General features: G+C 33.2%; 46 protein-coding genes (2 of these 46 running past the window's edge). 14 read left to right on the top strand and 32 right to left on the bottom strand.

The features are described 5' to 3' along the window. The 9 genes from DK508_RS02255 to DK508_RS02215 all read right to left on the bottom strand — a co-directional run. Positions 1 to 323, bottom strand: partial view of a M20 family metallo-hydrolase gene (locus DK508_RS02255; protein WP_109299118.1) — the beginning only. It extends 742 nt beyond the left edge of the window; 323 of the gene's 1065 nt are visible here — the first part of the coding sequence; the start codon lies at positions 321 to 323; its stop codon lies off the left edge, out of view. Positions 324 to 329: 6 nt separating this feature from the next. After that, positions 330 to 1112 (bottom strand): acetylglutamate kinase, encoded by a 783-nt coding sequence (argB, locus tag DK508_RS02250; protein WP_109299117.1) that lies wholly within the window; start codon positions 1110 to 1112, stop codon positions 330 to 332. Between the two features lie 3 nt (positions 1113 to 1115). Further along, on the bottom strand, positions 1116 to 2063 hold the full coding sequence (locus DK508_RS02245) for an N-acetylornithine carbamoyltransferase (RefSeq protein WP_109299116.1): 948 nt from the start codon (positions 2061 to 2063) through the stop codon (positions 1116 to 1118). A 93-nt stretch (positions 2064 to 2156) separates the two neighbouring features. Next, on the bottom strand, positions 2157 to 3296 hold the full coding sequence (locus DK508_RS02240; protein WP_109299115.1) for an aspartate aminotransferase family protein: 1140 nt from the start codon (positions 3294 to 3296) through the stop codon (positions 2157 to 2159). Between the two features lie 71 nt (positions 3297 to 3367). Next, positions 3368 to 4162: a pyrroline-5-carboxylate reductase gene (gene proC / locus DK508_RS02235; protein ID WP_109299114.1), complete on the bottom strand. Its 795-nt coding sequence runs from the start codon at positions 4160 to 4162 to the stop codon at positions 3368 to 3370. Between the two features lie 12 nt (positions 4163 to 4174). Next, positions 4175 to 5155, bottom strand: a complete 981-nt coding sequence (gene argC, locus DK508_RS02230; protein ID WP_109299113.1) for an N-acetyl-gamma-glutamyl-phosphate reductase — start codon at positions 5153 to 5155, stop codon at positions 4175 to 4177. Next, positions 5152 to 6339 carry an argininosuccinate synthase gene (locus tag DK508_RS02225; protein ID WP_109299112.1) on the bottom strand — a complete coding sequence of 396 codons (1188 nt, stop codon included), beginning with the start codon at positions 6337 to 6339 and terminating at the stop codon, positions 5152 to 5154. Before DK508_RS02225 ends, argC begins: the two co-directional genes overlap by 4 nt. After that, on the bottom strand, positions 6327 to 6968 hold the full coding sequence (locus DK508_RS02220; RefSeq protein ID WP_109299111.1) for a GNAT family N-acetyltransferase: 642 nt from the start codon (positions 6966 to 6968) through the stop codon (positions 6327 to 6329). Before DK508_RS02220 ends, DK508_RS02225 begins: the two co-directional genes overlap by 13 nt. A 512-nt stretch (positions 6969 to 7480) precedes the next feature. Beyond that, positions 7481 to 8791, bottom strand: coding sequence for a polysaccharide lyase family 7 protein (locus DK508_RS02215; RefSeq protein WP_109299110.1), 1311 nt, complete (start codon positions 8789 to 8791; stop codon positions 7481 to 7483). 389 nt (positions 8792 to 9180) lie between these two features. Between DK508_RS02215 and DK508_RS02210 the strand changes: the two genes are divergently transcribed. The 13 genes from DK508_RS02210 to DK508_RS02150 all read left to right on the top strand — a co-directional run bounded on the left by DK508_RS02210 (position 9181) and on the right by DK508_RS02150 (position 26774). After that, a complete protein-coding gene (locus DK508_RS02210) occupies positions 9181 to 9879 on the top strand; it encodes a FadR/GntR family transcriptional regulator (RefSeq protein WP_109299109.1) in 699 nt (232 codons plus the stop codon). Positions 9880 to 10058: 179 nt separating this feature from the next. Continuing rightward, entirely contained in the window at positions 10059 to 12395 is a 2337-nt protein-coding gene (locus DK508_RS02205) for a chondroitinase-B domain-containing protein (RefSeq protein ID WP_109299108.1), read from the top strand. Between the two features lie 2 nt (positions 12396 to 12397). Further along, complete coding sequence (locus tag DK508_RS02200; protein ID WP_109299107.1) at positions 12398 to 14668, top strand: alginate lyase family protein; 2271 nt, start codon at positions 12398 to 12400, stop codon at positions 14666 to 14668. Positions 14669 to 14685: 17 nt separating this feature from the next. Next, positions 14686 to 15033 carry a cupin domain-containing protein gene (locus tag DK508_RS02195; protein WP_109299106.1) on the top strand — a complete coding sequence of 116 codons (348 nt, stop codon included), beginning with the start codon at positions 14686 to 14688 and terminating at the stop codon, positions 15031 to 15033. A gap of 469 nt (positions 15034 to 15502) precedes the next feature. Next, a complete protein-coding gene (locus tag DK508_RS02190; RefSeq protein WP_109299105.1) occupies positions 15503 to 18571 on the top strand; it encodes a TonB-dependent receptor in 3069 nt (1022 codons plus the stop codon). A gap of 31 nt (positions 18572 to 18602) precedes the next feature. Then, on the top strand, positions 18603 to 20024 hold the full coding sequence (locus DK508_RS02185; RefSeq protein ID WP_109299104.1) for a RagB/SusD family nutrient uptake outer membrane protein: 1422 nt from the start codon (positions 18603 to 18605) through the stop codon (positions 20022 to 20024). 21 nt (positions 20025 to 20045) lie between these two features. Beyond that, positions 20046 to 21047 (top strand): PKD domain-containing protein, encoded by a 1002-nt coding sequence (locus tag DK508_RS02180; protein WP_109299103.1) that lies wholly within the window; start codon positions 20046 to 20048, stop codon positions 21045 to 21047. 8 nt (positions 21048 to 21055) lie between these two features. Further along, a complete protein-coding gene (locus DK508_RS02175; protein WP_109299102.1) occupies positions 21056 to 21949 on the top strand; it encodes a polysaccharide lyase family 7 protein in 894 nt (297 codons plus the stop codon). A gap of 213 nt (positions 21950 to 22162) precedes the next feature. Then, entirely contained in the window at positions 22163 to 22870 is a 708-nt protein-coding gene (locus tag DK508_RS02170) for a FadR/GntR family transcriptional regulator (protein WP_109299101.1), read from the top strand. Between the two features lie 106 nt (positions 22871 to 22976). Beyond that, complete coding sequence (locus tag DK508_RS02165) at positions 22977 to 24242, top strand: MFS transporter (RefSeq protein ID WP_109299100.1); 1266 nt, start codon at positions 22977 to 22979, stop codon at positions 24240 to 24242. Between the two features lie 24 nt (positions 24243 to 24266). Beyond that, positions 24267 to 25028, top strand: coding sequence for an SDR family NAD(P)-dependent oxidoreductase (locus tag DK508_RS02160; RefSeq protein ID WP_109299099.1), 762 nt, complete (start codon positions 24267 to 24269; stop codon positions 25026 to 25028). Positions 25029 to 25103: 75 nt separating this feature from the next. Beyond that, entirely contained in the window at positions 25104 to 26108 is a 1005-nt protein-coding gene (locus DK508_RS02155) for a sugar kinase (protein ID WP_109299098.1), read from the top strand. Then, positions 26109 to 26774 carry a bifunctional 4-hydroxy-2-oxoglutarate aldolase/2-dehydro-3-deoxy-phosphogluconate aldolase gene (locus DK508_RS02150; RefSeq protein ID WP_109299097.1) on the top strand — a complete coding sequence of 222 codons (666 nt, stop codon included), beginning with the start codon at positions 26109 to 26111 and terminating at the stop codon, positions 26772 to 26774. It begins immediately after the preceding gene. A gap of 204 nt (positions 26775 to 26978) precedes the next feature. Here the strand turns inward: DK508_RS02150 and DK508_RS02145 are convergent, their stop codons facing one another. The 23 genes from DK508_RS02145 to DK508_RS02030 all read right to left on the bottom strand — a co-directional run bounded on the left by DK508_RS02145 (position 26979) and on the right by DK508_RS02030 (position 56983). Further along, positions 26979 to 27530, bottom strand: a complete 552-nt coding sequence (locus DK508_RS02145) for a hypothetical protein (protein ID WP_109299096.1) — start codon at positions 27528 to 27530, stop codon at positions 26979 to 26981. A gap of 200 nt (positions 27531 to 27730) precedes the next feature. Beyond that, positions 27731 to 28996 carry a threonine ammonia-lyase IlvA gene (gene ilvA, locus DK508_RS02140; RefSeq protein ID WP_109299095.1) on the bottom strand — a complete coding sequence of 422 codons (1266 nt, stop codon included), beginning with the start codon at positions 28994 to 28996 and terminating at the stop codon, positions 27731 to 27733. A 107-nt stretch (positions 28997 to 29103) separates the two neighbouring features. Beyond that, positions 29104 to 30579 carry a ketol-acid reductoisomerase gene (gene ilvC, locus DK508_RS02135; RefSeq protein WP_109299094.1) on the bottom strand — a complete coding sequence of 492 codons (1476 nt, stop codon included), beginning with the start codon at positions 30577 to 30579 and terminating at the stop codon, positions 29104 to 29106. Positions 30580 to 30750: 171 nt separating this feature from the next. Next, positions 30751 to 31284 (bottom strand): acetolactate synthase small subunit, encoded by a 534-nt coding sequence (gene ilvN, locus DK508_RS02130; RefSeq protein WP_109299093.1) that lies wholly within the window; start codon positions 31282 to 31284, stop codon positions 30751 to 30753. A 2-nt stretch (positions 31285 to 31286) separates the two neighbouring features. Next, a complete protein-coding gene (gene ilvB, locus DK508_RS02125; RefSeq protein WP_109299092.1) occupies positions 31287 to 33020 on the bottom strand; it encodes a biosynthetic-type acetolactate synthase large subunit in 1734 nt (577 codons plus the stop codon). A 54-nt stretch (positions 33021 to 33074) separates the two neighbouring features. Further along, entirely contained in the window at positions 33075 to 34751 is a 1677-nt protein-coding gene (gene ilvD / locus DK508_RS02120; protein ID WP_109299091.1) for a dihydroxy-acid dehydratase, read from the bottom strand. 552 nt (positions 34752 to 35303) lie between these two features. Beyond that, a complete protein-coding gene (locus tag DK508_RS02115) occupies positions 35304 to 35954 on the bottom strand; it encodes a response regulator transcription factor (RefSeq protein WP_109299090.1) in 651 nt (216 codons plus the stop codon). A gap of 25 nt (positions 35955 to 35979) precedes the next feature. Beyond that, positions 35980 to 36642 carry a sensor histidine kinase gene (locus tag DK508_RS02110; RefSeq protein ID WP_235016245.1) on the bottom strand — a complete coding sequence of 221 codons (663 nt, stop codon included), beginning with the start codon at positions 36640 to 36642 and terminating at the stop codon, positions 35980 to 35982. Between the two features lie 784 nt (positions 36643 to 37426). Beyond that, positions 37427 to 37822 (bottom strand): hypothetical protein, encoded by a 396-nt coding sequence (locus DK508_RS02100; RefSeq protein WP_109299087.1) that lies wholly within the window; start codon positions 37820 to 37822, stop codon positions 37427 to 37429. 231 nt (positions 37823 to 38053) lie between these two features. Further along, positions 38054 to 38911 (bottom strand): biotin-dependent carboxyltransferase family protein, encoded by an 858-nt coding sequence (locus DK508_RS02095; RefSeq protein WP_109299086.1) that lies wholly within the window; start codon positions 38909 to 38911, stop codon positions 38054 to 38056. After that, positions 38908 to 39633: a 5-oxoprolinase subunit PxpB gene (pxpB, locus tag DK508_RS02090; protein ID WP_109299085.1), complete on the bottom strand. Its 726-nt coding sequence runs from the start codon at positions 39631 to 39633 to the stop codon at positions 38908 to 38910. Before pxpB ends, DK508_RS02095 begins: the two co-directional genes overlap by 4 nt. 5 nt (positions 39634 to 39638) lie before the next feature. Then, positions 39639 to 40370 carry a 5-oxoprolinase subunit PxpA gene (gene pxpA, locus DK508_RS02085; RefSeq protein WP_109299084.1) on the bottom strand — a complete coding sequence of 244 codons (732 nt, stop codon included), beginning with the start codon at positions 40368 to 40370 and terminating at the stop codon, positions 39639 to 39641. A gap of 24 nt (positions 40371 to 40394) precedes the next feature. After that, positions 40395 to 41618: an Nramp family divalent metal transporter gene (locus DK508_RS02080; RefSeq protein WP_109299083.1), complete on the bottom strand. Its 1224-nt coding sequence runs from the start codon at positions 41616 to 41618 to the stop codon at positions 40395 to 40397. Further along, complete coding sequence (locus tag DK508_RS02075) at positions 41619 to 42749, bottom strand: DUF2891 domain-containing protein (RefSeq protein ID WP_109299082.1); 1131 nt, start codon at positions 42747 to 42749, stop codon at positions 41619 to 41621. Between the two features lie 104 nt (positions 42750 to 42853). Next, complete coding sequence (locus DK508_RS02070; protein ID WP_109299081.1) at positions 42854 to 44392, bottom strand: YifB family Mg chelatase-like AAA ATPase; 1539 nt, start codon at positions 44390 to 44392, stop codon at positions 42854 to 42856. A gap of 93 nt (positions 44393 to 44485) precedes the next feature. After that, on the bottom strand, positions 44486 to 46231 hold the full coding sequence (locus DK508_RS02065) for a hypothetical protein (RefSeq protein ID WP_109299080.1): 1746 nt from the start codon (positions 46229 to 46231) through the stop codon (positions 44486 to 44488). 11 nt (positions 46232 to 46242) lie between these two features. After that, entirely contained in the window at positions 46243 to 47424 is a 1182-nt protein-coding gene (locus DK508_RS02060; RefSeq protein WP_109299079.1) for a DUF4249 domain-containing protein, read from the bottom strand. Between the two features lie 91 nt (positions 47425 to 47515). Further along, on the bottom strand, positions 47516 to 48676 hold the full coding sequence (locus DK508_RS02055; protein ID WP_160114526.1) for a DUF4249 domain-containing protein: 1161 nt from the start codon (positions 48674 to 48676) through the stop codon (positions 47516 to 47518). A gap of 111 nt (positions 48677 to 48787) precedes the next feature. Continuing rightward, positions 48788 to 49933 carry a DUF4249 domain-containing protein gene (locus DK508_RS02050; RefSeq protein ID WP_160114525.1) on the bottom strand — a complete coding sequence of 382 codons (1146 nt, stop codon included), beginning with the start codon at positions 49931 to 49933 and terminating at the stop codon, positions 48788 to 48790. An 83-nt stretch (positions 49934 to 50016) separates the two neighbouring features. Next, on the bottom strand, positions 50017 to 51207 hold the full coding sequence (locus DK508_RS02045) for a DUF4249 domain-containing protein (protein WP_160114524.1): 1191 nt from the start codon (positions 51205 to 51207) through the stop codon (positions 50017 to 50019). Between the two features lie 8 nt (positions 51208 to 51215). After that, on the bottom strand, positions 51216 to 53978 hold the full coding sequence (locus DK508_RS02040) for a carboxypeptidase-like regulatory domain-containing protein (protein WP_109299075.1): 2763 nt from the start codon (positions 53976 to 53978) through the stop codon (positions 51216 to 51218). A gap of 2 nt (positions 53979 to 53980) precedes the next feature. Next, positions 53981 to 54733 carry a hypothetical protein gene (locus DK508_RS02035; protein ID WP_109299074.1) on the bottom strand — a complete coding sequence of 251 codons (753 nt, stop codon included), beginning with the start codon at positions 54731 to 54733 and terminating at the stop codon, positions 53981 to 53983. A 915-nt stretch (positions 54734 to 55648) separates the two neighbouring features. After that, positions 55649 to 56983, bottom strand: coding sequence for an aspartate kinase (locus DK508_RS02030; RefSeq protein WP_109299073.1), 1335 nt, complete (start codon positions 56981 to 56983; stop codon positions 55649 to 55651). Positions 56984 to 57098: 115 nt separating this feature from the next. Here DK508_RS02030 and DK508_RS02025 point away from each other — a divergent pair, with 115 nt between their 5' ends. Then, a protein-coding gene (locus tag DK508_RS02025) for a hypothetical protein (protein WP_109299072.1) crosses the window boundary here: on the top strand, positions 57099 to 57671 show its 5' portion. It continues 72 nt past the right edge of the window; the window shows 573 of its 645 coding nt (coding positions 1–573); it begins with the start codon at positions 57099 to 57101; the stop codon falls past the right edge of the window.

Below are 57671 nucleotides of genomic sequence, written 5' to 3'. Positions count from 1 at the left end.
GAAACCAAACATCCTCCTGCATCATTACTGCCTAAGCCATATAGTTTCTCATCTTGGATAAAAGCTTTAAAGGGATCATTTGTATAATTACCATTAGGTTTTACTGTATCATGATGAGAGTTTAATAAAATAGTCGATTTAGACTCATCAAAATATTTATTATAAGCCCAAATATTATTGTTTTCTCTTTCAAAAGAAATATCATACTTCATAAACCAATTTTCAATCCATTGAGCAGTTTTATCCTCTTCTGAAGAAAAAGATGGAGTCTCAATTAATTTGTTTAAAAGTGATATTGCTTCGGTTGTTAATTCTTGTATCATAATATTCTATAGACTCAGTGTTGTATGTTTAATTGTATGATCTTTTATAAAATCGGCATTAGCTATATGCACTTTATTTACATTTTTATGCAATGCATTAAAACAGTTTTGAAGCTTAGGTAGCATCCCGTCTGCAATGATATCTTTATCTCTTAATTTTGAATATTTCTCTAGATCAATGTGTTCGATTACAGAATCTTTATCATTAATATTTTCTAAAACTCCTTTTAACTCAAAACAATAAAAAAGAGATACTTCATAATTACTACTCATAGCTGATGCTATTTCAGATGCAATTGTATCGGCATTAGTATTTAGTAATTGTCCATTACCGTCATGAGTAACTGCACAAAAAATCGGAGTGATTCCTAATTCCAAAAAACCTTTTATTACCTCATCATTTACTTTGGTTATGTCTCCTACATACCCATAATCAATAAATTGTACGGGTCTTTTTTCTGCCTCAATGATATTAGCATCAGATCCAGTTAAACCTAGAGCATTACAATTGTTTTTTTGTAGGCCAGAAACAATAGTCTTATTTAACAAACCTGCATAGGTCATGATCACAATATCTAAGTTCTGGGCAGAAGTGATTCTTCTACCATCTATCATTTCTGTTTTAACACCCAATTTGTTTGCCATATGAGTAGCCGATTTACCTCCGCCATGAACCAAAATTTTTGGTTCACTAATCTTAGAGAAATCTTGTAAGAACGAATCCAAAGCTTCTTGGTTTTCTATAATATTACCTCCTATCTTGGCCACAAGTAATTTTGGTTTTTTCATTTTTTAAACTTTTTCAAGAATTTTCTTTAATACTAATTGCGCTGCATAGGTTCTGTTATTAGCCTGCTCAATAACAATCGAATTTGGGCTATCTATAACAATATCATCCACCACTACATTTCTTCTTACTGGTAAGCAGTGCATAAACTTTGCATCATTCGTTATGCTCATCTTTTCTCCTGTAATTTTCCACTCTGAATCTTCATGCAGTATTTCTCCATATTTTTCATAAGAACTCCAATTTTTCACATATACAAAATCGGCATCTTTTAAAGCATTTTCTTGGTTGTAATCAATGGGCACCTCTTTAGTAATCTGACTGGCTAACTCATATCCCTTAGGGTGGGTAATTACAAAATCTGCGTCCATTCGTTGCATCATTTCTACAAATGAATTAGCAACAGCCTGGGGCAAAGCCTTTGGATGCGGTGCCCATGATAATACAACCTTTGGTTTATCTGTTTTTTGATATTCTGTAATCGTAATTGCATCGGTTAATGCCTGTAATGGATGATTTGTAGCACTTTCCATATTTACAACGGGTACCGAGGCGTATTTGATAAAACTTTTTAATACTTTTTCGCTATAATCATCCTCTCTATTTTCTAGTTTTGCAAAAGCTCGAATTGCCAAAACATCACAATATTGAGATACTACTTGTGCTGCTTCCTTAATATGTTCAGAGTTTCCTTGATCCATAACAATTCCGTCTCCATATTCTAACGACCATCCTTGATCAGTAAAACTCATCACCATAACATTCATTCCCAAATTCAAAGCAGCCTTTTGAGTACTTAAACGCGTACGTAAACTTGGATTAAAAAACAGTAATCCTATTGTTTTATCTTCTCCCAATGTTTTGTATGCCAAAGGTTCGTTTTTTACCTTGATAGCATCTTTTATCCATTCATTAAGACAATCTATATCTTGTATCGAAAAATAATTATTCATTGTACATTACATTAGCTATTCTTCTAAAATGGAATTTTGGTTTGGATTGCGTTCATTACGAAATCACTTTTAATCCATTTAAGATTTTCATTATTATACATTTTCTACTACCAAAACATTTTGCAATGCCTTTATAAACTGATCTATTTCTTTTTTACCTATACCAAGTGGAGGAAGAATTCGTAACAAGTTTTTATTCATTGCGCCACCAGTAAATATATGTTCATCATAAATTAGTTTCTTACGCAAATCAGCTACTTCAAAATCAAATTCTAACCCTAGCATCAACCCTCTCCCTTTTACTTTTTTTACACCTGGAATGTTTGCGGCGTAAGACATAAAATACTCCCCAGTTTGCTTTGCATTATCTATCAAATTTTCAATTTCTAGGACTTCCAAAACAGATAATGCAGCCGCACATGCCAAATGATTTCCTCCAAAAGTAGTCCCTAACAATCCGTAACTAGGTTTAATGTGAGGAGCTATCATAATACCCCCAATAGGGAAGCCATTACCCATTCCTTTGGCCACAGAAATAATATCTGGAGTTATCCCATGATATTGATGCGCAAAGAATTTTCCTGTCCTTCCATATCCAGATTGAATCTCATCCAAAATCAAAACAACACCATGCTCATGACATAGAACTTCTAATCCTTTAAAAAAATCCGTAGTACCTTCATCTAAGCCACCTACTCCTTGGATAGGTTCAATAATCACTGCACATACATCACCTTTTTTGAATTCTTTTTCAACTAGACTTAATTCATTTAGAGGTAAAAATGTTACGTTTTGTTGTTTATTTAAAGGAGCATTAATTTTATCATTATCCGTAGCCGCCACTGCCGCTGATGTTCTACCGTGAAATCCATTTCTAAAAGCAATTACTCTTGATTTACCTGTTTGAAAAGAAGCCAATTTTAAAGCATTTTCATTTGCTTCTGCTCCCGAGTTACATAAAAACAATTGATAACTTTCATATCCAGATAATTCTCCAAGTTTTTGCGCTAATTGCTGTTGTAAATTATTTTGAACAGCATTAGAGTAAAAACCAATCTTATCTACTTGCTCTTTTATTTTTTTCACATAATGAGGATGTGCATGGCCAATAGAAATTACAGCATGACCACCGTATAAATCAAGGTAATCAACACCTTTTTTATCAATAACAGTACTATCATAAGCTCTTACCGGCTCTACATCATATAAGGGGTATACATCGAATAGTTTCATAATATTTGTTCTTGTTTGATTGCTATTTTGAATTGACAGTTTATACCCATCAACAACTTAAAAACAACCAACTATTTTATAGTATTAATTTTTTCATAAGAAGCCATTACTCCTTTTATAACCGATGAACTTAACCCTTGATGTTCCATTTCATTTAGACCTTCAATGGTGCATCCTTGTGGGGTAGTTACTTTATCGATTTCTCGTTCTGGGTGAGTTCCATTTTTTGCCACCAAGGTAGCGGCACCTATTGCAGTTTGTACGGCGATAATTTGTGCTTCATGGGGATGAAACCCCATTTGTATTCCTCCTTGTATCATCGCTCTTAAAAATCTAAGAAAAAACGCTATACCACTTGCGCCTAGTACTGTTGCCGCTTGCATCAACCTTTCTTCGATCACCAAAGTTTTACCAATGGTATCAAACATTTTTTCTACCATAGCTAATTCTTCTTTAACATCCTCATTAGCAGCAATACAAGTCATAGAGAGTTTTTTTGAAGCTCCTGTATTTGGCATAACCCTAACCACCTTATTATTAGGTACTACGGCATTAATCTCGGTAATAGATGTTCCCGTTACCGTAGAAATAAGAATTTGTTCTGAAGTCACTACATCTTTAATCTCTTGCAAAACAGCATCTAACTGTCTAGGTTGCACACACAGAATAATCCATCGCACTCCTTTAATAGATTCAATACTATTTTGCGAAGTATGAACTCCTGGCTTTTCTTCAACCTCCTTTAAGTTGTATTTCGATTTATCAACTACGGTTATATCTTTTGCTTTGAAGAGCTCACTATCCGCTAATCCAGATATTATGGATTTACCCAAATTACCCCCTCCTATAATTGTTATTTTGTTCATTGTATTTCTTTTTTAGAACGCACTGGCTTTTAGTGCTAATCCTGTTTTTTCATTTAATCCAAACATGAGATTCATGTTATGAATGGCTTGCCCTGATGCTCCTTTGATTAAATTGTCAATCACGGAGGTGACCAAAAGCATGTTATTTTTTTTACAAATATGAAGAACACATTTGTTGGTGTTTACTACTTGTTTGAGATGAATTTCACTGTCTGAGACTACAGTAAATTCTGCATTGTCATAAAACTTCTTAAACAATTGAATAGCATCCTTTTCACTATCATTATACTGCGTATACATAGTTGCATAAATCCCTTTACTGAAGTTTCCTCTATTTGGGATAAAGAAAATTGGAGTATCAAAATCAGTTTGTAACCTTTTGATACTTTGTTCAATCTCATCCAAATGTTGATGCGTAAACACTTTATAACTAGAAAAATTATTATCTCTCCAACTAAAATGCGTTGTACCTCCGGGCATGACTCCTGCACCTGTGCTACCAGTAGTAGCATTTATATGTACGGCATTGTTTAATTTACCTGCATTTGCCAATGGTAATAATCCAATTTGAATTGCTGTGGCAAAGCACCCTGGATTTGCTATATTTTGAGCAGATTTGATTTTTTGTTTTTGCAATTCGGGAAGACCATATACAAAATCTCTATTCTGAAAGTTTTGATCTTTGTCTAATCTAAAATCATTACCTAAATCAATGATTTTAGTAGTTTCGGAAAAATTATATGTTTCTAAAAATGATTTAGACCTTCCGTGACCCAAGCAAAGAAATAATACATCTACCTCTGGATTTATCTTATCAGTAAATTTAAGTGTTGTTTCTCCTACTAAATCTGGGTGTTGATCATAGATCAATTTCCCCGCATTTGTAGTACTAAACACAAAGTTTAATTCTACATTTGGATGATGTATCAATAACCTTAACAATTCACCAGCTGTATATCCTGATCCTCCTATAATACCTACCTTAATATTCATTTTCCTGGATTTACGTTATGATATATTTTATTAGCATTGCCATAGATTTTAATAAATCCCTTAGCATCATCTGATGTCCAAGAGTTATTCATTTCTCCATATTGACCAAAATCAGATTTCATCATATCAAAATCAGATTCAATTCCTTCCAATATAAAATGATATGGCTTTAATTTTATACGAACATTACCGGTAACAGACTTTTGCGAATCCTCCATAAATACTTCAATGTTTCTCATTACCGGATCTAGATAATTTCCTTCGTGCAATAACATCCCATACCAATTAGCAAGCTGTTCTTTCCAGTATTGTTGCCATTTGGTGAGTACATGTTTTTCTAATAAATGATGTGCTTTAATAATTACCATAGGGGCAGCCGCCTCAAACCCTACTCTTCCTTTAATACCTATAATAGTATCTCCAACATGAATATCTCTTCCAATAGCAAAAGCACTCGCCAATTCTTCAAGCTTTTGAATATTCCTTACAGGATCATCTATAATACCATCTAGACCTATGAGTTCTCCTTTTTCAAAATTGAGAGTAATTATTTCTTCTTTATCTTTTTGCAATTGACTTGGATAAGCCGTGTCTGGTAAAGCATCATGCGAAGTCAAGGTCTCTTTTCCTCCTACACTTGTACCCCATATGCCTTTGTTTATAGAATATTGAGCTTTTTCCCAACTATAGTGCACACCATGTGTTTCGAGGTAATCTACCTCTGCTTGTCTAGATAATTTTAAATCTCTTATTGGCGTAATGATCTGAATTTCTGGAGCTAAAGTCTGAAAAATGACATCAAATCGTATCTGATCATTACCCGCTCCAGTACTACCATGGGCAATATATTTTGCTCCCACTTTCTTGGCGTAATTAATTACTTCAATAGCCTGAAAAATTCTCTCTGCACTTACCGAAAGAGGATAAGTGTTATTCTTTAATACATTACCAAAAATTAAGTATTTAATTGCCTTTTGATAAAATTCATCTAAAATAGTTTTATTAATATGAGAAGTACTTCCCAATTCATATGCTCTCTTTTCTGTTTCTTCTAATTCTCTTTCAGAAAATCCTCCGGTATTCACTAATATCGTATGAACCTCCAAGTTTTGTTCATGAATTAGATATTTTACGCAATATGAGGTGTCTAGGCCCCCACTATATGCCAGTACTACTTTTTCCATAGTAATAATTGTTTATTGGTTGTAAGCATAGTCTGCTTGATATTTTTTAATCTTTTAAGTACTTTTTTGTTGTACCACTTTTCCTTTTTCTTTCTTTTCTTATTTGGATCATATAACATTCCTGTACAAAGGCACATTTTATGATCTTTTGATGTTAGAATATCATAATTGGTACAAGTCCTGCACCCTGCCCAAAACTTGGGATCATCAGTGAGTTCTGAAAATGTAACTGGTTTATAACCCAAATCAGAATTTATTTTCATCACTGCCAAGCCTGTTGTTATTCCGAATACTTTGGATGCTGGATATTTTGATAAAGAATAATTGAATGTAAATTCTTTTATTTTTTTTGCCAATCCCTGATTTCTAAAATCTGGATGTACTATCAACCCAGAATGAGCAACATATTTCTCATGCCCCCATACTTCGATATAACAAAAACCTGCAAATTGATCGCCGGATAACGCAATAATTGCATTTCCGTTATTCATCTTGGTTTGTACATACTCTGGAGTACGCTTGGCAATACCCGTTCCTCTTACTTTTGCCGAACCGGATATTACTTCACATATTTCTTGAGCATGATGAAGATGACTATTATTAGCTATTACAATATGTACCTGTTTCATAAACGTATTTCCGCTTATCAAAAAGTTTTGATAATTAAAATTGAATTTGATTTAATGGTATCCGTAGTATAATTTAGAAATACATATAGCTAATATTGAATTCTTAAATAAAGAACTCTTTATCACTCTTTTCTAAATCATTGGATGTCTCCAGGGGAAGTAGGACGCACCTACTTCAAAAGAAAATTAGACCCCCAAGGGGCGACGAAAGCGGCGTGTAGGTATATTAAAATTACCTAATAGGTTCAAAGATTGAACATGTACTTCTGAATAAATAAAATTTGCCGTTTTCATAATAGTAACTCTAAATCGTCGGCCGTAGCCCCTTTCGTTAACTAGATAGTGCAATATTACATAAAAACTGAATACCACTTATAATATGATTCATAAAATTTTATAAAAATGCGATTTTCATAAAATAAGACCTAAAAATTTATGATATATACAAATAAAAAAACGGAAAGCCTTGACTTTCCGTTTTCTTTACCTTAAAAAATCTAAGAAATCCTATATTAATGAGTTACACTTAGATTTTTTACTCTAACAATCCCATGAGATCCTGTATAAGAAGCTCCCTTTACAGATTGCAGGTAGTTTCCAACTTTAAAATAATTCCCTTCGGTGCTGGTATCCATTTGTTGATTAAATATTCTATTACCTCCTTCAAAAAGTTCGACTAAACCATCATTATACACTAATTTAAAAGTATAACTCGTGTCTAATTTATACGTTCCACTTAAAATTCTACTTCCTCCCAGAACTTCTTCGGTGATATAACCACTAATTTTAATTCTCACATTTCCTGAAGATTGATCAGGTTCACCTATAAATTGTACACGTATAACATCATCAACAGTGTTACTGGGACCATGTATTTGCCCAAAACATAGAACTCCATCTTTCCCACTTTTACTTTTAGGTAATTGATCTACTCTAACTGTCCATGTCATTGTATTATTACCATTTTTAGCATCCCAATTCGATAAATTACCATTTGTTAGCTCTCTTAATTCAACTCTTGGGTTACTAGAATTTGCAGAACCTCCCAACCCTCTATAACATTTAAAATATGTCCATTCGCCATCAGTATAGAAATAGTTAGAATCTTCATATGTACTAAAAGTCTCACCCGTAGCATCTAATACATCATCCCTATATGTTGCAGATGACCCGGGGTTACCAGTAAAACAATTTAATTTCCAAGTATTCGAAGTAAGTCCCAATACATCTCCTGGAGAGTTTCCTCCTGATGGTGGAGGTGGTGGTGTACTACCCGAAGAATGTATTTGGGTTTCTGTGATACTATTCCAGGCGCTACTAGAATTACCAAAACAAGAAATTCTAACATACCTAGCGCTTACTGCATTAAAATTGTATGTTTCTAAACCTGCAGTATTTCCGCTACTACCAGTGCTTTTAGCATCATATATTGTGCTTAAACTGGACGTTGAATTTCCCACTCGTATTTTAAAAAAAGCTTTTCTTTGATTTCCTTTGTACCAAGCGACCTTAAGGCTAGATATATTCTTTGAAGATCCCAAATCATAAGTAATGTATTTTCCTGTATATCCTTTTGAAGACCATCTTGTATTAAGATTTCCGTCCAGAGTATTTGCAGGACCATTGCCATCATCCCCATTAGCAGATACACTTACTGGTGTAATCAAGGCTTTAATTGTTGCATTTTCATTCGTAAGTTCAGAAGTTTCATTATCAAACCCTTCTGTCTCACAAGATAAAGTAATCAAAAAAGTAGATAAAAATAGTAGGGTACTGAATTTAAAAAAAGGGCCTTCTCTAAAATTTGCTGATTTAGTTTTCATGTTGTAAAAATTAGAACGTTAATAAAAGTTTGTGTTATAAAAATTGGTTGACCAATTTTACACAATATTAATAATTTTATAATACAACTCAAACGTTTTCGTAAAAAATTCCAAAAATAATCATCAAATAATCAATTTGTTACGTGAAAATTTAAAGCATTTACATTTACAAGTTTTACAACACAAATATCCTATCATGATACATATAAAATAACCTACAAAAGGAGTGTATACTTATTTTTCACCTCGTAAATGACACAAGTACTAGAGTAACTTTTTTAGTCTTCATTTCTAACGAAAACATAAATATTTAGGCTAATGCTTCTAAAAACTTTTTTTTGGTTAACTTAGATGGTCAACCAATTAATATCTATTCGAATTTGAATTTCATGGAAAAGATTGAAAAAATACCGGAAAACAAAGAAAACGTTGAAGAAACCATTATTTCTAAGATAAAAGAACTTATTGTATCCAAACATTTAGAGCCAGGGGATCGTCTTCCGGCAGAAAGAGATCTTGCTCAAAAATTTGGAGTTAGTCGTAATCAATTAAGGCAAGCCATTCAACGGTTAGAATTTTATGGGTTAGTTAAAAAATACCCTCAAAGTGGTACACGTATCTCAAATATTGGGGTAACGGCATTAAACGGTATGATGTCTGATATTCTACAATTACAAAAACCTGATTTCAAATCTCTAGTTGAAACGAGAATTATACTAGAAACAAATGCAGTTAGATTAGCAGCTACCAGAAGAACTGAAGCACAAATTATTGAAATAGAAAAAGCGCATGAAGCCTACAGCGCAAAAGCCATAAAAGGAATAGATGCGGTAGAAGAAGATTTGATGTTTCATATTAAATTAGCTGAAGCAAGTAATAATAGTGTTGTCAATTCTCTAATGCTCATTATTACTCCAGAAATCATAAGTCACTTCATAAAAAATAAAGTCTGTAATAAAGAAGAAAACTATTTATTGATTAAAGAGCATCAAAATATTGTTGATGCCATTCGAGAAAAAGATCCCGATAAAGCAGTAGCGCATCTAAAGGATCATTTTAGAGATCTATATACATATTGCAATAAATAAAGTTAGTTTTCTAGAAAAAACATTATTGCATCGATACTTTTTTTAAGTACTTTTTATTGATTTTCATATAAAATTAAGTGTTTTTCTAATATTTCATTAAAAAAATGCTTCTACTTTCTTTGATTATTAATTTATATGTCTATTTTTGGTTGACCAAATTGGTTAACCAGATTTGTTTTATGAAAAATATACTATTTTATTTATGTTTAGGTATATCCTTTTACTCATGTAAAAACACTGAGCAAAAAGAACCTTTATCTAATGTTATAACTTCTGTTGATGCTTTTAACAAGGCTGTTTTACATGTAAAACCGGGAGATTCTATCGTACTAGCCAAAGGAACATGGAAAGATGCCGAATTACTTTTTCAAGCCACAGGAACAAAAGATAAACCTATAACTCTAACTGTTGAAAAAAAGGGAGAAACCGTATTAGAAGGACAATCTTATTTACGTATAGCCGGTGAACACCTGGTTATTAGCGGGTTGGTATTTAAAAATGGGTTCACCCCTACTTCTGAAGTTATTTCATTTAAAAAAGACAAAAATAACTTTGCTTCTAATTGTCGCCTAACCGAATGCGTTATTGATAATTACAGTAATCCCGAGAGAAGGGAACAAGATTACTGGATTGGTATTTATGGTAAGAACAATCGAATCGATCATAATCATTTTGAGGGTAAAGGCAATCTTGGCGTGACCATGGCCGTACGTTTAAATTCTGAAAAGTTTTTAGAAAATCATCACCAAATTGATCATAATTATTTTGGTCCTAGACAAACTTTAGGATCTAACGGAGGCGAGACTCTTAGGATCGGAACCAGTCATCATTCATTAAGTAATTCGAACACTGTTGTTGCACATAATTATTTTGATCGTTGTGGTGGAGAGTTAGAAATCATTTCTAATAAATCCTGTCAAAATACATTTAGTAATAATGTTTTTTACGAATGCAGAGGAACCCTGACCATGCGTCATGGTAACGAAACTTTGGTAAAAAACAATGTATTTATTGGAAATAAAATCCCAAGTACAGGTGGTATTCGTGTCATTAATGGGCAGCAAACAGTAGAAAATAATTACGCAATAGGACTTACTGGTTATCGTTTTGGTGGGGCATTAGTGGTTATGAATGGTGTACCTAATTCTCCTCTAAACAGGTATTTTCAGGTAGCTGATGCCAAAATCAGAAATAATACTTTTATTGATTGCGATTATATACAACTGTGTGCTGGTAGTGATAATGAACGAAGCGCAACACCTATAAATTCTAGTATAGAAAACAACATTTTTTATAACGAATTAAAAAATAATTCATTTACTATATACGACGATATTAGTGGTATCGCATTTAACAATAATATCATTAGTCCAAATACTTCTTCTGTATTACCCAAAGGCTTTATCCCTAAAAAACTTTCATTAAAAGAAAATCAACAGAAATTATTAGTCCCTAGTGAAAATCATTTAACAGCAGGTGCTAAATTTACATTCGATATTCCTTCGAAGGAAAATACAGGTCCTTCATGGTATCCAAAAAATAACTCAACTGTACATTTTAACTCAGGAAAAGTAATACAGGTTGCTCCAGGAATTAATACATTGTTTGATGCGATAAAAATATCGTCTCCTGGAGATATTATAGAATTAACGGCAGCACACGGATATTTAACCACCAAAATAATTGATATTAATCATCCGGTTACAATCACTTCTTTTCTAGAAAAATCAACAGTGACTTTTGAGAAAAAATCATTGTTTGATATCCAAAATGGCGGAAGCTTAGAGTTAAGTAAATTAATCTTTGACGGAAAAGAAGCTCCCGATTATTCTGGTAATGCAGTTATACGAACCAGTAAATATTCGATGAACAAGAATTACAAACTAATTATCAATAATTGTGATTTCAAGAATCTAAATATTAATCATTCTTATGATGCAATTAAAGTATTCAAAAACACAGTAGCGGATACGATTAGTATAACGAATTCTGTCTTTAAAAACATTACGGGTACTATTCTCTCTTTAGACAAGGAAATTGGAGAAAACGGAATTTTTAATGCAGAGTTTGTAGTTTTAAAAAACAATATTTTCTCTAATATAGATGGCGCCGTTTTAAACTTGGTTAGAGATGGTAAAGATGAAAGTACATTTGGCCCCTTCCTTAGTTTCGATCATAATGTATTGGATAATGTTGGGAATGGAAAAAGAAACAAAAACAAAAAATCTATTTCATTAGTTGGCGTACAAAATGCCGAAATCAAAAATAGCATTTTCAGAAACAGTAAAGGCATACAGATGCACCTAGTTGTTGGTGGACCAATTGCAAAAGTACATCATACAAACTTCTTTAATTCAGAAAAAGTATCAGTTACTGGAGATCAGAAATATAAGATTGATTCTTTATGGGCCATTAATCCAAAATTCAAGAATAATATAACATACACCCTACAGGAAGGTTCTAGCTTGCATAATAAAGGTGATGATGGTAAAGCCATTGGAATAATTCATAAGTAAACATGAAAAAATTAAATATTCTTCTCTCCACCGATTATTGCAAACACTTTTTTATCATTATCGCATTTTTTTTGGGAACACTGTGTAATGCACAAAAACATCCAAATTTAATCTTAACAAAAAAGGGAGTAGAAAGCATCAAAATGCAGTTAGGACAGATTCCTGTTTTTGATCAAACTCTTTCCAAAACCAAGACCGAAATTGATAAGGAAATAGCTACGGGTATTCATGTACCTGTTCCCAAAGATATGGCAGGAGGTTATACTCATGACAGACATAAAAAAAATTGGATAACACTTCAAAAAGCTGGCGTATTATTCCAAATTTTGGGAGATGAAAAATATGCCAAATATGTGCATGATGTTTTAAAAGTTTATGCAGATATGTACCCAACGCTTCCTTTACACCCACAAGTTAGATCTTACGCCAGAGGAAAGATATTTTGGCAATGCTTAAATGATGCCAATTGGTTAGTGTATGTAAGCCAAGCCTATGATTGTATTTACAACTATTTATCCCCAAAAGAAAGAGCACATTTGGAGAAAGAATTATTCATTCCGTTTGCCAATTTCTTGTCTAATGAAAATCCACAATTTTTCAATCGTATACATAATCATAGTACCTGGGGAAATGTAGCTGTGGGCATGATCGGTTTGGTTATGGATAATGATGAACTAATACATAAGGCACTATACGGATTAAAGAAAAGTAACTTGAATACAAATTTAAAAGACGATGATGGTGGTTTTATAATAGAAAAAGGACAAAAAGCTGGTTTTTTGGCTAATCTTAACAAACCATTTTCTCCCGATGGGTACTATACCGAAGGACCTTATTATCAAAGATATGCGATGTATCCATTTATGATATTTGCCCAAGCATTACAAAATAAAAAACCTGAATTAAAAATCTTCGAATACAAGGAAGGAGTATTAATAAAAGCCGTTTATGCATTACTTAATTTAACAAATAAAGATGGTGAATTCTTCCCTCTTAATGATGGTCAAAAAGGGATGTCGTACTATTCCAAAGAGTTAATATCTGCTGTAGATATAGCATATCAATACGGAGGAAAAGATGCTTCGCTTCTTAGCATTGCCAAAAAACAAAATACTGTACAATTAGATGATGCTGGATTGGCAGTAGCAATGGGAATCAAAAATAACGAAGCTATACCTTTTATAAAAAAATCCATCGAACTCAAAGATGGATCGGATGGTACAGAAGGAGGTATAGGCATACTGCGCTCAACGGATCACCTCACCAATTTGATAATGAAATATACGGCGCAAGGTTTAAGCCATGGGCATTATGATAAATTATCCTTCTCGTATTATCATAATGGTAATGAAGTACTTCAAGATTATGGTTTGGCTAGATTCGTAAATATTGAACAAAAAAATGGAGGAGGATATCTTAAAGAAAATAAAACATGGGCCAAGCAAAGTATTGCTCACAACACAATTATTCAAGACGAAACTTCACATTTTGGAGGGAAATTTGAATTAGCGAATGTACATCACTCAGAAAAATATCTTTTCGATATCTCTAATCCTAAATTTCAAATTGTAAGTGCAAAAGAAAATAATGCGTACCCAAATACAAAACTTCATAGAACGATGATTATGCTAGAGGATGAAGAATTTGAAAATCCTTTGCTCATCGATGTCATGTCATTCAAATCCAATACTAATCACCAATTTGACATGCCATTTTATTATCATGGCCAGATCATAGACACTAATTTCGAATATAATCATCCCGATCAGCTTTCAAAAATGGGAAGCAAAAATGGGTATCAACACCTATGGCTTGAAGGTATTGCAACACCTAGAAAGAGAACAGCTCAAGTAACATGGTTATCTAATAATACTTTTTACACTTTATCTAGTTTTATGCAGGCAAACGATACATTTTTGTTTACAAGAATTGGAGCCAATGATCCAAAATTTAATTTACGTAAAGATCCAGGATTTATTATTCGAAAACCCAAAGCGAAAAATGACCTTTTTATTAATATTATCGAAACACATGGATCGTATAATCCCGTCACAGAAATTGCTCATAATACTCGTAGTGCAATAAATGAAATACAAAAGATAACAGTAGAAAATGCAAATTACATAGCTTGGTCGATGACTACCAATAAAGGCAATAAACACATGTTTATTGTATGCATTACTGAAGCAAATAAAAAAACACATACCCTAAATATAAATGGACAAATCTACACTTGGGTTGGAGCATACACACATATCTTAAAGAAACAATAAATATTAAATATCGTCTCATGAAAAGTTTTGGATCAAGTAAAGAATTTATAATAGGAAAAGAAATAGAATGGCAAACCGTTGGCGAAGGTGTTCAACGTCAAATTATGGGGTATGATGATCAAATTATGCTCGTAAATGTCAAATTTGAAGAAGGAGGAGTTGGAGTAATGCACAAACACTATCATTCTCAAGTTACTCATGTTGTAAGTGGTGAGTTTAAAGTTACCATTGGTAATGAAACTAAAATTCTAAAAGGTGGTGATTCTTTCTATATACCACCTAATGTAATGCATGGAGCAGTTTGCCTCGCATCGGGTGTTTTGATCGATGTCTTTAGTCCTATTCGGGAAGATTTCATGGAATAACTCTAACAATATTTACAACGCCGAACACCTTGAAATCACTATGTTTTCAATATAATCATCAATAAAGTATTTGTTCAGCAAAATTTTAACATTTAAAATGTCAATATTTTTTTTATTAACATTAAAATAACATATATTTGGTAAACCAAATTGGATAACCAATTTGGTTTACCAAAAAAACAATCACTCTAATAAACAATCAAACTTATTTGTATGAAAACAAAAAATAAATAACAAAAAAAGGACAGGTACTAACCCATCCTTTTTGAATTACTTCTTTCGGAGAGAAGTAATATTGAAATTGCATGAACTTTATCAATCACATGCCCAGCAAAAATACGAAATTTAATTAAAATCGTATGGTTATGTGATAAGTTACAAAGGGGTAATAGGGAATACTTCTATTTATTCTTCACCAAGATATCTACTATAGATATCCATCTAATTGTAGGAACATAACATAATTAAAATGAATTTTAAAATTAAACTAATTTTTATTGTCCTGGCTTTATACCAAATACCTTTATTGGCACAGGACAGTTATTCGTTATCTGGTAAGATATCAGATCAAAAAAACGTACCCATTCCGGGAGTAAATGTCATCATTGCTAATAGTAACAATGGTACTTCAACTGATTTTGACGGGGGATTTCAAATTCAGGTAAAACCAGATGACGTACTTCAAATCTCCTATTTAGGCTACGTAGCTCAAACCATTATTATTACTAACCAAAAAACATTAGAAATTGTATTACTAGAAGATTCTACGGTACTTGATGAAATTGTGGTAGTAGGTTATGGTACGCAAAAAAAATCAAGCTTAACAGGTGCAATCTCTTTAGTGGTTAATGAAGATCTAGAACAACTACCCGTTTCGAGAGTTGATGATGCCTTAGTGGGTCAAGTATCCGGGGTTAATATACAAGCCACCGAAGGAGAAGCTGGATCCGCTCCCACTATTCGTATTCGTGGTACTGGATCTATCTCTGGTGACTCTAGCCCAGCTATAGTTGTAGATGGATTAATTGTTGATAACGACTTTTTAGGATCACTTGACATGAATGATGTCGAATCATTTAGTGTCCTAAAAGATGCCGCATCAGCAGCCATTTATGGTTCTCGTGGAGGTAATGGTGTTATCATAATAACTACCAAACAAGGAAAAGAAGGAAAAACTAAATTTACATATAACACCTATACTGGTATTAAGGAAGCTAGACAAAGTGATGATTACTATTTTTCGGTTGCAGAAACTGCAGCAGCAGAACTTACCGCAACAGGTACTTTATCCGATCGTACTCGATATAAACAATTGATAGGTGTCGATCGCGATTGGCAAGATGTAATATTTGATGGAGGTACAATAACGAGTCACGCATTTAGTGCTCGAGGAGGTAGTAAAAAAACAAAATTTAGTACAGCCTTTAATTACATCCATGATGAAGGAGTTTTACTAACTGATGATTTTAAAAAATATACGTATAAGATTAAGGTAGACACCAAAGCCAATGACAAATTTGCATTTGGAGGTAGTCTTGCCCCATCGTATACTACACGACGAAGATTTGATGGTTCTGTACATGATATTTTAAGGCAAACCCCTTGGTTACCTGTTTTTCATGATGCAAATACTATCCAATTTGTAAATCAATTTAATCATCCGGATGTTCAAATTGGAGATTACGCCACACAAAGACATTTTGATGACTTCGATTTAACAACTGGTCAATCTGTAGCTTCTGGAGGAACAGATATTAGTAATACATCAAATACAAATCCCGCGGCAAAAGTATTAGAAAGAGATCGTAGAGAGCGAAGGTTTAAAATGTTTGGTAGTGTATATGGACAATATAATATTACCGAGAATTTGAATTTTAGAACTGCTTTATCTGGAGATTATCAAAATACAGAGCGTTTTCGTTGGCAAGGTGTGAAATCAAACAGAAATGGAGCATCTGCAGCTTCTCTTACTATTTCTTCTCAAAATAGAATTCACTTGGTTACCGATAACTATTTTTCATATAACAAAGTAACTGATCAACATAGCATAAACGCAGTCGTTGGATTCTCAGCAGAAAAATTTGATACTTCGGATGAAAGTGCAACAGGAACGGGATACGATTCTGATCTACTAAGAACACTATCTGCAGCAACACAAATTGCTGATGCTAGCTCTTTTGAACTAGAAAATAGCTTCATGTCATTCTTTGGTCGTTTAAACTATGCTTTTAATGACAAATACCTACTTTCTTTAAGTTATCGTAGGGATGGAAGTTCAATTTTTGGTCCAGATAATAAATTTGGGGATTTCCCTGCCGCATCTTTAGGTTGGGTTGTATCTAATGAAAACTTTTTAAGCAATAGTGATATCATTAGTAACTTAAAATTTAGGTTTAGCTATGGATTTACGGGTAATAATAGATTAAATACAGGTACTGTTATCGTAGATAACTATCCTTCATTAGCTTTACTAGGTTCGACTACTGCTGTGGTTGGTGGTAGTGCTGTGTCTTCTTTAAACCCTCTTAACATTGCTAACCCAGAGTTAAAATGGGAACGATCTCGAGAAATTAACTTTGGTGTTGATTTTGGTTTCTTTAATAACCGAATAACTGGATCTGTTGATTATTATACCAGAACCAGTGATCAATTGTTATTAGACAATCCTATTTCTTCGACAACAGGGTTTAATGAGGCTCTAGTTAATCTCGGAGAAGTAGAAAATAAAGGTATCGAAGTAGAACTACGTACAAGAAATATTTCTACTGAAAAATTTCGCTGGTCTACCTCTATTATTGCCTCTAGAAACGAAAATGAACTTATAGATTTTGCAGATTCAAATGGGCAAATATTAAATGTGGATAGTAAAAGAGCTGCAGAATGGATCAATTTAGAAGGACAACCTATATCCTCTTTTTATGGCTGGGTAGTAGACAGAGATATACCATTAGAGTTTATCAATGATCCTTATCATCCTGTAGGAGGAGAAGCGCAGGATGTATATGTTAAGGATTTAAATGGAGATGGCTTGATCGATGACGATGACAAAACAATACTTGGAAATCCATACCCAGATATTGTTTGGAGCGTAACAAATGAGTTTCAATTTGGTAACCTGGATTTCAGCTTTCAATTTCAAGGTAGTCATGGTGCCGAAGTAAGAAATATGGGAGATCAATACATTTTTAATCAATTTAATAGCTCACAAGATTTTACTGCCGATACACCAGATCAAGAATTTATTCGTCAAAAAATATTTACTGATGATATAATTCAAGATGCTTCTTATGTAGCACTGCGTAACGTAAATATTGGATATTCTATACCAAAAGATGTTTTGAATAAAATAGGTGTCTTTACAAAAGTGAGATTTTATGGATCTGGACAAAATCTAATGTACTTAACAGCTGATGGATATACCGGTTTTAATCCTGAGTTTGTTGAGAATACAAGACCTGCTGCATTAACATTTGGTTACCAAAGAGCAGGTTCACCAATATTTAGAACAATATCAGTTGGCGTAAACATGGAATTTTAATTGGATAAAAACAACATAAGATAAAAACATTATGAAACAACTTAAATATATAATGGTGCTATTATTGGCCATAGGAATATCTTCTTGCGAAGATGATTTCTTAGAACCAGCACCTACCGGGGCAGTAAGTTCTTCAACTTTTTACTCTAATGAAGAAGAATTAGAATCTGGAATAATAAATATGTATGATGGTATTCAGGGTATAAATGATACTCGAGCCGATTCAAATCACGCAATACAGGTAGAGTTTTATGTAACCGAAATGCGAAGTGACAATACAAGAACGAAAAGTAGCGAAGGAGAAGCTGCTCAATTCGAAAGTTTTAATATTGAAACTACAAATGGTTTAGTAGCAGATTATTATAGAAGCTTTTACAATGTTATTTTTAGATCCAACATTGTTCTTCAAAACCTAGATGTTGCTTCTGATCAAAATAGAGGTAGGTTTGAAGGTGAAGCTAAATTTGTAAGAGCGTATGCTTATTTTAATTTGGTACGATTATTTGGTGATGTTCCACTAGTAGACAGGGTTATAAAACCTTCTGAAACCGAAATTCAATTTACCCGTATACCTACAGCTACTGTTTATGAGTTAATTGTTAGCGATTTAGAAAGTGCAGTTGCCAACTTAGATAATACTTATAAAAATAGAGCTTCAAGAGCAGCTGCTCAAACATTATTAGCCAAGGTGTATCTTACACAAGGAACAAACTATAATCAAGCTCAACAACTTCTGGAAGCTGTTATGAGTAGTGGTTTTTCATTAGAGTCTAATTTTAAAGATGTATTCTATACCGAATTGAATGATGAAATTATCTTTTCAATAGGATTCCTTCCAGACGTTAATGACGATAGTCAAAATTTCTCTGCCGAATGGCTAAACGCCGTAGGGCGAACTAGTGGAGTAAATTATGTTACTACCGAGGCAAGAGCAGCTTTGGATGCGTTAGGAGGAGATCGAACTCAATTTTCATATCGTCAAGATGTTATTCAACCATCTCAGTTTCAGGTAGCAAAATATTTACCTAATGGAGATGACGACCTTGGTATAGCAGCAACATCAAATGATCCTACTTTGGCTGGAAATGATTGGATTGTATTGAGATATGCAGATGTATTATTAATGCATGTAGAAGCTATAATGGCAGGAGCCCAAGAAACCTCAGTGCAGGCTGCATTAAACTCTTTTCAATTAATTCGTAACAGAGCTGGATTAACAGATATCGTTACCAATATTACAAAACAAGAACTATTAGATGAAAGACGTGTAGAGCTCGCATTCGAAAATCATCGCTTCTTTGACCTGGTACGATTTAATGTTGCCCAAGATGTACTTTCGGCATTTTCAGACGCAAATGGACTTGGGTATAGCGCAACAGATCTTTTACTACCTATCCCTCAAGTTGAAAGAGGATTGAGTAACGGTTTATTAACACAAAATCCCGGTTATTAAAAGTTTATAAAAAAAGTCATTATGATCAATTATATTAAAATAAAAAAATCAATCAATACAATAGTATTGTTGGTTTCAGTATTTGTCTTATCGATTTTTACTACGGCATGTGATTACGAATTTGAGTTACCTGAAGCCGGATCTATTGCTGATGAAACACCACCAGTAGCAAATTTTACTGCATCGCAAAATGAAGTGGATTTTCTTAAGTATAACTTTTCTAATCTATCTACCAGTGCAACAACATTTGCTTGGGATTTTGGAGATGGTAATTCTTCTACAGAATTAGATGGAGAAAACACGTATTCGGCTGAAGGTACTTATACCGTTTCCTTAACAGCTTCAGATGCTTTAGGTGTTACTAGTACTTTTTCTGAAGATATCACTATAGTAGAGCCTGACGAACCAGATGTACCAGACCCTATTCTAATAAACTCTGTTTTTGATAAACTTCCGAAATCTTCAGGTTCTGATTGTTCTTGTTCTGCTTGGATTAATAAGAGTATTGGTGACCAAGGAGAATCTAGTTCTGGTAATGGCGGTTCTGATAACGTTGTTAAACTTGACAATAATGAACCTGATCATCTCTATCAAGAGTTTGAAGTTGTACCCAACTCTGATTATACAATAGAAATAGTTACATCTTTTAAAAATTCAGAAAATGGTTCATTTCCTAGCATGCTTGAGTTAAGAGTTTTGGCTGGTGTTGGTTATACAAGTGGCTACACTCCTACTTACTACACAGATACTGTAGATTTTCCTCAAGATGATTTTGGTTATGCTTCAATTTCACAGGTTGAAGATGCTGCAAATAATCTTTTAGTTGAGACACAGGATAACCCAAATGATGATGGTTATATTACCTATACATATACATTTAATGCCGGAGCTAATGATAGTGTTGCTCTATTTATAAGAGGTATAGGCGGCCCTGCTACTGGTGGCGGTGGTGGTGATTTTGGATATAATAGTGGAGATGAAGAAATACGAGTTGATACTGTTACCATTACAGCTATAAATTAATTTGTAAAATGAAAAACATTCAAAAAAATATATTACCCTTTTTAGTAATAATATTTCTATCTGTTAACGCTGCTTGCCAAACTCAAAAAAGTAGCGTTTCAGATTTGAGTGTTAAAAAAGAAAGGAAAAAAAAGAAAAAGAAACATCGGTTACCGAAAATAGATTTAAGTCATTGGAAAGTAACACTTCCTGTAGGTAAACCTGATGAGGTAGAACCTCCAAAAATTTTGGATTATGCTAATAATGAAGTACTCAAAAAGTATATGTACAATGATTCTGTACAGGGTGCACTTGTTTTTTATGCCTTTCCAAATTCTAAAACAGCAAATACAAAATATTCTCGATCAGAATTACGGGAACAAATGATTCCTGGTAGTAATAAAGTTAACTGGACATTCGCAGATGGAGGAACCATGCGAGGAAAACTAAGAGTTGCGGATATATCAAAAAATAAAGAAGGAAAATATCACAAAACAATCATCATGCAAATTCATGGCAGATTGTCTAATGAGCAACGTGATCAAATAGGTCAAAAAGATAATAATGCTCCTCCGATATTAAAAATATATTGGAAAGATGGAAAAATTAGGGTAAAAACCAAAGTGCTTAAAAATCCTAAAGTGTCAGAAATGGAAATATTAAAAACTGACGCTTGGACAGATGATAAAGGATATACATTTAAGGAAAAAGTCGGATTCAAAAAATTCACTTTAGAGGTAAAAGTATCTAATGGAAAAATGGTCGTGTCATTAAATGATAACGAATATGCTGTCTACAAAGATCATAATATTAAACGCTGGGGAATATTTGAAAACTATTTTAAAGCAGGTAATTATTTAGGCACTACCGACAAAGGAGCATTTGCAAAAGTATACTATTACCAACTTGAAGTAAGTCATTAATTAGAATTGAACAAAAGATAATGGAATAATAGATTTGAATTAGCCAAATATTATAGAGTTTGTTATACACAAAAAGGATAACAAACTCTATTAATAAACTAGTCATATAATTAATCAAATTATAACCTTCCATACGCTTTTGTACTAAAGAATAATTTTATAAATTTGGAAAACCAATCTGGTCAACCAATTTTACTAATACCAATTTAACCTATGAAATTAGAAATACTAACTAAAAATGAAAATCGGGATATCCAGAAGCAAATTATTTCAAAGATCAGGGATTTAATAAATTTCAAAAACCTTGAACCTGGCGATAAATTACCTTCAGAACGATCCTTGTCAGAAAAGTTTGGAGTTAGTAGAGGGAGTATTCGTGAAGCCATTCAAAAACTAGAATTTTATGGCCTTTTAGAATCGATTCCACAAAGCGGAACTTTTGTTGCCGATATAGGAGTTACCGCCTTAAATGGTATGATTGAAGATATTTTAAGACTTGATGATCCTGATTTTAAATCTTTGGTAGAAACCCGTATTTTATTAGAATTAAAAACAGCTCGATTGGCAGCAATTAGAAGAACCGAGGATGATTTAAAACTCATGAAAGAGGCACTTGATGCCTACGCGAATAAAGTTATTAAAGGAGAGGATGCAGTTCAGGAAGATTTATTATTTCATTTGGCAATTGCCAAAGCTAGTGGTAATAGTACCATGAATACATTTATGTTAATTATTACTCCCGGAATAATTACAAACTTTGAAAAATATCATGTTTGTGATACCAATCAAACGTTTCAAGGGATACAAGAACACAATGACATTTATGATGCTATAAAAAATCAAAACCCCAAACTAGCAAAAGAAAAAATGAAAGCGCATTTCAAAATACTATATCAATACTGCTATAAACAAAAAGATTAAAACAAATACAGAGGATAATATTCATTAATGTAACCTCTTACAAAAAATAAAGAAGGGATTTTACCGAAATATTTAGACGACAAATCCCTTTAACTAAAAACACAATATGAAAGTTAAAGGATTACGATGGTGGATTATTGGGCTTGTTTGCTTAGCTACGATTATCAATTATATTGATAGATCTGCTTTAGGTATAATGTGGCCCGAAATGCAAAAGGACTTGGGATTAACAGAAGAAGACTATGCTTGGATTATAAATATATTCACTATTACTTATGCGGCAGGTAAATTTATATCTGGTTGGGTATATGACAAAGTAGGAACCAAAATAGGGTTTGTAATCTCTATCTTCTTCTGGTCACTTGCCTCTTTATTACACTTTTTTGCTAAAGGATTAGCTTCTCTTGGATTATATCGAGGTATTCTAGGTGTTTCTGAAGCCGGAAACTGGCCTGGTGCTGTAAAAAACAATGCAGAGTGGTTTCCTATAAAAGAACGCGCTATTGCTCAAGGTATATTTAATGCCGGTGCGGCTATTGGTTCAATAGTTGCAGCACCTACTATTGCAAAATTATTTGAAGGATATGGATGGCGATGGTCTTTTATAATCATTGGTGTTATCGGTTTTTTATGGATTATTCCTTGGCTAATTTTTAATAAAAAACAACCTAAAGAACATCCATGGATAACAGACAAGGAAAAGGATCTTATTCTAGCAGGACGTTCTCAAACAAATCAAGAAGAAGATAATAATAAAGGACTTCATTTATTAGAAATATTAAAACATAAAGAAGCTTGGGGCATTCTTGCATCTCGATTCTTTATCGAACCTATCTGGTGGTTATTCGTATTCTGGATGCCAATTTATCTTAATAAACAATATGGTTTTAATGTAAAAGAAATTGGGTTATATGCCTGGTTTCCATATGTAGGAGCAGCTATAGGAAGTATTGCTGGTGGATGGTATGTTCAAAAATTAATGAAAAAATTAAGCCTGGACAAAGCCAGAAAAAGAGTTATTGCTATAGGGGGTGCCATTATTTTTGTTGCCATTATTGGTGCTATACTATTCGCCAATACTCCTGAAAAATTCGTGTCATTTGTGTTTATAGTACTATTTGGATTTCAATTTTCGATTAGTAACATACAAACACTATCCAGTGATATTCTAAAAAGTAAATCTGTAGGATCCCTAGCTGGACTAGCGGGTACAATAGGAGCTATTTCTGTAGCAATCATGAATTTTATAATACCAAAAATAACAACGGTGTCTTATACTCCAGCATTTATTATTCTAGCAGTATTAGCACCACTTTCGGTACTATCAATATTTGTACTGATTAAAGAAATTAAACCCATTAAAGAAAAATAAACAACTTAAATAATAATAAAAAAAATGAATTCAAAAGGAAAAATAGCCGTAATAACGGGAGCTACCGGCGGTATTGGTTTCGAAGTTGCAAAAAGATTAGGTAATGATGGATATACTGTAATTTTAAATGGTATCGAGGATGAAAAAGGAGCTCAAAGAGTAGAGGAGTTAATTTCTCAAGGAATAACTGCCGAGTATCTTGGATTTGATGTAACAAATGAAGATGCCGTAACTTCAAACATAAATTCAATTGGAGAAAAGTATGGTAAAATTGATGTACTTGTAAATAATGCTGGTGGATTAGGTGGAAGATCCAGATTTGAAGAAATGACAACAGAATTTTACAGATCTGTAATGGCCTTAAACCTGGACTCTACATTTTTTGCTTCAAGAGCAGCTATTCCATTTCTCAAAAAAGGAGAAAACGCTTCAATTATCAACTATACATCAAATGCAGGATGGACTGCAGGAGGACCTGGAGCTGGAATTTACGGAACATCTAAGGCAGCAGTTAATGCGATAACCAGAGCTTTGGCTAAAGATCTAGCAGAATATGGTATTAGAGTGAATGCGGTATCTCCGGGTACAATTGATACTCCTTTTCATGAACAAATTAAATCAACAAAACCTGAAGTTTTTGCATCATGGAAAAATAATATTTTATTGGGTAGATTAGGTCAACCAGAAGATGTAGCCTCTGTTGTTTCTTTCTTAGCAAGTAGCAACGCGGCTTTTATAACAGCCGAAACTATTCAAATTGGTGGAGGTCAAGCTCTAGGAATTTAAATAATAGCACATTTGGCTAATGACAAATCTTCGCTTATTACAGAAGTGAGGATCTATATAAATTAAACTAACGAAATGGATAAAGTCGTAACCTTTGGAGAAATTTTAATGCGTATTGCTCCTCTGGGAAATAAAAAATTGAAACAATCTAATCAGTTAGAATATTACTTTGGAGGAACTGAAGCTAATGTAGCTATATCACTTTCTCAATTAGGTAATCACACACAACATATAGGCGCCGTCTCTAATGATTTTGTTGGAGATGCCGCCAAAAGTTATCTTAAAAAATATGATGTAAATACTGATTATATCATCGATTCTAATCATCCCTTAGGATTATATTTTATTGAGGTAGGAGCCGTTATGAGATCGAGTTTGATTTCTTATAATAGATCTCACTCTGCATTTTGCAAGATAGAACCTAAACAAATTGATTGGGAGAAGATTTTAGAAAATTGTAAGTGGTTTCACTGGACGGGTATTACTCCTGCCCTTTCTCAAAATACTTATGAAACTCTAAAAGAAGGGATACTTTTAGCCAATAAAAAAGGAATAACCATATCAGCAGATCCGGCATATAGAAGTGACTTATGGAATTACGGTAAAGAAGCTACTAATATTCTTAATGAGTTAGTTCATATTTCTGATATTTTCATAGGTGGACCCAATGAAATTAATGAGCTTTTGGGTACCACGTTTTTAAATAGTAAAGAAGGTTTTATCCCAGCTAGTGAATTATTAATTAATGAACATCCAAACATCAAAAAAATCTTTGATAAAACAAGAGTTTCTCGTAATGCTAACTGGCATAAAATAAAAGCTCGAGCCTGGAATGGAAAGGAGTATTTAGAAACTAATGAATTAGAAATCACACATGTAGTCGATAGAATAGGAACTGGTGATGCCTTTGCCGCCGGATTAATTCATGGATTACTACATTACGATGATGTCATGGCATTAGAATTTGCTAATGCTGCATGCGGCTTAAAACATACCATTGAAGGTGATGTCAATTTAATTACAGAAGATGAAGTATTACACATTATACGCGGCAATCTAACAGGAAGAATAATCAGGTAAATGGCAAGATACACAAGAATAAAAGTCGCACAAGTAATGGGAAAAACGGGGATTGTTCCTTTGTTTTATCATCATGAAGTAGAAATTGTAAAAAAAGTAATCCAGGCATGCTATAAAGGTGGCGCTAGAGTATTTGAATTTACAAACAGAGGAGATCATGCAGAAAGTGTATTTTCTGAAGTTTCAAAATGGGTACAACATGAATTTCCTGATATGATTTTGGGTATTGGATCTATTGTAGATAGCCCTACCGCTGCCTTATACATTCAGAAAGGAGCTAATTTTATAGTTTCACCTATACTAAATCCAGAAATAGCCAAAATCTGTAATCGACGAAAGATAGCATGGTTGCCAGGCTGTGCAACCTTATCAGAAATTAATTATGCCGAAGAATTAGGTGCCGAAATCGTAAAGATTTTTCCTGCCGCCCAGGTTGGTGGACCTAACTTTATTAAAAGTATTAAAGCACCATGTCCGTGGTCGAGTATCATGGCCAGCGGTGGTGTATCTCCAGAGAAAGATAATCTAACGCAGTGGTTTCAATCTGGGGCGTATTGCGTTGGTATGGGTTCAAAACTCATTGTTAAAAATAATGAAGGAAACTATGACTACGATAAGATTTTTGAACTTACTCAAAAATCTATTCAAATCATTCAAAATATCTAAAAAGAAATCTAATGTATTAGGTTGTGTAAGTTGTGTATGTACCCTAAACAAGTATTAGATTACTCTTGACAGTCTGAATTATCATTATTGTCAAAAATCCCTTGTAAATAGTTTTACAAGGGATTCTTTTTTAGTATAAAAATCGTTAAACAAAAAGGCGATCATAACTGATCGCCTTTTGATAATATAATATTTGTTTAATTTTTACTTTCCTCCGAAAGTAAATAATAATCCTAAATTGAAGGAAATATCGCTTACAGAAGCATCTCCTGTTTTACCTGCACTTAAATACGCAGCACTAACATTCAATACTCCATACTTAAATCCTAAGGCCGGACGAAATGCAAAGTTAGAAGTGCTTGCAGCTAACTCAGCTGAAGTTCCATCTACTTCAATAGCACCAATAGTAGCCAAACCTAAACCAAGACTACCGTAAGGTCTAAATCCTGATTCAGTAAAATAATAACGTCCATTAACCATATACGAACCTATAGCAACATTACCGATAGATCCTGTTAATTGTCCTGCAGCAAGATCAGCTCCAACTAAGAAATCTCCACTATAAAGGAAGGAAACATCAATATTCTCTGTTACACCATATCCAAGTTCAAAATGAGCAGAAAGTCCACCGTCTGTAAAGTCGGCAACGTCTCCAGAAGGTATTGCATATCCAACACCAAAACCAAGTTTAACTTGAGCGTTTGTAGCAGTTAATCCTAATACAGCAACTGCAGCAAAAAGTAATAATTTTTTCATAATAGATTTTAGGTTTTATCGTTTAAGTGAGCGAATATATCGATAAAATACATTAATTAACAAATTTTTAGAAGAAAAAAAACAGCGAAAGAACATAAAATACTGAAAAACAAGCATTTATACTTTTAAATTAATATACTTGTAAAATATGTTGAAAAAATTGTTTCAAAAGAAGTAAAATCGAATAAAAAATGGATGTTTTAAACTAAAAACTGAAAAAGATCTGGTTTATCATTCAAGTAATCTCCGAAGAAATTAAGTTTCTTCATTCTATTAATAAGTGGTTCAAGATCCTTTTTATCTTTTAGTTCTATGCCTACAACGGCTGGACCATTTTCTCTACTTGATTTTTTAGAATATTCAAAATGAGTAATATCATCATTAGGCCCTAATACTTCACCTACGAATTGTTTTAAGGCTCCTGCCCTTTGTGGAAAGCGAATGATGAAATAATGCTTAAGGTCTGCGTATAATAATGCTCTTTCTTTAATCTCTGCAGTTCGTGTAATATCATTATTACTACCACTTACAATACATACTACATTTTTATCTTTTATTTTATCTTTATAAAATTCTAACGCTGCCAAGGTTAACGCCCCTGCAGGCTCTACAACTATAGCATCTCTATTGTATAAATCCAAAATAGTTTGACATACCATACCTTCTGGCACAGTATACATATCAGACAAATGTTCTTTACAAATATCAAAATTAAGATCTCCTACTTTTTGTACTGCAGCTCCATCAATAAACTTATCTATATCAACAATTTCAGTATTTTTATTATTTCGGATTGATGTAAGCATAGACGGTGCTCCCTTGGGCTCTACTCCAATAATTTTTGTTTTTGGCGATAGTGCTTTTAAGGCTCCGCAAAGTCCGGATGCTAACCCACCTCCTCCGATAGCTACAAAAACATAGTCAATAGAAACATCGCTTTGTTTAAATATCTCCAAACCAATAGTACCTTGTCCTTCGATTGTTTTAGGATCATCAAAAGGATGTACAAATGTTTTTTCTTGAGATATACAGGCTTCTTTGGCGGCTTTAGAAGAATCATCAAACGTATCCCCTTCGAGTATAATTTTGACATTATCGCCACCAAACATTTGGGTTTGTTCTACTTTTTGTTTTGGAGTAACAGATGGCATATAAATAGTTCCTTCAATTCCAAGATGATTACATGCAAAAGCAACCCCTTGGGCATGATTACCCGCGCTTGCACAGACTACCCCTTTATCTAACTCTTCTTTGGTTAGCGAACTTATTTTATTAAAAGCACCTCTTATTTTATATGATCGTACACGTTGTAAATCTTCGCGTTTTAGCAAAATATTCGCTTCGTATTGTCTAGAATATCGGATACTATTCACCAAAGGAGTCACCATAGCAACTTCTTTTATGGTGGAAGCTGCTTTTTGGATATCTTCTAATTCTGGAAAATAAGTTGTGGTTATGGTACTCATAATTCCTTAGGTAATTCATTTAGTTTTTGTCGGCCTAGATCTATCAAAGAATACACAATACACATCTCAAAACTTTAACAGATCCGGCCATACAAAAATTTAGTTGGTTAAACTATAGGTTTCATTGCAGTCATCGAAGCTCTTAATCTAGCTCCTACAACTTCGATAGGGTGGTTTCTTAGTGTGGCATTTACCTCTATCAATTTTGCATTATCTACCTCACTTGTTTCGTCATCATCATAAGCTTTTCCGATAACGTTTACATCTATGCCTTTCATAAAACCCGTTAGTAACGGTTTACAAGCATGATCAAATAGATAGCATCCGTATTCTGCGGTATCCGAAATAACGCGATTCATTTCGAATAGCTTTTTTCTGGCTATGGTATTTGCAATTAAAGGAGTTTCATGTAATGATTCATAATATGCAGACTCCTCAATAATTCCAGAATCGGTCATCGCCTCAAAAGCTAGTTCTACACCTGCTCTTACAAAAGCAAGCATCAATACTCCGTTATCATAAAATTCTTGTTCTGTAATTTCAACATCTCCAGCTGGTGTTTTCTCGAATGCAGTCTCGCCTGTTGCTGCTCTCCATGAAAGTAAATTTTTATCATCATTAGCCCAGTCTTCCATCATTGTTTTAGAAAAATGACCAGTCATAATATCGTCCATATGTTTTTGAAATAATGGGCGCATAATTTCTTTTAATTCTTCTGATAATTCAAAAGCTTTAATTTTTGATACATTCGATAATCGATCCATCATGTTGGTGATTCCACCATATTTCATTCCTTCAGTGATAGTTTCCCATCCATACTGAATCAATTTTGATGCATACCCAGGATCAATTCCCTTTTCTACCATCTTATCAAAACATAAAATAGATCCAGTTTGTAATAGTCCACAAAGGATTGTTTGCTCCCCCATAAGGTCAGATTTCACTTCGGCAACAAAAGATGACTCTAGCACACCTGCTCTATGTCCTCCTGTAGCTGCAGCATAAGCTTTTGCTTGATCGAGACCATTATTTTCTGGATCATTTTCTGGGTGTACGGCGATTAATGTAGGTACTCCAAATCCTCTTTTATATTCTTCTCTAACCTCAGAGCCAGGGCATTTTGGTGCGACCATAATTACAGTAAGATCATCTCGTACCTTCATTCCCTCTTCTACAATATTAAAACCGTGAGAGTACGATAACGTTGCCCCTTTTTTCATAAGCGGCATAACGGTGTTCACTACGTTTGTATGTTGTTTATCTGGTGTAAGGTTAATTACCACATCAGCTGCGGGAATTAAACTCTCATAAGTTCCTACATTAAATTTGTTGTCCGATGCATTAATAAAAGATTGTCTTTTTTCATGAATAGCTGCTTCTCGAAGCGCATAAGAAATATCTAGTCCAGAATCTCTCATATTCAATCCTTGGTTTAGCCCTTGAGCTCCGCAACCAACAATAACTATTTTTTTTCCTTTTAAAGCATCCACTCCTGCCGAAAATTCTTCAGCATTCATAAACCTACATTTTCCCAATTGTGTTAATTGGTCTCTTAATGATAGCGTATTAAAATAATTTGCCATTTCCTTCTTAATTAGTTGTCTTTTTCCGTTCGGAAATTTGATTTAATTTTGATTTTAATTGTCTCTTTTTTTTGTGTACCCCTTAGCGGGGCCAGGCTATTCACTCTATCTTTGTGATCCTCTCCTTCGACAAGCTTAGGATATCATCAAAAAGGATGTCGTTACTATCCTTTACACGGTTTCTTCTGCAAAACTTTCTAATAATTTAGATATATGCATTTTTTCTTTGGTTACTGCAATTCTTCCTGAACGTACAAATTGCATTAACCCATACGGTTCTAATTTTCTATACAATGCATCAACCTCTCTTCTTCTCCCTGTCTTTTCTAATACAAAAAACTCTGGAGTAACAGTGACGATATTAGCATTACTATTTTTGATTACATTTTGTATTTGACGTTCTTCAAACAATAGTTTTGACGCTACTTTAAACAAAGCGGTTTCTTGATAGATTATATCATCTTCTTTATGATAAAAAGCTTTAATAACTTCAATTTGCTTTTCTATTTGCCCTACTATTTTTTTCACCTGTTCTTCGGTTACTTTTATAGCAATTGTAAATCGAAACACATCTTTGATTTCGGATTGCGATGCAGTCATACTATCTAAATTGATATGTCTTTTTAAAAAGATTGCCGAAATCCTATTTAGTAACCCTATGTTATTTTCGGTATATACCGATATTGTAAAATTTTCTTTTTCCATAATTACTCTAATCTTATATCAGACACTGATGCCCCTGTAGGGATCATTGGGAATACATTATTTTCTTTCTCTACACATACTTCTAAGAAATAAGGTTTATCACTAGCAATCATCTCTGCTATTGCATCTTGTAAATGTGCTCTCTCAGTAACTTTGGTAGATTGTATATGATATCCTTCGGCTATTTTTACAAAATCTGGATTTACCATCTCTGTAGAAGCATACCTTTTATCAAAAAATAATTGTTGCCACTGGCGTACCATACCCAAGAAATCATTATTAAGCACCACTATTTTTACAGGTACACCCGTTTGAAATATTGTTCCTAACTCCTGGATCGTCATTTGATATCCTCCATCGCCTATAATAGCAACTACTTCTCGCTCTGGAGCTCCCATTTTTGCACCTATTGCAGCAGGTAACGCAAATCCCATAGTTCCTAAACCACCAGAAGTAACATTACTTTTTGATTTTGTAAACTTGGCATATCGACAAGCAATCATTTGATGTTGTCCTACATCAGACACAATAATTGCATCTCCTTTGGTTTCTTGATTAATTCCTCGAAGTACTTCTCCCATAGAAAGTCCTTCTTTTGATGGAAACAACTCTTCTTTTATTACCTTATCATACTCAATCACATCATAATCCTTAAATTTCTTCAACCAGGACTCATGTGTATTCGGTTTTATTAAAGAAAATAATCGAGATAATGTATCTTTCACATTACCCATTACAGCAACATCTGCTTTTACATTTTTATCAATCTCTGCTGGATCAATTTCAAAGTGAATCACTTTTGCTTGTTTTGCATAGGTCTCTAGGTTACCCGTTACACGATCATCAAAGCGCATTCCTATAGCCAAAAGCAAATCACATTCATTTGTTAATTTGTTAGGACCATAATTACCGTGCATACCTACCATACCCACATTTAAAGGATGGGCAGTTGGTAGTGCCGATAGACCAAGAATTGTCCATGCCGATGGGATTCCGGATTTCTCAATAAAATTTTTCAATTCTTCTTCTGCTTCTCCCAAAATCACTCCTTGGCCAAAAACAATCATTGGTTTTTGAGCTTTATTGATGAGTTCTGCCGCTTTTTCTAAGCTTTTAGGATCTGTTTTGGGTACTGGTTTATAACTTCGTACTCCTTTACATTTTGAATATGAAAAATCGAGTGCACCAAACTGTGCATCTTTAGTAATATCGATTAGTACGGGACCGGGACGACCTGATCGAGCAATATAAAAAGCTTTAGCCAATACTGTAGGGATATCTTCGGCTTTGGTAACCTGATGATTCCATTTTGTAATCGGCGTAGAAATACCAATGATATCGGTTTCCTGAAAGGCATCGGATCCTAACAGGTGTGAGCCTACTTGCCCTGTAATACATACCATGGGTGTAGAATCTATTTGAGCATCGGCAATACCAGTTACAAAATTTGTCGCTCCTGGGCCAGAAGTAGCAATGGCTACTCCTACTTTTCCACTAGCTCTGGCATATCCCTGGGCCGCATGTGTTGCACCTTGCTCATGTCTTGTTAATACATGATGTAGCTGATCTTGATATTTGAATAGCTCATCATAAACCGGCATTATAGCTCCTCCTGGATATCCATAAACCAAGTCTACTCCTTCTGCCAAAAGGCAACGAATCACTGATTCTGCACCAGTCATACGTTCGGTTACCTTATCGGTTTTCTTTTTTATGGTTTGCGTTTGTGTTTCCATACGCTTTCTTTTATTTTTAGCCTCTCTTTAGTATTAGAGACGTCTTCTTATTTTTTAAAACTCATCGGTTACACATCCTTGCGATGCCGACGAAACAGTTTTTGCATACTTATATAATACTCCTTTGCTAAATTTTAACTCAGGCTGTATCCAGGACGATTTTCTTCTTTCAATTTCTGCTTGATCAATATCTACTTCTATAGAATTTGTCTCAGCATCGATAGTGATTATATCTCCATCCTGAACCAAGGCTATGATACCTCCTTCTTGTGCTTCGGGGGTAATATGCCCCACGACAAAACCATGTGTTCCTCCAGAAAATCTTCCATCGGTAATTAAGGCTACGTCTTTTCCTAAACCTGCACCCATAATTGCGGCTGTAGGTTTTAACATTTCCGGCATTCCAGGGCCTCCTTTGGGTCCTTCATACCGGATAACGACGACATTACCTTTCTCTACTTTACCATCTCTAATCCCATCATTGGCATCATATTCACTATCAAATACTTTTGCTTTTCCACTAAAACGTAGCCCTTCTTTTCCCGTAATTTTTGCTACACAACCCTCTTGAGCAAGGTTACCGAACATGATTCGTAAATGTCCTGTAGTTTTAATAGGGTTTTCTATAGATTTTATAACATCTTGTCCTTCTTCAAGATCCTTAACATCTAGTAGATTTTCTGCCAAGGTTTTTCCAGTCACTGTTAAACAATCACCATGCAGTAACCCTTTCTTTAAAAGGTATTTAAGCACTGCTGGGATACCTCCCACTTGATGCACATCTTCCATAAGGTATTTTCCGCTAGGTTTTAAATCGGCCAAAAACGGAGTTTCGTCGCTTATTCTTTGAAAATCTGCCAGAGTAAACTCTACATCTGCCGCTCTAGCAATTGCCAAAAAGTGTAACACTGCATTTGTAGAACCACCCAAAACGGTTACCAAACGTATTGCGTTTTCTAATGACTTCTTGGTCACTATATCTTTAGGTTTGATATCTTTTTCGAGAAGTAGACGCATAGCTCGACCAGCGGCTATACTTTCTTGTTCTTTCTCTTTACTAATTGCAGGATTTGAAGAATTATAAGGTAATGACATCCCTAAAGCTTCAATAGCTGAAGCCATCGTATTAGCAGTATACATGCCACCACAAGCTCCAGCTCCCGGACACGCTTTTTCTATCACATTCTTATACTCGTTTTGCGTAATAGTTCCTGCTACTTTTTCTCCCCATGCTTCGAAGGCAGATACTACATCCAACTTTTTACCTTCGTGACAACCCGATGCTATTGTTCCACCATATACTAATATTGCAGGACGGTTTAATCGTAGCATTGCCATCAATGCTCCAGGCATATTTTTATCACATCCAACCACAGTCACCATTCCGTCATATGACATGGCTTGCACCACGGTCTCCATCGAATCCGCTATCACATCTCGGGAAGGCAAAGAAAATCGCATTCCGGGAGTCCCCATAGAAATTCCATCACTTACTCCGATCGTATTAAAAATCAACCCTACTACATCTTCCTCTAGAGTGCCCTCTTTCACCAATTTTGCAAGATCATTAAGATGCATATTACAAGGGTTACCTTCGTAACCTGTACTTGCAATCCCTACCAAAGGTTTAAGAAAATCTTCATCTCTCAAACCGATAGCATGAAGCATTGCCTGTGCAGCAGGTTGCGTATCATCTTGTGTAACTTGTTTACTATATTTATTAATACCCATTTGCTTTGAGTCTATATTTTTTATTAATTATCTAAAATTTTAACTGTTTAATTAAGATATTCTTAATCTTAAAAACAATCCACGATATAAAATTATTTCGTTACAACTAAATCTTTGCACATAATTCAATATCCTTACAACATCCAATAACGTATTGCATTTCATTAACTACTGTTAATCAATGAATTATATAGGTTTTTTTTACAATCACTACTCATTATTTTTTATTTAATCTTCATTATTAATCAAAAAAAATCCCTTCATATTCTGAAGGGATTTTAATACGTATTGTATATCAACGACCCTTCTTATGGTGAACGAATCACCACAATACTAATGACATTGATAATTATGTTTTTTTGTACGCTCATATATTATACAATAAAAAATCCCTTTACGATTTGTAAAGGGATTTTAACTATATGGTTTTAGTATATATCGAATCCCTTATCAAGGTGAAATAATCACCTCAATAATTGAGACCTGAATACTATTTATGTTTTTTCTATTCATTTTGATGGTTCAAATATATATTTTTTTCTTTTGAAAATACTATTCTACTTTAAAAAGTTTATTTTTCATACAATAAATCACCAATCCAACTCTAGTTTTCACTTCGAGTTTTTTAAACACCGTTTCTCTATAATTCTCTACTGTTTTAGGACTAAGTCCCATCTCACCAGCAATATCTTTATACGTAAGTTCAGAACATGCCCATTTCAGGAAAACACGTTCTTTATCGGTTAACTTTTCTTCAAGATTGATCTTATGATCAAACTCTTCAGAGTGTCTTAACGCAGTTTCTATTTTTCCTGAATAGTAAAATCCTTGTTCGATTACCATTTTCATTGCAAATTCAAAATTTTCGGGATGAATATCTTTTAACAGATACCCTTTGGCACCAGCTCTAAGCATTCGTATGATAGTTTCCTCATCATCTTCCATAGTAAGCGCCAATGCTTTTTGATCTGGTTGGTTTTCTTTAAGCCATTGCATGGTTTGCACCCCATCCATTACAGGCATCTTTACATCTAACAAAATAAGATCTGGTATTTTTCTTTTATGTAGATAATATTGGGTAAGTTCTTTTCCGTTTTTAAGGATCGCGAGCACTTCATACTCTTCTAGTTTGGATATTAGACTCTCTAAAGACTGGGCAAACAATAGATGATCATCAACAATAACAATAGTCTTTTTCTTCATCAGGCAAACGTATTTAAATCAATCTTTATGCTTTAATAGGATAAGACAAGATAAGCAAAACTCCTTTTTCTGGAGCAGTTTCTAAGTCAAAAGTTGCTTTAACTAATGTTGCACGGCTTTTCATGTTTAACAATCCAGAGTTGGCCTGTACAGATTTCATATCAAAACCAACACCATCATCCTGTATCGTTATTTTTAATTGCTCTGGCGTATATGACAACTCCACATACATATTAGAAGCCTCTGCATGTTTTATAGAGTTTGAAAAAAACTCTTGTACGATACGATATAGAATGATCTCATCTTTGGGATCAATATGCACCTCTTCTCCTTTAACTTCAAATTTGGTGGTCAAGAAATTAAGTTTCTCAAATCGCTTCAGTTCTACTCGTATAGATTTCTCTAACCCTACATTTTGAATCACTTCGTGATTAAGGGTTTTGGATAAGTTTCGTATTTCTTGCAGGCTATCCCCAACCAATTTGCGTACATCTAATAATGACTCTGATGCTTTAGCATCAATATTAGTACTCATAATATTGATTTGCATTACTGCTGTAGATAGTAATTGACCAATATTATCATGCAGCTCCCAACTTACATTTTTAAGAGCTTGTTCTTGGATCTCTATCCTAGACTTAAAAATCTCGTCTTCAAAACGTTGTTCCGCCTTAAGTTTATCAAGCAATAATTTATTCTTTCGTCGCTGAAAGGCAATAAAAAAAATGATACCGAATACAGTGAAAAATAAAATTATAACGGTGAAATAAACTATGAGTAAAATTTGTTCCTTTTCAAGCATATCAAAAATCCAAAGGTGTAACAAGTATACATAAAAATATTAGCGCTATTGAATATAATTTCATAAATCTCAACAAAGTCCGGGCTTTTAGACATTCTAAAATATTTACTGTAAATGGACAATGGAGTTACACTTACATGGAACAAAAGAGATGCAATAGATATATAGAAAGGTATCGATTTATGAAAATTAAGCACTTCATCACTTTTTAACATTTCAAAATAAAAGAGTGCTATACTAAATAGAAATAACACTGTCCCCAAAATAAATGTATAAGAAGAATAAGAACTGAAATAAAAGTTTGAAAAAATTAAATTAAGAAAAGAACTTATAAGATAAAAAGCAGATAAAACCGTCAATATTTTCTTGAAGAATATCGATTTAATATTCCATTTAAAATAATTTATATAAACATAAAAACTGATTATGAAATATATATTATAAACCCAATAGTTTTTTTCTAAAAATGTCCCTTTTAAAAAAGAAAAGGTATTCATGTAATAAATAAGTGTAGGCAACCATCCGAAGACAAATTCTACAAACACCGTGAGCCAAAGAAAATAAACAAAATATCGAGTGATATTATCGTCTCGATATTTTGCTATATATAAAGTTCCAGCTATAGTGGCTAGTAACTCCAATAAATTAATAATCCCTTGAAAAATCACACTTAATAATTAAAAGGTGGTCTTCCGCCTCCAGCTCCATTTAAAGATTCTATCTCATAATTATTCGGGGCATTATCTCCATCTTTACCCAATCCTCCTGTCGGCGCACCAGTAGGCGCTAAAAACACAGTTGAATATCCCCTATCCATTTTACATTTTTCTTTTGGATATGCTCCAAAATAAATACGAATACCTGGATTATTAATTCCTTGTTTTCTAGATTTTTTCTTTACATATTTCAAGTACTCCTGTAGTTCTTCAACACTCCACCAAAACTCTCGAGTGTCCTCAAATCCTAGGCATTTATCAATTTCTGGTGTTCTGGTATCACACCAAGATTTTTGAAGCTCTTTAGCCTCTTCTATACTAATACATTTTTCCGGTCTTTTTTTTCCCATTACAATAGATATTTTAGGTTCATTACCGCTAATATATCTAAAAACGGGGGTTTAAAGCAAATCTTACCCACCTTTTACCACTATAGTCTATGGCTTAACTATATTTTAACATTACTATTGATAGGGCATTTGTGCGTATTTCGAATTTTAATAAAAATAGTGATTAGGGGAATTTCCCCCTACTACATTAAGGGGTTTATCCCCTAACTTTTTATAAAATATTTAATAGTACTATAAATCTATTAACCTAAACTTGACTTTTTGGTTTGTTCTTTTTTGAGCGATTTGATTAATAGCCGATGAACTTAGTTGTAACACCCTAGGATATCCACCTGTAGTTTGGCAATCTCGCATTAAAACAATTAACTTACCCGATGGAGTTAATTGAACCGTACCCGGTAAAACTGGTGCCGTTATTATTGATGGTAACGTATTCGACAATTCTTCTTTTAATTGAATAGCCATTCGATTACGTTTACTAGAAATAGTAAATTCAGTTTCTAATAGATATTCTTTTTGACTATTAGATAACAAATCAAATTCGATACCTTGATAGACTTCAATATGATTTGTAATATTTTTATGGGAAGATTTGACCAAAGATGAAAACTGATCATTAGTATTTCTTGACGTCAAATATGGTAAAATATCTCCTTTCTTTAAAGTAGATTTTGGTGTCACTGCAGGATAGAAAGATCGACTTTTTAATACAACATCGGATTGAAACCCATTTTCAATTCCTACATAACCATATAATTTATTCTTACAAAAATTAATTGTCAAAATATCATTTTTAACAATTTTGACCTGTCGATACATTTCTACTTTTTCACCATTCAAAAAAGCATCAACTAAAGAACCTGTTAAACATATTAAAGTTGGTTCATTAAATTTTAATATTGGCGCTTGAAGTGTCCATTCTATACACGCACAGTTTTCTTGATTTCCCAAAAGTGAGTTTGCAAAATCAAAAGCAACTTCATCCATGGGTCCACTTTTTGGAATCCCATATTTTGAAAATCCAAATCTTCCTTTATCCTGAATCGTAGTAAACAATCCTGGTTTAATTATTTCAACTTTACCTTTCATAAAAAAGTAGGTTTAAGTTGATAAATATTATTTTCAACTCTTTCTTTTATATCGTTATATTCATATTCTTCAATCGATATAAACTTAACATGATCACCAGCGATAACAAAACACGGTTCTGATGAATTCGGGTTAAAAAATTCAATTGGAGATCTGCCAATAACATGCCACCCACCAGGACTATGTATTGGATACACACCAGTTTGATTTTCACCTATCGCAACTGATCCTTTTTCCACTTGTAAAACCGGAGTTTTTTTTCTAGGCAAACTCAACTTTTCATCAAGTCCCCCGAGGTAAAAAAACCCAGGTAAAAAACCTAAAAAAAACACGGTATATAATGGAGCAGTATGCAGTGAAATAACCTTATCAATACTGAGTGATTTTTGATTAGAAAAATCACTTAAATCTGCCGCCAGAGTAGTGGAGTAACACACAGGTATTTCCCAAAGTCTTTTTTTTACAATTTCGGTAACACCTAGAGAGCCACAAAGCTTTTTAAGCACCAAAACCTCACTATAGAAATCCTCTATAATGTTATGATAACAAATTAACAACGAGGAATAAGATGAGATTATCTCAACAATTACTTTACCATAATATTTTTCAATTGATTTTTTACAAAAAAGTAAGTTTTGAAGTATATCTTGTTCAATTTTGGGAGGCCATTCTATTAAAATTGAGTTTTCGGAATACCTTTTATATTGTAATTCTAATTCCATACACTCTATTTTAAAATGTAATTCATCTTCGAAAACTCATCATACATATGCCTTAAAATATTCAAAGAATTTGGATTATCACCATGCACACAAATTGTATCAAAAAGAACAGGTAGCTCCTCTCCTGTTATTGTTTTAATTTTTCCTTCAGAAACCATTTTAAGAACATGATCAAAAACTTGAACAGAATTTGTAATCACTGCCTCTTTATTAGAACGTGAAACTAACGACAAATCTTCATTGTAATTTCGATCTGCAAAAGCTTCATATTTCACATCTAAAACATCTTTACAAAGATACGATAATCTGGAATCTTTAAGCGATATAACATATAATCTTTTATCGATATTTTTTACAGATTCAAAAATGGAACTAGCTATTTCTTCTTTTTTAACTGCATCATTATATAACGCTCCATGAGGTTTAACATGATGTAACACTCCTCCAAATTTTTCCACTTTCAACTTTACCTTTATAATTTGTTCGGTAAGAGTTTTTACCAAATCATCATTAGGTATATTCATACTTACTCTTCCAAAATTATCACGATCGGGATACGAAGGATGTGCACCAATTTTGACATTATGCCTCATAGCCAGCTCGATAGTTTTTTGAATTACTAGATCATTACCCGCATGACTTCCACATGCAATATTACACCATGAGACATAGGGCATAATCTGATCATCAAAACCAGCTTCTTCTCCAACATCTGCATTAAATATTATTTTTTTCATTCTTACAAATGAATTAATTTATTCCTACAAATTTTCTATAACCTTCCATATACTTCGAATTCCTAAAAACAAAGTCACTAAAACAATCAAAGAGCCTATTGCGTTTTGAGTTTTAGAATTGGTATATTTTCCTAATAATTCTTTTCTATTCATTACCCATAACAAAAAACCTGCTATCACAGGCAGCAAAATTCCATTGGTAATTTGGGCAAATTGAATTACCTCTATTGACTTAATTCCTAATGAAGAAAAAATCACTCCAAGAAGTAAAATGAAAATCCAAACCATTCTAAATTTTGCACTTTTTAATCCGACTTCCCACCCCAAACAACCTTTTACTACATAAGCAGCAGCAAGAGGAGCTGTTATAGCTGAAGTTATTCCTGCCGCAAATAGACCAAGCGACAAAACATACTTAGCTGCCGATCCAAAAATGGGTTCCATGCTTTTTGCAAGATCAGCTGCATTATTTACTTCGGTATTTTGTATTGCAGCACCTGCAATGATTATTGCCATAGACATTACTCCTCCAACAACGATTGCTATGATAGTATCTTTACGAGCAAAAGGAAGTTGTGCTGGGTCATTCCATTTTTCTTTTACTAAAGAAGCATGAAGAAATAGATTATAAGGTACTACTGTAGTACCTATTAAACCAATTATGGTAAATAATTTTTCGGAATCAATTTCAGGAACAAAACCTTTAAAAACAAGAGATAAATCTGGTTTGGTCGCTATAGCAGTTACAATAAAAGCTATGCTCATCAATAGGACCAACACAACCAAACTGCGTTCTAACACTTTATAATTACCTATATACAGTAACACAAAAGCTACGAGACCTATAATTATACTCATATAGTTCATACTAACACCTCCTAATTCAATATTTGGCGATCCTAGAATAGTAGATAAACCCAATACTCCCCCACTAATATTTCCTGCTTCGTATGCAGCATTACCGACAAAAATGGCTGATATTATAACACCTATAAACACCCACTTAACGACGGCATTATTTTTTAATTGTGATCGCACTACTTCACTTAATCCATTTTGAGTAATCACACCCAATCTAGCTGCCATTTCTTGTAATACAATACAAGCCACAATCGACAAAACCAATGCCCATAATAATGTAAAACCAAAATTAACTCCTGCCAATGTACAAACAGTAACAGTTCCCGGGCCAATGAATGCAGCAGTAACTAATGTTCCTGGACCTATATTAGATAACCATTTTTTCATCTATTTTGAATTTACATCTAATGAATAAATAGCGAATGAACCCAACCAGTGACCTCCTTCATAACTATCACCTACCAAATTGGGTAAAGAATATTGCACATGGGTATTTGCAACCGAAATCAGATGTTCATACCCTTTGTACTGATTTGCCAAACCATACAATACCCATGCTCTACTAAAATTAAGCCCATCTAAATGCACCAATTTACCATCTGATCGATCAGATACTTCGCCTACTTCTAAAGTGTAATTTTTGGTTTTAAGTTGTGGCATAAATACTGTTATCCATTGATCGAACTCTGCTTTAGGCAACACTCTTCTCATGAGATCAATTTCTTCAAAGCATGGAGACAAAAAATCATAACCGCTAGGTTCCCATCCCATTGGACAATCCTTATCATTTTGATAAAATTCTTTGGCTTTGGCAGTAATACTATTCTTTAATTCTTGATGTTGTAGAACTTCTGCATAATCCCATGCAAATGACAACCCAAAAGCAGTATTTGTATGTTCTCCTACTCTAATTGGATATTTAAGCTTTGGCAAAAATTCTAAATATTTTTGTACTATTACAGTCGTTAATGGCTTTAGATTTTCTTCGAGTTCTCTTGCCACGGGGTCATCCCAGCTATGCAATTCTTCTGCTAGTTTAAGTAACCAAGCCCAGCCATAGGTTCTCTCAAAAGATTTATTATGCTTTTCGGCAAAATAATCTACTTCTACAGCTATATTATCCCTTGTTATATTTTGACGCAATTTTGCAATTGCCTCTTCTCTTTTTTCTAAATCCGGAAACGATTTTAGAAGTTTCACCAATGACCAATGACCATGCACTGAAGAATGCCAATCAAAACAGCCATAAAATGTAGGGTGTAATTCTTTAGGTTCACCTAAATTTTCTTTACCACCCAAGGTTTGATTTAATTTATTAGGGTATTCTATTTGTAAACAAGCCAAAGGTAACTCTGCCAAAGAATTTGCATCTTTTAAAGTAAGTTTTAGAGGTTCCTCAATTGGGTTTGATATCATCTTTTCAGGATTCGTAGTCTTTGATGATTCTTTTTGTACAGTATCTTGTTTATTACAATTTGCAAAAGCTAATATTAGCATCAAAAAAAGGATTCTATTCATAATCAATATTTAAAATTTGAGAATGTGTATTTTCTTAAAAATATTGATTTCTAAAAGGATAATAAATGCATTGTTAATAAGAAGAGGAAATAGTTTATAAATTCTTATCCTAACCATCCATCTCGATCCAAACTACGATATTGAATCGCCTCAGAAATATGATCTCCATTTATATTTTTTGATTGAGAAAGATCTGCGATAGTTCTTGACACTTTTAAAATACGATCATATGCCCTTGCAGATAAATTTAACCGCTCCATTGCTGTTTTTAGCAATTGTTTAGAAGAATTATCCAGTTCACAAAATATCCTGATTTGCCGTACTCCCATTTGAGCATTATAATGGATATTTGACAATGTTGAAAACCGCTTTGTTTGGATATCTCTTGCGGCTATTACTCTTTTTCTAATATCAACGCTACTCTCTCCTTTCCTTTCTTCACTAAGTTTATCAAAGGGGACTGGAGTGACTTCGATATGAATATCTATTCTATCCAATAGTGGACCAGAAATTTTACTAAGATATCGTTGCATTTCTGCTGGTGAAGAAGTTACAGGTGCATTTGGATCATTAAAATAACCTCCTGGGCTTGGGTTCATACTTGCTACTAGCATAAAACTAGAGGGGTACGTAACCGTAAACTTAGCTCTTGAAATAGTTACCTCTCTATCCTCTAAAGGTTGGCGCATTACCTCAAGTACACTTCTTTTAAATTCTGGTAACTCATCTAAAAATAATACCCCATTATGAGATAATGAAATTTCGCCTGGTTGTGGGTATGCTCCTCCTCCTACCAATGCCACATCTGATATTGTATGATGCGGGCTTCTAAAAGGTCGTTGAGCCATTAGACCAATATTATCTTTAATCCTACCTACTACACTATGAATTTTGGTGGTTTCTAAAGCTTCTTGTAAAGACATTGGTGGTAATATACTAGGTAATCGTTTACTTAGCATTGTTTTACCACTTCCAGGTGGACCAACGAGTATAATATTATGTCCTCCTGCGGCAGCAATCTCCATACAACGCTTTATACTTTCTTGCCCTTTAACATCTACAAAATCAAATTCTGGGTTATTTAATGCTGCATGAAATTCTTCTCTAGTATCTACCGCAGTGGGTTGTAATTTTTCTTTATCATCAAAAAAGTCAATAACCTCTTTTATATTCTCTACACCATAGACGTCAAGGCTATCAACAATAGCTGCCTCCTTAGCATTTTGTTTAGGTAAAATAAATCCTTTAAAACCTTCTTCTCTGGCTTTAATTGCAATAGGCAACGCCCCTTTAATGGGTTGTAAATTTCCGTCTAGAGACAACTCCCCCATAATTAGATAATCTGAAACTTTATCTGCCTTGATTTGCGAACTTGCTGCTAGGATTCCTATTGCCAGAGTTAAATCATAGGCAGACCCTTCTTTTCGTAAATCGGCAGGAGCCATATTGATGGTAATTTTTTTACCCGGAAGTTTATAACCATTATTCTGAAGCGCTGCAGCTATGCGGTAACTACTTTCTCTAATGGCATTATCGGGTAATCCTACTAAATGATACCCGATTCCCTTATCTATATTTACCTCAACAGTAACCGTAGTGGCTTCTACACCAAAAACAGCACTTCCAAACACTTTAATCAGCATACTTCTCTTTTTTGCAAAAACAAAAATAGAGATAGGGAGTTTCAAAAAATGAAACTGAAATTATTAATCAAAACTCGTAAATGACCTAAGTGATTATTTTACAGTAATTCTTTCTGTAGCCGATATAGGCATACCATTGCTTGAGTATCCTTCGATACGAATTTCATAATCCCCAAGATTATTAGATGTAAAGAAATTAATAGTTGTTTCTACATCATCAAAAGTAACATCCGGAAGCCAAAGTAATTGATTTCTAAAATCGGGTATACGATCCGAATCACTTTTTACTCCTTGATTATACTGTTGCACGAAATACTTTTTCTTTGGCAACGGTTTAAATAAAGTAATTTTATCTATGTAACTTTTATTAACCAAAGTATAGTAATCTCCTTTTTCTGTTTCGATATCTACAATACCCTGGAAGATTTGAGATCCTAAATAATGTTTATCTCTGGACACTGAGATTCTTTTTACTTTTCTAGCATCATACTCTACAAGATCTGTATGATCTTGTATTATCATACCATCAACGATAACCAATGGAAGGTATTCTGGCTCATTAAAAGGAGGGTATTTATAACGAACCTGAAAAACATATCTATCATTCTCAACCTTCTTGGCCCAAACATTATTTACTACCTCAACAAGAGTTTCTCTTATGGTTGGAAATCTAGTATAATCATCCAAATTATATATTTCTGCTGTACCTTCATAAAAAGGCGGGATCTCCTGCAAAGGAGTTAACGTATCAGGTTTTACACTAAAATATCGATTCCTAATCTGATTATAAACACTGCGTTTAATAATCATATCTTTCATTTCACGAGTAATTTTAAAATCATTAAAATTTAACTTTTCATAATCCAAAACCTCAGATTCGATTAGCTCTACATTAAACTTGTCTTCAAAACCTAAAACTTGTAAAAAACCATCATTTTCTTCATATTCTCTATCCAAATTAAAACAAAAACCTCCTTCATTATCCGTAGTAGCAATTTTAATTTCATAATTTTCACCAGGAATTGAGAATCCTACTTTTTTATTAACTACATCAAAATTTGAATCTTTAGAGATTATTTTTCCACATATTAATTCACCTCGCAATTCGGGTAAAGTAACGGATTCACTTTTTAATTGCTCATTTCTTTTACTCAAAGATGTATTGAAATCTAAAGTTGTTTTTTGATTCGGAGTTTTTATAGTATCCACTTTTCTTACCGAAATAGAAAATCGACCTCCTGCAATTGATTTATCAAGGTTCCTAATTTTTAAATCAACTGCTTCTCTTTTACCAAAGGCACTCTTATTGGTTGTTAAAGAAATCTTAGATTTCGTTCGATCCGATTTTATCCTTTCTTTTAAATACGCCTCTCTTTTTTCTTTATAAGAAACACTATCTGTCAAAATAGATTTTTGATCTCCTTGATACGGGTTAACTATAGCTACATCTCCCTGAAAAAAGTTTTGTACTCCATAGTTCTTCATCCAATTGGTATATGCCAAAAGCTTATAATTACCTGATCTTAATGATACTGGCAAAAAGAAATCTCCCTGTCCTACTCCATTTTTTAATTTTACTTTATGTGTAAAGACTACCTTCTTATCCTCACTTACCAATTCAACATAAGCAACCTTACTAAGGTCACTTAGATTTCTAGATTCCGAATTAAGGCAATACACACTATAATACAAATATTCACCAGTAAATAAAAATGAAGTATTATGGTGCATAAAAATCTTTTCCTCTGGAATATCTTTATACTCTTGCGTTGCTGACTGACTAATCGCAGTACTAACAAACAAACTAACAAAAACGAATATCAATGTAATTCTTATCATCTTTTTTATCTTTAATCCTCCCAAAAATCAGGACGAATATTAGTTCCAGAAACCGTACAATCAGTACATACTGGAATGGTTAATGTATATTCTTCAGTGAAACCATCAAAAGCAGCCAATCGCATACCTCTTCTTCTTACCAAATCAATAATAATAGCCACATTGGTCTCTACGAATAGAGATCCTGCTGTACAGTTACCATCAAATTCAGGGCGAACAGCAGATGGAATAAAATCTTTTAGGTTAACAAATATTCTTTCGGAAGAAACCGACACTACCTCAAAAAATCCCAGAACGTTTTCATTTGGAGTATTAACCGAAAAAATATTTCCATTAATAAAGCCTGGTTGTACCTGCGAGAACAAACTTTCAGAATCCGAAAAATCCTTTAGGGTACTATAAAATTCTTGTGCCTCAGAAGTTTGTATAAGCTGCTCTACCAAAATACTATAGCGATCTCTTAATGCAACATTATCCGACTCAATAAAATGCACCATAAAACGATCTACTCTATTTTCGGTAAGATTATTGGTGCTCGTAAGAATTATATTATTAGAAGGTACTGTTTTATAACAAACTCTTTCTTCTCTTACTCGAGGTACTATAGCCACTTCTGGTGGATTATCTGACACTATCTCTATATCTATAGGTGCCCAAAAAGGAGGAATAATCTGATACGTTTCATCAAACTTGTATCGGTAGAAATTAGCATTTCCTGTAGGATCAAAACTATCTACAAAAATACCAATTCCTTCTACACCTGCATCATTTATTACTCTCTCAGCGTATAAATTATCAATTTGTGCTTTTTGAGGCAAGATAGAAGACCTAGAGCTATAAGACATCCCATCGTTTGTCGTGATTTGTAACTGATAACTTCGACCAACTTGTGCCTCAAACATATTCGCAGAAACATACTTTCCTGGTTCAGTTTCATTAAAGGAATATTCTACTTGTTGATCATCAACTATACTTACTGTTGCATTACTCTCTGCCAACGGACCATCATTCTCAAGTCTAAAAGTTCTCGAGATCAATACTTCTTGAAACTTTAACTCATCAGTAATTGTAGATTCTATAACTAATATGTCCTCAAAATTCTGAGTACCAAATTCGAATTCATCGACACAATTATTACACACAAGCGAAACACTTATGAGTAACATTAATCGATATATATTTTTTATCATCATATTCTTATGATTAGGGCTTAAAAATATCTATCCTTAAATACACACTTTTAAGATTATTCAATTCCATCTTTCAGCTTAATCGTTATTTTAATTAATCCACCCAAAAATCTGGACGAATATTTGTTCCTAAAACATTGCAATCGGTACATATTGGTGTTGTAAATATGTAATCATTTGTTGTTGCATCAAAAGTAACCAATCTAAAACCTGTTTCAGCTAATCTAATCACCTCTCTTATTCCGTTATTTGTTGCTCCTCTTTGGGTTAACAAAGTGCACCTAACTTGAAAATCAGGTCTAAACACTCCAGGTAAAATATCTCGGAAATTAATAAATACTCTTTCTGAAGACACAGTTGCCACCTCAAAAAAGCCTAAAACGTTTTCATCAGCATTATTAACAGAAAGTATATTTCCCTGAATGAATCCTGGTTGAATTTGAGAGAACAAACTTTCAGAATCTGAAAATTCTTTTAGGGTTTCAAAGAATTGATTTGCCTCTGCAGACTGCACCAATTGTCTTACTAAAATACTATATCTATTCCGAAGAACTTCATCATCTGGCGGCAAAAAATGAACCATGAAACGATTTACATTACTTTCAGAAAGCGTTCCTATATTATTTAAAATAATTTTATTAGAAATTTCAGTTCGATAACAAACTCTTTCCTCTCTGGTTCGAGGTCCTATATCTATTACGGGTGGTTCATTTGACAAAATTTCCAAAGTAATATCAGAATAAAAAGGAGGAATGATTTGATAGGTTTCTATAAATTCATAACGATAGAAATCAGCATTCCCCGTGGGGTCAAAACTATCTACAAATATTCCAATACCCTCTACTCCATCATCATTAATCACTTGTTCTGCATATAAATTATCGATCTGTGTTTTCTGTGGTAAAACAGATGATCTAGAGCTATAAGACTTCCCATCATTTGTAGTGATTTGTAACTGATAACTTCGTCCTGCCAAAGCTTCAAACATATTAACAGAAACATATCTTCCTGGTTCAGCCTCATTAAAAACATACTCCACTTGTAGATCATCGATTACACTTACGGTTGCGTTACTCTCCGGCAACGGGCCATCATTCTCTAACCTAAATGTTCTGGAGATCAACACTTCTTGAAGCTTAAGCTCATCGGTAATCGTAGATTCAATAACCAATAAATCTTCAAAATTTTGCGTACCGAATTCAAACTCTTCAACACAGCCATTGCACATAAGTATTCCACTTATGAGTACAAACAATCTGTATATTCTTTTTGAAATCATACTCTAATAAAACAACTTTTAATACTATTTATCTTTAAAATTTATTACTTACTATTTCTTTACAATTAAAACTCTTCAAACCTCTACTTAATCTTCCCAAAAATCTGGACGAACATTAGTCCCCAAAACATTACAATCTGTACATATAGGAATAGTTAATGTATACTCTCCACTAGCAGGATTAAATGCAACCAGTCTAAGCCCTCGTCTTCGAAGCAAATCAATAATAATAGCTACATTACCCTCTTCGAATAGTGTAGCTTCTGAGCAATTACCTTGAAATTGAGGGCGAACAGCTGTGGGTATTAAATCTTTTAGGTTAATAAAAATTCTATCGGAAGAAACTGATGCCACTTCAAAGAATCCCAGAACGTTCTCGTTTGGGTTATTTATAGAAAAAATATTACCATTTATAAAACCCGGTTGCACTTGCGAGAACAAACTTTCAGAATCTGAAAAATCTCTTAACGTACTATAAAACTCATGCGCTTCTAAAGATTGTACAAATTGTTCTACTAAAATACTGTATCGATCTCTTAGCACTACGTCATCAGGTCTAATAAAACGCACCATGAATCTATCTACTCTGTTTTCTGATAAGTTATTGGTTCCTGTAAGTATAATGTTATTAGAAAGCTCTGTTTTATAACATACCCTCTCCTCTCTTGTCCTAGGTACTAATTCTACTTCTGGAGGATTATCCGAAACGATTTCTAAATCTAATGCACTCCAAAATGGTGGGATAATTTGATAAGTCTCTTCAAACTTATATCTATAAAAGTTTGCATTCCCCGTAGGATCAAAACTATCCACAAAAATCCCTATACCTTCTACCCCATCATCATTAATTATTCTTTCAGCATACAAATTATCTATTTGTGTTTTTTGAGGTAGTATAGATGATCTAGAACTATACGATACACCATCATTTGTAGTGATTTGTAACTGATAACTTCGACCAACTTGTGCCGCAAACATATTGACAGAAACGTATCTTCCTGGTTCTGCCTCATTAAATGTATACACCACTTGTTGATCATCAACGACACTTACGGTTGCATTGTTTTCAGACAATGGATCATCATTCTCCAATCTAAATGTTCTAGAAATCAGTACTTCTTGAAATTTTAACTCATCAGTAATCGTAGATTCGATAACCAATATGTCCTCAAAATTTTGCGTACCAAATTCAAATTCTTCTACACAGCCATTACACACAAGTATCAAACTCATAAATAAAAATAATCTGTATATTCTTTTTGAAATCATATTCTAATTAATTAGAATTTAATATTGTCTATCCTTAAAACACTTACTTAATCTACCCAAAAATCAGGTCTTATATTACTTCCTAAAACATTACAATCACTGCAAATGCGAAACGTAAAAGTAAGCCCACCGAGTCCCTCACCTGCAGAGGTTCCAACCCCAATTAACTTTAACCCTCTATCATTCACTGCACTAATTACTGCTCTTACATCAGCACCATTAACTTCGAAAAAAGGGCAATTTGCCGGATAAGCTGGACGATTGGAACTAGGAAACAAATCTCTTCTATTCACAAATATTCGTTTGGATGTTACAGATGTTGCTTCAAAATATCCTAAAATATTCTCATCTTGATTGTCTACAGAAAGAATATTACCATTGATAAATCCTGGCTGTATTTGAGAAAATAAACTTTCAGAATCCGAAAAGTCCTTTAGAGTTTCATAAAATTCATGCGCTTCCAAAGATTGAACATACTGTTTAACAAGTATACTATATCTATCTCTTAGGACTTGATCATCTGGTGTAAAAAAATTAACCATAAATCGCTCTACATTACTCTCTTCAAGATTATTAGTTGTTGCCAATAATATATTTTTAGACAAATTAGTTTTATAGCATATTCTTTCTTCTCGCATTCTTGTTATCAAAGCAATCTCTGGTGGTTCTTCGGATATCACCTGGATATCCAAATCAAACCAAAATGGTGGAATAATTTGATATGTTTCTTCATACTCATATCTATAAAAATTTGCGTTACCTGTAGCATCAAAACTATCTACAAGTATCCCAATTCCTTCTACCCCATCATCATTAATCAATCGCTCAGCATATAAATTATCGATTTGTGTTTTTTGTGGTAAACTAACTGAACTCGATACATATGATTGCCCAGTTTGCGTAGTGATCATCAATTGATAATTAAGATTTACTTCAGCTGCGAACATATTATCCGAAACATATTGCCCTGGAGAAACCTCTGAAAATGGATAAATCACTTCTTGATCATCAACGATACTAACAGTTGCTCCAACTTCTGGAGCAGGACCTTCATTTTCTAAACGAAAAGATCGTGAAAGTATAATTTCCTGGTTTTTTAACTCATCGGTTAGTCTAGCTTGTACTACCAGAATGTCTTCAAAATTCTGTGTCCCAAATTCAAATTCTTCTACACAACTATTACTCACCGAAGCAAGGATTAGAAGAACTACTAATCGATATGTTTTCTTAACAAACACTTTTTTGATTAGAATTTGAAGTTATAAGTTATTGAAGGAACTGGAATTGAAAATATCGAACTTTTCAATGATTTCACCTCTCCATCTTCGGTAACAAAAAATACCGAGAAGGGATTATTTCTTCCTAAAACATTATAAATAGAAATTGTCCAAAAACTATGTGCTAATTTTTTCTTTTTATGATTTCCTTCAATATTAAATCCAAGATCTAAACGATAAAAATCTGGTATTCTAAATCTGTTACGATCACTAAATACTACTGTTTCTGATCCATTGAAAATAAAATTCCCTACCGGAAAAGTAACAGGTCTTCCGGTTTGATATACAAAATTAGCCGAGAGACTAAATCTTTTGGTAAACTTATAGTTGGCAACTGCACTAATATCGTGAGGCTTATCAAAATTAGAAGGAAAAAACTCTCCATTATTAACCACTTCTTCGGGAAATTGACTATCCAATTTTATAAAAGATCTAGAATACGTATATCCTAACCAACCATTGAATTTCCCTTTATTCTTCTTCAGTAAAAACTCTACTCCATACGCTTTACCTTCGCCTTGCAAAACTTCTGCCTCGATGGTTTCGTTTAATAAAATCTGAGCTCCGGTCTTAAAATCTAGAATATTCTCTGATGTTTTATAGAAACCTTCTACACTCAATTCATAAATATCATCTTTAAAATTTTTATATAATCCCAGAGAATACTGATTTGCTCTTTGTGGTTCTATATTTAAATCCGAAAGTTTCCAAGTATCGATTGGCGATACAGTCGTATTATTCGATAATCTATGTATGTATTGAAAAGTATTATTAAAACTCGCTTTTATCGATAAATCCGGTCTAATCAAATATCTTGCAGATACTCTTGCTTCTGGGCCGCCATAAGTTTCAATCACCTCATTTTTCTCGAAATCCAGTGTATTTATGACGGTTGCCTCACTTCTAGGTCTACCTTCTTCAAAAACTCTTTGTTGACCTTCTCCCAATGCATTATATACTGAAAATCTTAATCCCGCATCTATCGAAAATTTATCTGTAAAATCTAATTTACCGGCGATAAACGCAGCAGATTCTAGTGCTCTTTCTTTTGGTATTGCAAATGGGGTTACTATAGATTGATCATCGAGAGGATCAATAGATCCTGGATCAATAACATACAACTTACTAGACACTCCATAATCGATTTGGTACTTATCATTAAAGGCATGATTCATTTTTAATTTAGCCTCAGTCTCATCGATCGAAAACCCTAAATCAAAATTATTATTTGCACCTCCATCAAACTCGATATTAAACTTATATTGACTGTTTGCTAATATCAAACTTCCTTTATTTTTATCATTAAAAGTATGATCCCATTTTAATGATAGTAACCTGTTATTATATACATATAATGAATCAGAAGTAATACTAAAATCATCTCTACTTATATAGGCATTAGCGCTAAGCTTATTATTTTCATTAAATCTGTGCGTGTATTTAAGGTTAGCATCGTAAAAGGAAGCTTGACTATCCTTTAACGCCTCATCATCTAATGATTTTAGAATGTAATTTGCATAAGCTCCTCGTCCTCCTACTAATAATCCTGATTTATCTTTTATTACAGGAATATCTAACAACACGTTCCCCGTTACTGGGCCTATAGATGCTTCACCACTAAATTTTTTGGTATTCGCATCTTTTAGTTGGATATCAAATACGGAAGATAATCTTCCTCCATATTCTGCAGGAATACTTCCTTTGTAAATCGTTACATCTTCTATAGCAAAAGGGTTCAATGCCGAAAAAATCCCAAAAAAGTGTTGCGGACTATAAATCACAGCATCATCTACTAGTATTAGATTTTGGTCTGTTTTACCCCCTCGAACATTAAATCCTGCAGATCCTTCTCCCGCTGTAGCAATACCTGGTAAAGTAGTAGCTACTTTAAAAACATCTCTTTCCCCTAGAACTAGAGGAATATTTTTAGATTCTTCTACATCTATTTTTTCTGCACCTGTTATAGTTTCGGTTACATTTTTACTTACTTTACCTTCGAGAATAACCTCATCTAATAATTCTAAACTTTCGTCAAGTTCAAAATCTAATTCCCCATCATTATAAATAATAACACGTTTTTTAGAATCCTGAATTCCTACAGAACTAGTTTCAATAATGTTTTGCCCTTGTGGTAATTCTATTTGATAAAAACCATCTTTATTGGTTTGAGTACCAACATCAGTTCCTGGCACTACAATAGCTAGGTTAGCGATGGGTCTACCGGTACGCATATTTGTAACCAATCCACTAAGTGTAAAACTGTTTTTAGGATTGTTTTTATCCTCTCTTCCTATTCGTATAGTTTCAGTTTTTCTAGAAGATTTTTGATCTACATAAAAAGAAGGGTTTATTTTTCGTTTTGTCTTTTGAACAATTTGTTCGGTTTCTTTAATTTCTCTACCGAAAAAACCTTGAGGAAGATTATCATAAATAACATTGTTTCGAACCAATACTACTTCGTTATCCTCTAATAAATAATAATTGATTACTGTCTTATTAAATATTTCATCCAAAACAGTTTTTAAGGGCACCTGAGTATACGTTCCCGAGATACGTTTATCCCCCAACCATTCTTCAACGTAATAAAAATGATAATCGGTGGCAGATTCAATAACCTGAAGAGCTTCCAACAAACTTAAATCATTAAAATTTACAGTTACTTTTTTTTCTTCTTGCTGGCCTGTGGCAACAAAGAAGTTTACTAAAAATACAATGAATAATAACTTCTTCATTTTTATAAATTATTAGCATTAGAAATTAAACCATGTATTTTTTTAAACAACGATTTTTTATAAGCATCTGGATCTGCTTTTTTTAATTTTTTAGAAGTACTAGAAAATGAATTAATATCGTCTTTAAACTGAGGAAAAACCTCTATTACTTCTTTTTTGCTTCCTACATCAAAGTATTTTTGATTGTAAAAAAGAATATGATCACTACTCGCCGCAAACTCATAGAAAGCCTGGCCGTTTTTGATTCTTTTTCTTCTTCCTTTATTATATTTTTTTAAAAGAGAAAGTGTAGGAGTTTTGAGCAACACTTCATAAAAACCATCTCTATTATTCTGCGCAAGACTGTCGTTAACAATATTTACGAAAGGAGTATTATTTATGACAAAACTATGCACCTTACTTTTAATAAGTTGCAAAGGCACTTCTCGATACCCTTGCTTCAATTTTACAATAAGTTCGTCTTGATATACATCATATTGTATAGGAAGGTTATAATATTTTTGACCATCATAAGAAATCGTACCAGTCAAAAAATCATTCGTAGTAAAAAACCGATGTTTTTCTCCTATTACTCTATACCTATTCACAAACACAGTACCATTATATAGGCTTGTGTTTTCTTTTTTTACCGAATCATCGAACCATTGATAATACACCTCTTTATCAGATACAGATTGACTGTATACCAAGCTAAATTTGATGTTTAAAAATAAGATGAAGAGTAACCCAACAAAAATCTTGTAATTGTTTTTCACACACTTAAAATTTATATACAAAAGCATTCACTTTATTTATATCTCCCTTATTTTATTTAAAACAAGTGAATATAAAATAAATACGACTTTTATAATTTCCCTGACTATTCGAACTAAATATATATGTTTAACCAATAAATAAAGATACTGCGTTGGTAAAATAACATAATCTTAACATGGTTTAAAACATCTACACTACCCTTAATTACGCACTTAATACCTATAAGACTTTAAAGCTTAATATAGTTGCGTCAAAAACAACTATAATTACATAACTAAGATGATATCTTTAAAATTTATCTAAACCAAAGAAAATGTAAAAGATATTCTTCTACAATATTTAGTTATGGGTATTCTAGAATTTCGATTGATTTTTGAGAATTTCGAATCAATTTATTCTAAAATAACCTGAAAAGTTTGACTTTTTTTGAAATGAAATAAAACAATTAAGCTATATTACTTTAGTCAAGTTTTCTATGGTTCTGCCAAATATCACATATAATTATGAACAGTTAGATAATAATATCTTTACTATTTATCATCACCAAATAAAGGACAAAAGATGCTCTTCTACAATATAGAGTACTACGTTTTTATAAATGTTACCCTTAAATATTAGTTTATTTGTATAGAAATCTCCGTTAAGTTTTCAATCCGTTAACTTAGGTTTTAAAAACTGAGAACCAATATGATAATCTAATTAACAATACAAGAAGAAAACCATTAAAAATAACGGGAAGTGAACAATTTAAATGATTCAATTATTTTTGCAAAAAAAGCGCAACGTTAGATAACAAAATTGAAATTCACATATAATGTTTCAATAAAAAAAGTAGGGATTAAGCCTTTTGAAGATATATTACGCATGATATCAAAGCTCTCACCCTACTCTTGTACAAATTACATAACAAACAATTATACCACTATTTCATGTCGTACTTGAAATAGTTTTTCATTTAAAAACCTTAAAGTTGGTATCTTATCCTTAGTATCCACTAGTATGGAAATATTATTATTACTTCCCCCATATGAAACCATTCTTACCGGAATATAATTTAGAATCTCGAATAATTTATATGAATTTTTATCATTAATTACAGATTCTCCAACAATACATATAATACTATGATTTTGTTCGACAGTAACCTCTGCATAAGTTTCAATTTCTTTTATGATCTTATCTAGGTTACTTACATTATCTATAGTTAATGATATTGCAATTTCTGAAGTAGTAATCATGTCTATAGAAGTATGATAATTATCAAAAACCTCAAAAATCCTTCTTAAATATCCATGCGCCATTAACATTCGGTTGGATTTAATCTTTATTGCTGTAATACCATCCTTAGCAGAAATAGCTTTTAATCCCTTTTTATATGTTTTGTTAGAGATGATTGTCCCAGATGCTTCTGGATCAAATGTATTCTTTAATAACACCGGAATTTCTTTACCAACAACTGGAGAAACTGTTTGAGGGTGTAAAATTTTAGCCCCAAAGTATGCCAATTCTGCTGCCTCGTTATACGTAAGATGAGATATTGGTTGCGTATTATCTACGAATCTAGGATCATTATTATGCAATCCATCTATATCTGTCCAAATTTGAATTTCTGAAGCATTGATAGCTGCTCCAATAATTGTTGCGGTATAATCACTTCCACCTCTCTTTAAATGCCCTATATCTCCATTATTATTTCTACAAACAAAACCTTGTGTAATATAAATAGAAGATTGAGTACTCTCTTCTAACACTTTTTCAATTCTCTTACCTACTTTTAATATATTTGGATTCTCTACAGTTTCTACATGCATAAAATCTTTAGCATCTAAAAGAACATTGTGAATTTGGAGTGAATTTAAAAAACCCGAAAAAATATAAGTTAAAAGAGCTTCTCCATAGGTGATGATTTGAGAATTTATAATTTCAGAATATTTTTGATTCGAAATTTCAAATAACTCTGTAATCATTAACGACAAACCATCTTTAAGAGTTCCTTTAATATCTTCATTTTGGATTAACACATCAATAACATCACTATGTTTACTTTCTAATCTATGAATACTTCTTGTAATAGCATCGGTATCCTCAAATTTTACATGTTCTACCAAACTAACTAATTGATCTGTAACTCCAGACATTGCAGAACACACCACTATTTTACTTTCTTGATCAGACACAAGGATATCCTTAACCCTATGTAAATTTTCTACCGACCCTACAGATGTCCCGCCAAACTTTAAAATTTTCATCAATTTTTCTTTTGCTATTGTTCTTTTTATACTGCATAATTAATTAATTACATACATATTATAAATATTTTAAAAGAAAAAGCATAAATTAGCACAGCCTGTTAAATATATAACAATGAAAACTATTACCGATTGTGTACATAATATTTTAAGACATCAACCTTTTTTAGAAGATGCTTTATCAAGAGATATTATTAATTTTAGCTCTTTAGCGATTGACCTTTTACCACAAGTAGAAAAAGTGATGAGAAAACCTGTTAAACCAGGTTCGATTGTTATGGCCCTGAGGCGTTATCACCCAAGAAGAATCAAACATATAGATAATTTAAGAAATCTTGGTGATATTGTAGTGAGATCAGGAATTACGGAATATACTTTTTTAAACTCAAATACCATATTAACCAGTCAAGCGAACCTATTAAATAGTGTGAAGAATGAAGCTAAGGCCTATTTCACCTATTCTAGTAATTTTCAAGAAAGTAATATTTTGGTTACTTCATCTCTTAAAGATACCGTAGAAAAACATTTTAAGAATGAAACTCGAATCTCGGTTGCAGATAACTTATCATCTATGTCTATTGCATTGCCCGAAGATAATTCAAAAGTAATTGGCTTGTACTTTTATATTTTCAAATTATTGGCTTACGAAGGTATTCCCGTTTTTGAAGTTATCTCTACCTCCAATTAT

Source organism: Aquimarina sp. AU474 (assembly GCF_900312815.1).
GTDB lineage: Bacteria > Bacteroidota > Bacteroidia > Flavobacteriales > Flavobacteriaceae > Aquimarina.
The sequence above is the reverse complement of the archived record's forward strand: the minus strand, read 5'-3'. Positions and strand labels throughout refer to the sequence as shown.

Coding starts and splice junctions, on each gene's coding strand:
- argB (WP_109299117.1), bottom strand. CDS start 1,112: ATGAAAAAACCAAAATTACTTGTGGCCAAGATAGGAGGTAATATTATA.
- DK508_RS02245 (WP_109299116.1), bottom strand. CDS start 2,063: ATGAATAATTATTTTTCGATACAAGATATAGATTGTCTTAATGAATGG.
- DK508_RS02240 (WP_109299115.1), bottom strand. CDS start 3,296: ATGAAACTATTCGATGTATACCCCTTATATGATGTAGAGCCGGTAAGA.
- proC (WP_109299114.1), bottom strand. CDS start 4,162: ATGAACAAAATAACAATTATAGGAGGGGGTAATTTGGGTAAATCCATA.
- argC (WP_109299113.1), bottom strand. CDS start 5,155: ATGAATATTAAGGTAGGTATTATAGGAGGATCAGGATATACAGCTGGT.
- DK508_RS02225 (WP_109299112.1), bottom strand. CDS start 6,339: ATGGAAAAAGTAGTACTGGCATATAGTGGGGGCCTAGACACCTCATAT.
- DK508_RS02220 (WP_109299111.1), bottom strand. CDS start 6,968: ATGAAACAGGTACATATTGTAATAGCTAATAATAGTCATCTTCATCAT.
- DK508_RS02215 (WP_109299110.1), bottom strand. CDS start 8,791: ATGAAAACTAAATCAGCAAATTTTAGAGAAGGCCCTTTTTTTAAATTC.
- DK508_RS02210 (WP_109299109.1), top strand. CDS start 9,181: ATGGAAAAGATTGAAAAAATACCGGAAAACAAAGAAAACGTTGAAGAA.
- DK508_RS02205 (WP_109299108.1), top strand. CDS start 10,059: ATGAAAAATATACTATTTTATTTATGTTTAGGTATATCCTTTTACTCA.
- DK508_RS02200 (WP_109299107.1), top strand. CDS start 12,398: ATGAAAAAATTAAATATTCTTCTCTCCACCGATTATTGCAAACACTTT.
- DK508_RS02195 (WP_109299106.1), top strand. CDS start 14,686: ATGAAAAGTTTTGGATCAAGTAAAGAATTTATAATAGGAAAAGAAATA.
- DK508_RS02190 (WP_109299105.1), top strand. CDS start 15,503: ATGAATTTTAAAATTAAACTAATTTTTATTGTCCTGGCTTTATACCAA.
- DK508_RS02185 (WP_109299104.1), top strand. CDS start 18,603: ATGAAACAACTTAAATATATAATGGTGCTATTATTGGCCATAGGAATA.
- DK508_RS02180 (WP_109299103.1), top strand. CDS start 20,046: ATGATCAATTATATTAAAATAAAAAAATCAATCAATACAATAGTATTG.
- DK508_RS02175 (WP_109299102.1), top strand. CDS start 21,056: ATGAAAAACATTCAAAAAAATATATTACCCTTTTTAGTAATAATATTT.
- DK508_RS02170 (WP_109299101.1), top strand. CDS start 22,163: ATGAAATTAGAAATACTAACTAAAAATGAAAATCGGGATATCCAGAAG.
- DK508_RS02165 (WP_109299100.1), top strand. CDS start 22,977: ATGAAAGTTAAAGGATTACGATGGTGGATTATTGGGCTTGTTTGCTTA.
- DK508_RS02160 (WP_109299099.1), top strand. CDS start 24,267: ATGAATTCAAAAGGAAAAATAGCCGTAATAACGGGAGCTACCGGCGGT.
- DK508_RS02155 (WP_109299098.1), top strand. CDS start 25,104: ATGGATAAAGTCGTAACCTTTGGAGAAATTTTAATGCGTATTGCTCCT.
- DK508_RS02150 (WP_109299097.1), top strand. CDS start 26,109: ATGGCAAGATACACAAGAATAAAAGTCGCACAAGTAATGGGAAAAACG.
- DK508_RS02145 (WP_109299096.1), bottom strand. CDS start 27,530: ATGAAAAAATTATTACTTTTTGCTGCAGTTGCTGTATTAGGATTAACT.
- ilvA (WP_109299095.1), bottom strand. CDS start 28,996: ATGAGTACCATAACCACAACTTATTTTCCAGAATTAGAAGATATCCAA.
- ilvC (WP_109299094.1), bottom strand. CDS start 30,579: ATGGCAAATTATTTTAATACGCTATCATTAAGAGACCAATTAACACAA.
- ilvN (WP_109299093.1), bottom strand. CDS start 31,284: ATGGAAAAAGAAAATTTTACAATATCGGTATATACCGAAAATAACATA.
- ilvB (WP_109299092.1), bottom strand. CDS start 33,020: ATGGAAACACAAACGCAAACCATAAAAAAGAAAACCGATAAGGTAACC.
- ilvD (WP_109299091.1), bottom strand. CDS start 34,751: ATGGGTATTAATAAATATAGTAAACAAGTTACACAAGATGATACGCAA.
- DK508_RS02115 (WP_109299090.1), bottom strand. CDS start 35,954: ATGAAGAAAAAGACTATTGTTATTGTTGATGATCATCTATTGTTTGCC.
- DK508_RS02100 (WP_109299087.1), bottom strand. CDS start 37,822: ATGGGAAAAAAAAGACCGGAAAAATGTATTAGTATAGAAGAGGCTAAA.
- DK508_RS02095 (WP_109299086.1), bottom strand. CDS start 38,911: ATGAAAGGTAAAGTTGAAATAATTAAACCAGGATTGTTTACTACGATT.
- pxpB (WP_109299085.1), bottom strand. CDS start 39,633: ATGGAATTAGAATTACAATATAAAAGGTATTCCGAAAACTCAATTTTA.
- pxpA (WP_109299084.1), bottom strand. CDS start 40,370: ATGAAAAAAATAATATTTAATGCAGATGTTGGAGAAGAAGCTGGTTTT.
- DK508_RS02080 (WP_109299083.1), bottom strand. CDS start 41,618: ATGAAAAAATGGTTATCTAATATAGGTCCAGGAACATTAGTTACTGCT.
- DK508_RS02075 (WP_109299082.1), bottom strand. CDS start 42,749: ATGAATAGAATCCTTTTTTTGATGCTAATATTAGCTTTTGCAAATTGT.
- DK508_RS02070 (WP_109299081.1), bottom strand. CDS start 44,392: ATGCTGATTAAAGTGTTTGGAAGTGCTGTTTTTGGTGTAGAAGCCACT.
- DK508_RS02065 (WP_109299080.1), bottom strand. CDS start 46,231: ATGATAAGAATTACATTGATATTCGTTTTTGTTAGTTTGTTTGTTAGT.
- DK508_RS02060 (WP_109299079.1), bottom strand. CDS start 47,424: ATGATGATAAAAAATATATATCGATTAATGTTACTCATAAGTGTTTCG.
- DK508_RS02050 (WP_160114525.1), bottom strand. CDS start 49,933: ATGAGTTTGATACTTGTGTGTAATGGCTGTGTAGAAGAATTTGAATTT.
- DK508_RS02040 (WP_109299075.1), bottom strand. CDS start 53,978: ATGAAGAAGTTATTATTCATTGTATTTTTAGTAAACTTCTTTGTTGCC.
- DK508_RS02030 (WP_109299073.1), bottom strand. CDS start 56,983: ATGAAAATTTTAAAGTTTGGCGGGACATCTGTAGGGTCGGTAGAAAAT.